We start from the raw sequence: 56,681 nt of genomic DNA, 5'->3' as shown, positions 1-56,681 counted from the left end.
GGACGTGCGTACCAGCGCTGGTCTGGAGCCACTGGCCCGGTTGGAGTTCGGTTGCGTCGACCCACTTGGCGAGTTCCACGACCCAGAAGGGGTGGTGGTCAGTGGCGGTTATGACGTCGACGGTGGGGGCTGTGTCGCCGTCAGTGGTGATGCTGATTTCGACGAGGTTCTTCGATCCTTCGCCGAGGATTGTCGCTGTTACATCCTTGGAAACGGTTTCGCCGGTTTCGGGATCGGTAGCGACGACCTTGTCACCCGGTTCGAGTTCTTCGATCGGCTTCGTGGAGCCGTCGGCCATCAGGACCAGGGTTCCGGAGGTGAAGCTGTTACCGACGGGGCATGAGCCTCCCTTGCCCGCGATCTTGGAGCCGATCTTGGAAATGGCGGCGCCGACTCCCTTGCCGATCGCATTACCTAGCGCTGCGAGAGCTGGACCGGCAGCCGCACCCACTGCGCCGCCCGCAGCTCCCCAGAGAGCACCTCTGGCTTCGTCCTTCAGGATGCCCAAGGTGCTGTGGTCGGCGTTCGGGTCCATTGCATTGGCCACGGCTGCGCCGGCCGCTCCTGCAATGGCTCCGCAGCCGGCTGCCAAGGCGAAGCCGACGCCGCCTGTTGCCACGCCGGCCGCACCCGCAGCAGCGACGCACGCCGTTCCCACAACAATCTCGGTGGTGATCGAGACGATCATCACCTTGTTCTCGTTCCAGAACTTCTTGGTCTTGTTGACCGTCTTGTTCCAGTTGCACTTCGAGAAGAAGCCGCAGCTCTTGGTCTTGTTGGAGGTGCTACTGCTCGTTGTCGGAGGTGATGCACCGAGTTGCTTGAGTACCTCGTGGTCCGACTCGTCGATCGTGCCGCCGTTGGCGGTGCAGTTGGAGTAGTGGGCGCAGTTGTCGTCCTTGAGGCCCGTTGGGTCCGAGCTCATGACCGGGTTGCCGCTGGCGTACGTGTAGCCGTTCATCTGCATCGGGTCGGTGATGTCGATGATCGGGTCGACGCTGATGAAGCGGCCGGACGAGGATTCGTACTCGCGTGCCCCTATGTGGGTCAGGCCAGTGCTGGTGTCGTCGATGCCTGTGCCGACGAAGGTACGGCTGCCGGGCCAGTTGCCGGGCTGGGCACCGCGAGGGTTGCCGTACGGGTCGGACTTGCGGCGGGTGACCTGCTGGTCGCCTGCCATGTCCACCGAGGTGGTGGCGGTGTTGTGGTGGTCGGCGAGCAGGACCGACAGGTTGTGGCCGGTGGTCTTGCCGCCGGTGCGGCGAACGGTGGTCGGGGCGCCGGGGCTGCTGTAGTAGCGGGTGGCGTCGACGGCCTGGCCGCCCAGGTTGACGGTGATTTCGGTTTCACCGAGGTAGAGGGTCCGGGAGCTGCCGGTTTCCTCGATCAGCCGGTTTCCGTTGGCGTCGTAGAGGTACTTGCTCGTACCGTCGGCAAGCGTCCACTGCTGGTTTCCGGCGCCGCTGACGCAGTTGTAGAAGATCAGGTCCGTGCCGTCGGCGGCGATGCCTCCGCTGACGTCGAGGCAGGCCGTGGCGGCGGTGCTGTACAGGGACTTGTCGCCGGCGCGGTAGGTGAACTTCTGGTCGCTTGAGCCGTTGCACGGTGCTAGGACGGCCTTGCCGTTCCTGGCGGTCAGGCACTTGCCCAAGGCCTGGACGGTGTCACCGGTGAAGCGCCACTGCTGGGCCTTGCTCTCCTTGCAGGACATCAGCTGCACCGGCGTGTCGGCCGACGGATTCCCGTCCTCGGCGTCGAGGCACTTGCCGGACAGGCCGGTGACGGATACTGCGCCGATGCCGGGGCTGGACGCCGTTGTCAGCTTGTTGCGGCGGTCCCAGTTCAGGGTCTGGGTGTCACCGCCGATGCGGCGGCTGGTGGTATTGCCGGACGCGTCGTAGGTGTAGGTGGATGTGGAGCTCACCACGGAACCCGGCTTGCGGGTGGTCTTCTCCACCTTGGTCAGCGCGTGGGGCTGGGTGCCCTCGTAGCGATAGGCGGTCTCGTCGTCGAGGGCCGTGTCTGCGAGGTCGTGTTCGACGAGGCGGGTGCGGTTGCCGATGGAGTCGAAACCGTACTCCTGCCAGAACCCGTCGCTGTCCGGCCCGGGCGTGACGTCGGCGAGCGTGGGGCCGGCGCAGGTTTTGCCGGTCCAGGCGTGGGCGAGCTGCCCCATGGGGTTGTAGGCGTAGCACTCGCGGTCGGTGGTGCCGTCGCCGCGAGTGTCGGAGACCGCTGTGATGTTGCCTGCGATGTCGTACGTGTAGGAGACGTCGCTGATCCGGCTGGAGCCGGTCTTCTCCCGGTCGCTGGTGGACCGGGTGAGCATGCCGGTGCTCGGATCGAACCTGTTGGTGGTCCACACGCGGTTCGGTGCGCTGCCGGAGGCGGTGCGAAGTACCTGCCCGAAGGGGCTGTAGACCGTTTCGGCGGTGTACCAGTTGAGGCCCGACATGCTCTGCGGCATGCCGTCGCGGTTATAGCGGGTGATCAGCTTTTCGGCGGCCAGGCCGCCGGGGGTGGCAGGCAGGGTCGTGGACTGCACCTTGCCCGTGGGCGTGTAGGTGGTGCTGGAGGCGTAGCTGCCGGCGAGGCCCTTCGTGGCGGGGGTGTCCGGGATCGTGGTCCGAGAGCCGGTGGGCCGGTACTCGCTGTCGTAGCCGGTCACCTCGGTCTTGAACTGGTCGGTGCCTTCGTAGCGGATGGACGCGACCGGCTGGCCCTTGCCGCCCGGAAGGGTGTCGAAGCTCCAGGAGGCGATGAGGGGCCCGGTTGGGGAGTCGTCGCGGACCTGGGTCGCGCGGCCGAGTGCATCGTAGACGGTGTACTGAGTGCGTCCGCTGGAGTCCTTGGCCCAGATCTGCTGATCGAGCTTGTCGAAGCCGAAGGACGACTGGCCGGTGTCCGGGTCGGTCGAGGAGATCGTGCGGCCGCGGGCGTCGTAGGTGTACGTCCACCGGTTGCCGGCTGCATCCTTGACCGCGGTCAGCTTGTTGCGGTGGTCGTAGGTGTACTCCGTTTTGTTCCAGGTGGTGCTGCCGAGGTCGGTCGATGTCGCGTACTCGACCGCGGAGGTGCGGCCCAGGGCGTCGGTCGAGGTCCTCTTGGCTCTGCTGCCCGCCAGAGGGCTCAGACCGTCGGGGTCCATGGCCGACCGGGTGAGAGTTGTGTCACCGGTGTACTGGACCGTGGAGGAGTACTGCTTGACGCCCTTGTGGAGCGTGGTGGTACGAACTGGCCGGCCGAGGCCGTCGTAGGCCGCCTGGGTGGAGTTGGGAACTGCGGTCACCGACTCCGGAACATAGATCTTCATGTCCGGATCGCCGTCGGCGTGGTAGCCGTTGTCGGTCCGCCGGACTGCGCCCTGCGAGTTGTAGAAGGTATCGGTGATCAGGCGGCCGCCGCCGGGAGCCTCGCCTTGGGTCTGACGGGGGCGGAGCAGTCCGTCGTAGATCGCGATGGTCTTGGTGTACGTGCCGTCGTCCTGCAGGGTTCCGCTGGAGACGATCGGCAGCTTGTCGGGGTCGATCTGGTAGCCGAAGGTGAAAGCGGCCTTGTCGGTGGGCTTCTGGGACGGGGTCCACACGGCGGTGGAGCGGCCAAGCTCGTCGTATGCGGTTGTTGTCTTGCGCCCGTTGGCGTCGGTTTCCTCGAGCGGCGTTCCGCGGCCGGGGTCGAACTTGGTCGTGGTCGTGTGCCCCAGCGCGTTGGTGGCGGTCACGGAGTAGACCGGACCGGTGGCCGGGCTGTAGGCCGTCGACACCGCGTTGCCGACGGCGTCGAGGACCTTGACCGAGCGGCCGAGCGTGTCGTACTCGGTGCGCGCGGTGGTGATCCAGCCGGTGCCGGCCTCGTCGTTGGTGTCGACTTGGCGGACGAGCCCCTTGGTGGGGGCGGTACCGAATGCGTCGAGGGCGTCGTATGAGGTGCGGGAGGCGGAGATCAGCGCGCCGGTGCCCGCCTGGGCGCAGTCGCCTGCAGTGGTTCGGATCTGTTGCGGCAGACCGATCAGGTTGTTGGCGGGGTTGTGGACGTAGGTCGTGGTCGCGCAGGTCTGGCTGACGGTCTTCGGGCCACTGCCGCCGGTCCCGGGTTCGATGGCGTCGGTCTGGACCTTGTTGATGAGACCGTAGTCGGGCTCGCCCTGCTTCGGCTCGTGGTAGTAGAGCGTGCGTACCGTCCGGGTGCCCTTGCTGGTGGCCTGGAGCGCGTCGGTGCGTGCGTTGCCGGAGCGGTAGGCCTTGAGGGCGGTCGTGCCGGGACGGTCACGGGATGCGGTCTCCTGGCTCCAGGGCCAGGTCAGGGAGCGGGCGGCGATGCTGCCGCCGGCCTTGTTGTAGGTGATGGTCTCGAAGGCGCGGCCCTGGTACTGGGGCAGGTCTTCGCCGAGGTCTTCGGTGCCGGTGGAGTCCTTGACCTTGATCTCTTCGCGGCCGGCGTCCTTGGACATGCCCCGGAAGTAGCGGGTACGGGTCTCGGACTGCTCGGCCGCCTCGGGGCCGGAGGTCTCGGTGCCTGCGCCGTTCGTCGTCTTTACGCTGGCGTAGCCGCGCCACTGGCTGTAGGTGCGCAGCTCGGGCTTGGTGAACTCGTCGTCCTCCTTGGCCCAGGCGGGGTCGCCCTCGTAGGTGTAGCTGGTGACCACGTTGGACTGGCGGGCGACGCGGTCTCGTTCGGTGACTTTGGCGACCAGGTACTTGTTGAACCAGGCCAGCGGCGGCTTCTCAAGGTCGCTGTCGGGGGACCAGTGGACAGGGAAGCAGAGGCTGTTGTTCTTCTCCGGTGCCGGATGCGGGTCGCCCACCTTGCAAGGGGCGGAGTAGTCGACGGAGATTTCACCGCCGGTCTCGGTGCGGATGGTCTGCACGCGAAGCCGGTCGAACTCCGGCGTCTTCTCGCCGATGCTGGCGGCCACGCGGTTGGGCATGTCGACGGCGTTGGCGATGAAGGTCACCGGTGGAAGGGTCACGCCAGTCTGGCCGGCGTTGGCGCTGTATCCCGTCCGGACGATGGAGTCCAGCCACAGCGGGGGATGTGAGTCGGTGCGCTGCTTGGGGAAAGTCTGGGTCAGAGACCACCGGTCGACGTTGGTCAGCTTCGTGGAGCCCTCGGTGCGCTGTGCGAGCGTGGTGACGGCAGTGAGGCGCTTGCGGGACCAGAAGGTGGGGGAGCCGATGTAGCAGCTCTCTGCGTCGTTCTGGCAGAACAGCGTGGCGGGGGTGTCCCACCATGCCTGCTTGTCTCCGTAGTTCTTGGACTGGAAAGCGGTGTCGTCGCACTTGCCTTCCAGGCAGCGTTCGTCGACCTTGAAGTCGACCCGGGCAGCCGGAGCTGCTGCGAGGTTGTCCGCACGCAGGCCGTAGGAAATCTGGACGGGGTACCCGCCGCGGATGTAGGTGCCGGACTTGTCCTTGAACTGCTGATTCTTGGCGTAGCGGTTCGCTTCGCCGGCCCAGTCGATGATCATGGCGTTGCCGTGGATGTCCTCGACGTAGTCGAGGTTCCAACGCCAGGCCTGGTTGCAGGACGAGTCGGCGAAGGTCTCCTTGTGGCAGGGCTCGCCGGGGTGGTTGCCGAAGACTGGCACGGTGAAAACGGAGTTGGTGACAGCTGTCGTGGCGGAGTCACCGAGGGCGTGGTTGCCGACGTTGTGCAGACCGAAGTGGTAGCGCGTGCCGTCACGGGTGGTCAGAACCCAGTAATCACCGTTCTGTGTGCCATTCGGCTTACTCGCATCGGCCTTAAGTTCGATCTTGGAGCCGTCGTCGGAGGCGGGAGTCCACTGTCCCGTCTTGCCGTCGTGCACCAGTTCGGTGGTCGATCCGCCGAAGGACATCACCACGTTGTCGCCGGACCAGCAGAGGTCCGACTTCTTCTTGTCCGTGGCGTTGTCGTTGTTGGGTGCGCCTTGCGTGGTGCTGCGGTCGTCGGCGCAGGAGCGGTAGCGCCGCTCGATGAAGCCGGGGTTGTAGTCCCAGCCGTCACCGATCCAGGACGCCTGGCCATTGGCGACGGACGTCTTGCCGTCCACCGCCTGCGAAGAGTACGAGAACGCGATCTTCGGGGACGGTCCGGCAGGAGGCGCCGGAACGGTGAGCGGGTAGGTCCAGGAGAATCCGCCGCTGCTGCCGCCCGCGCTCCATGTTCCTGACGGGGAAAGGGGGGTGGCCTTGTAGGTGCCGCCTGCGCCGGCACCACCGTCGCTGGCAGCGAGCACGGTCGCTCCACCACCGGCGCCGCCACTGCTCAGGGCCATCGTGCGCATGCCCTGAACGGGTACGGACGCCGGGTCGACGGTCGCTCGGACCGTCTTGGTCACCGGATCGTTGGTGCTCGGGATGTCCGTGCCGACGGAGCACTCGGCGGGCCTCGGTATGTCGAGGAAGCACACCGGGTACTGCTTGATCTTCAGCCGGGTCGCCCATTCGTTGCCGAAGAGGTCCTTGAACTTCGTGTAGTCCAGCTGGACGTCGGCGGGGGCGGAGCCTTCCGCTGGGGGCGTGACCTTGATCAGGGCGCCGTCTACGTCGGAAGCCTCGGTTGCGGTGCGGGACAGAACTCCGACGGTCCAGGTGCCCGAGGGCGCGGGAGGGGGTGTGGTGCCCTCCTCGGCCTTCACCTGTCCGATCTTGATCGGCAAGGTGCCGACCTGCACGTCGCCGCCGGTCGGCGGCAGTGTGACCTGTTCGCTCGCTGCGCTCGGCGGCGTCTTCATTGCGGCTTCGAAGCCCGCCGACGGCGGAGCCGGTCGAGGGTCCCAGCCTAGAAGTTTGGCGGCTTCCACCTTGTCCAAGGTGGCCTTTAGGTCCGGTTGCAGGTCCGGTAGCTGTACTGCGGTGCGGCTGCCTGGTGGCGTCGCCGCCCAAGCCTCGATCGGAAGCAGGGTCGTGACCAACAGGACGGCCAAGGTGACACCGGTGCGTCTGGCCAGCCGCGCGCGTCTCGCGCGGGCCTTCCTGCTTCCGGGCAGGCAGAAGTTGTTCGCCGAGAACGGCGACATAATTAACCCCCCACGAGCTGCCGCCGCGGTGATGACACACGGTCGGCAGAAAAACTGACAATGAGCCAGCTGATTCTGCGGCTCCGAGGGCGGAAAAGCTACGGTTCCGACATTCTGTGTGGCGTTTGTCACTTTAGGTGCGGAATACATCCACCTAAAGGGCGCTAATCGGGCGCAAATGGCATGCTGCCTGGACTGCGGCGCAGGTGAAGATGTCCCCGGGATGGTTCATGCTCTGCTGACGCTTCTTCACGCAAGAGGCAGGGACGGCGACTGCAGCCTCCCAAGGTTTCCGGCAGAACGCCGAAAAACATCAGTGAGCACCGAAGGCCGCTCTGTATGCGCGCGCCCGAGGGGGGAGAAGTACGCTCGTGTCCGTCAGTGATTCGTCCGTGGACGAAAACCTGCCAACGTCGATTGCCGAAGCAGAAGTTGAGGCGCCGCCGCCAAGTCGCTGGTTCAGGCGCCGCCGGGCTTGGGGAGGCCTTGCTGCCCTGCTGGCCCTGGCCGTCGCACTGCCTGTCGGCGTGCACGGGCTCGGCGAGGGCACGCCTCAGAAGCGTCCGGACGAGGACGCGTCCGTGGCCGCGCCCGAAGCACGCCGCCAGGCCGAACGCACCGGCAAGGAAGTCGAGGTCACGGCCGCGCGCACCGCGAACACGTCGACCTGGGCACAGCCCGATGGGCTGTACCGCAAGAAGGTCTACGCCTCCGCGATCCGGGCGAAGGTCGACGGTCAGTGGAAGCCGATCGACACCCGTCTGGAGCGCGTGGACGGCGGTTTCGCCCCGAAGGCCGTCAACGAGCGCGTCGTCTTCAGCGCCGGCACACCGCGGGCCTCACGCCGGGTGTCCCGCACATCGCTGACCCTGACCCAGGACACACCCGCTGAGTCCTGGACCGAACTGGTCCGGTTGAACGCCGATGGGCACGAGCTGGTCGTCAGCTGGCCCGGAGCACTGCCCGAGCCGGTCATCGACGAGTCGCGGGCGCTGTACGAGAACGTCCGGCCCGGCATCGACCTGGTGCTGACCGCGCAGGACGGCGGCTACTCGCACGTGCTGGTGATCAAGGACAGGCAGGCTGCGGCCGACCCTCTGCTGGGCGAACTCAAGTACCGGCTGTCCTCTCCCGACCTGGCCTTCCGCCTCGATACCGAGTCCGGAGCGGTCAGCGCCCGCAACGAAGCCGGCGAGGAAGTCGCAGGATCACCGTCACCACTGATGTGGGACTCGTCAGGCAAGGTCGCCACCACCGACAACGCCCTCGCCTGGAAACCGTCGGAGGCAGCCCGGCAGCACCCCACGCTGGGAATGGCCGGCCTGGCGGGCGCGGAGGGGGCCCACATGGAGGTCGCCAAGGCCGCCCTCGCCGAGAACACCCTCTCCCTCACACCGGACAGCTCTCTGCTGAGTGCACCCGAGACGGTGTATCCGGTCTTCCTCGACCCTTCCTTCAAGGGTCACAAGCACGCCTGGACCCTCCTCTACAAGACGGAGGGCAGTTCGAGCTTCTACAACGGGCAGAACTACAACGCCAGCGGCACGAACGAGGCGCGCGTGGGGTACGAATCCACCACCGGCGGGACGTCGCGGTCCATCTTCAACTTCGACTTCGGCACCGAACTCCACGGCACCGCGATAAAACGCGCCGCCGTGTACGCGCTTCAGACGTACTCATGGTCGTGTGACCGCAAGCCCATGGACATCTACTCGACGCCGTACATCACGTCGTCGAGCACCTGGAACAACACGACCTCGTATTGGACCCGGAAGGTGGCGACCGAGACCGCCGGCTACGGCTACAACAGCTCCTGTCCGGACAACTGGGTCGCCCCTGACATCACCGGACTCGTCGCCGACGCGGCGAGCAGCCGGTGGGGCGCGCTCTCCCTCGGCTTCGCCGCCCCGAACGAATCAGACTCGTACTACTGGAAGAAGCTCCTCGCCAACGGCGAGTACGCCCCCTACCTCGACATCACCTACAACACGCCGCCGGACGTCCCGATCGCTGCGAACATGAGCACCTACCCGGGCGGTCCCTGCGTGACCACCGGCCCTGGCACCAGCATCGGGAAGACGAACGTCACCTTCCAGGTCAAGGGCAGCGACCGCGACGGCCTCCCCAACCTCAACAAGCTGCAGATCGAGGTGTGGGACGCCGACAGCGGGCAGCCGATCCACAACGAATGGATCCCCGTCAACAGCGACGGCGTTGTCACCACGGAAGTCCCCCTGGACAGGTTCACCTCCGGCAGAAAGTATTACTGGCTCTCCCGCGCCGTCGACTGGGACGGCGTCGGTTCGTCCGGCAGCGGCCCCCTCGACTCCGGTGGCGGCGGCTGGTGCACCTTCACCGTCGACCACGTCGTCCCGCCGGCCCCGGGCGTGAGCTCGACCGACTTCCCTGGCGCCAACCGCGACAACGATCCCGCGCCCTCGTGGAGCGTCAACCCGGCTGGCACCAAGGACCAGGTGATCAAACTCCTGGGCAACGGAACAACGGCCGCAGACATCCGCGAATACCAGTGGAGCCTGAACCGCCCCGCCTGGGACCAGAAAGCGGTCCCGGCAGCCGACGGCACTGCCGAGCTCCGCCTGCAGGTCAACACGGCAGGCCCTAACGTCCTCTACGCCCGCACCGTCACCAAGGCGGGCAACATCTCCCCGCAGACCGAGTACCTCTTCTACGTCACCCCCGGCGCCGTCCAGGACACGCCCGGCGACGTCACCGGCGACGGGCACCCCGACCTCCTGGCCGTGGACATCCAGGGCAACCTGCGCACCTACGCCGGTGACGAGCGCGGCGACACCGACGCTTACATCCCCGGTGCCGTCAGAGACGGCAAGACCCTCGAAGCCGGCTACTGGAAGGACGCAAACGGCAGGCGGGCCCTGATCGCCCACTCCACCGACTGGTACCCCGGTGACGGCATCACCGACCTCATCGCCCGTATGCCTGAGGACGGCAAGCTGTACGTCTACCCCGGTACCGGCACCGGGCAGTTCGACGTCGCCCGCCGCCTGGAAGTCATCCTCCCCGCCAGCGCGCCCGACCCCGCAACCTTCCGGCAACTCGTCGCCACCGAGGACATCACCGGAGACGGCCTGGCCGACATGTTCGCCCTCGACGCCGCAGGAGGCTTCTGGTTCTTCAACGGCTGGACCGGCGCGAGCTTCACCTCCTACAAGAAGCTCGCGGCCAACTGGGCCCCCCGCGACATCGTCGGCGTCCGCGACATCTCCGGCGACAACATCCCGGACCTGCTGTACCGGGACGACGCCAACGCCAGCCGCGGACTCGTCCTGCGCAAGGGCAAGGCGGGAACCAACGGCGGCGTCGACATCACCTCCCTGCAGGCCGCAGCCAACGCCGAAGGCGGCCAGGACTACACCTACGCCACCACCTCCTGGAGCAGGGCCGAACACCCGATGATCCTCGGAACCCCGGACTCGAACGGTGACGGCATCCCGGATGTCTGGGCCACCGGCACCGACGCCAACCAGTTCCTCTTCCTGGGCTCGCGGACGGCAATCGGCGGCGCGAGCGGCCGGGACGAGGACGGCTGGAACACCTTCCTCACCATCGGCTGACCCCACACCACGACTCGGCCGAGCCGTCACACACCCAACGCCGATCAGGCACCACGAAGCCCGGCAACACAGCACACGTGGCGGCGGTACGGGCTTCGGACCCGGCCGCCGCTCTCGTGCCGACACCGCACACCCGAGCCATCCAACAGCCCTCTCGGCGTCGCCGGCTCCACACACCACAGCTGCCGACTTCGCAGCCACCACCCCAGAAGGAGTACCTCATGAGCCTCGCCGCCGTACTACTGACAGCCGGCCCGATATGCCTCGCCGCCGGAGGCACCGTCGCACTGAACATCCGCGGTACCGCCCAGGCGCTGGCACGCCGGGCTGTCCACAACAGGCAACGGGCCATGCATGCCCGAGGCGATCTGGGACCGGCCCCGCTTATCGCGTCCGCAGGGATCTACCGATTGCTGGCCACAGCGATGTCCCTCGGAGGACTCGTCCTTACCCTCGGCGGACTCCTCGAACTCACCTAAAGGGTGTTGCAGAAGGTCGGTTTCGGGCAGGGCTGTGTGGGTGCTTGACCTGCTGTTTCACCGTGTCATGGCGAGGTTGTGCATGGTGGCGATGGCCTGGACGGCGTGGTGGAGGCCGTCGCCTTTCTGGCGGCAGTCGCGGAGGATCTTCCAGTTCTTCATCCGGGCGAAGGTGTGCTCGACGCGGGCCCGGACCCGTCGGTGTTCGGCGTTGTCCTCCTCCTGGCCGCGCAGGAGGGGACGGCCGGCTCGTCTGCGGTGCGGGACGATCAGGCCGGTGCCCAGGTAGGCGCCGTCCGCGATGACCGTTGTCCCGGCCGCCGTGGCCGGCAGGTCCGAGTCCCGCCAGACGTGGGCATCGGCCTTGTTGCCCGGCGCCGGGCGGGCGCTCGCGACGACCAAGCGGCTGTCCGCGTCGATGATGACCTGCACATTCGCAGAGAACCGGTAGTTCCTCGACGAGGCACCGACCGTGCGGTCCCGGACCGGGATCAAGGTTCCGTCCACGATCCACAACCGGTCCACGTCGACGACCGGCCGCGGCGCCGGTTCCAACGCGAGCAACGGCCGCAGGCGCTGGATGACCCGGCAGACGGTGGCCGGGGAGATCCCGAAGAGCGGGGCGAGCTGCCGCATCGTGAGGTTCGTGCGGTAGTACACCGCCACCAGCAGCACCCGATCCGCCAACGGCAGACACCACGGCCGACCGCCGCCCGGACCGTTCCCGCCCCGCTCCCGAACCACCTTCACCAGCTTCGCGAACCGATCGATCCGCAAGCCCGTGAACGTCTCCACCCACACCGGCTCAGCCCGCAACACCCCACCCATACAGGAGGAATGCCCAGAACTTAGAGGACGTTAAGTCCCTTTCCGGTAGAGGCCCCGTCCGGGCTGGGTGAGGAAGCCTTGGCGGGTGAGGCGTCCGAGGCGGCTGCGGGTGACGTTCAGGGCGGGGTCGTCGGTAGGCATACCGAGAAGTTCGTGCAGGTCCCGGACCCGGAACTCCCGGTCGGGGTGCTGGTTGAAGGCATTCACGATGGCCTGGTACGCGGTGGACTGCTCGGCCGGCTCGGATGCGGTTGTGGCGGGTACGAGCTCGGCGAAGACCTTTCCGGCGGTGGCCAGTTCGACCAGCCGGGCCTCGGCCTCGCCCAGGGCGAGCGTGAGGTGCTCGATCTGCCGGCGCAGGTCGTCGGCTCTGGCCGCGGCCCGGTCGTGCTCGGCCTGCAGGCTGATGAGGAGCTCGGTGATGTCGTCGTTCATGCGGCCGCTACGATCTCGTCGCGCCAGGCCGGGGAAGGCATGGTGAGGCGGCGGGTCATGTTCGCGGTGGCCACCCAGTAGACGCGGGAGGCGGAGTTGTCGGGCCGGTGGTCGTACTCGCGCACCAGACGCCGGTGAAGCATCAAGGTGCCGTTGACCTGCTCGACCACCCACCGCTTCGGCTGCGGGACGAACCCTTTGGCCTTGCCGTCGGGGTTGCGGACCACGGTCTCGACCGTGATGCCGAGCAGGGCACCGTGGATGGCGGTCTCATCCTTGAACCCCTGGTCCACCAGGGCTTTCTCCAGACGGTTGCCGCACCGCTCGGCAGCCTGGGTGAGCAGGGCGGTGCCGGCGGCGTTGTCGTGCGCGGAGGCGGCGAGCACGACGACCCCGATGATCAGGCCCAGGACGTCGACCACGAGTCCGCGCTTGCGGCCCGGTGTCTTCTTGTTCGCGTCCAGACCCGTGGTGGTCTTGGGAACCCCGGCCGCCGCACGGACGGACTGGATGTCGAGGACCACGAGGGACGGGTCCTCTAATCGCTTGGCCCTCTCCCGCACCTGGCAGCGCAAGAGTTCCTGTATTCGCTGGTCAAGACCGTCCCGGCGCCACAGCGTGAAGTAGTAGAACACCGCCGACCACGCGGGCAGGTCGTGCGGGAGGTAGCGCCACTGACAGCCCGTCCGGTTCTGGTAGAAGATCGCGTTCACGACCTCCCGCAGATCACAGGAGCCCGGATCCCCCGTCGCCGACCGCGCCACCCGCCCCTGCTTCCACGACTCGATCATCGGCCTGACCAGATCCCACTGCTCGTCCGTCATGTCGCTCGGATACGCCGGTCTCTCCATACGCCGCAGAAGATCATCCGAGCTCCATCCAGCACGCCAGTACGGATCACGACCACACGAACGAGTGATCACGAACCATGGATAACGGGACTTAACGTCCTCTTAGGCTTCCGCAACAAGCTTTAAACTTGTCGTTTAACGAAGCGGGACCCTGGGCTGCCGCTCTGATGTTGCGGAGTGGTGGAAGCGGCCGTCGTGCGGATGAATCTGCGCCAGGATGAAGCCGTGGATGACATCGCTTACCGCCCTGCCCAGCCCCATGAGCTAGCCACCGTCGCTGAGTTGCGGTGGCGGTGGGTGCAGGAGCTCTACGGAACGCCCGACACCACGCTGGACGAGTTCGTTCCCCGGTTCGTTGCATGGGCCCGGGAGACCGAGTCCTCGCATCGGTGCTTGGTGATGGTGCGTGACGACGTTGTGATCGGCATGGCCTGGCTGGCGATCACGCAGCGTGTGCCGCATCCGCGCGCGTTCGAGCGGATGTCGGGGGACGTGCAGTGCACGTACGTCGTGCCGGATGAGCGCGACCGCGGCCTGGGCGGCGAGCTGATCGAGGCGGTCTTGGCGTGGGCAAGGGACCTCGGTCTTGAACGGGTGACTGTTCACTCCAGCGACCGGGCGGTTTCGGCGTACTCCCGTCATGGCTTCGAGGTCTCTCCGCGTCTGCTGCAGGTCGAGGTTGGGCAGGGCGGCGCGGGGTGAGTCCTCTGACCGGTGGCCGGGGTGAGTCGCTGGCCATGTTGTCGCGGTTCCGGGCGGACTTCTATGGGTGCCTCACTGGTCGCTCGGACGCGTTGTTCGAGCTGACGGATGCCCTCCTTTGCACGGAGGGCCCTGTCAAAACGCTGGTGGATCTCGCACTCGCGCCAGAACACCGGCGGGGTCACGGAGCCCTGTACGGCGGGCTCAACCAGGGGCGGATCGACTTCGGTCGGCTCCGTCGGGCCCTGGCCGGCCTGCCGTTGCCGAGAGCGGCGGAGGGCAGGCTGGTCCTGGCCGTCGACGTATCGCCCTGGCTGCGGCCGGACGCCGCGACCTGCCCGGACCGTTCCTTCTGCCACACATACGGCCGGGGTCAGAACGAGCACCGGATGATCCCTGGCTGGCCGTATTCGGTCGTGGCCGCACTGGAGACCGGCCGCACCTCCTGGATCGCCGTTCTGGACGCCATCCGGCTGGAGCCGGGCGCCGATCTCGCGGCCGTAACCACCGCCCAGATCCGTGAGGTCACCGAGCGGCTCATCGCCGCCGGCCAGTGGCGGGAAGGGGACCCGGAGATCTTGGTCGTCCTTGACTCCGGATACGACGCACCTCGCATCGCTCACCTCCTGTCCGGCCTGCCGGTGCAAATCCTTGGGCGGCTCCGGTCCGACCGGGTCATGCGACGGCCAACACCACCTCGCGTCTACGACCCGAGAGGCGGGCGCCCGCCCAAGCACGGCGGCGAGTTCGTCTTCGGCGACCCTTCTACGTGGGGCACCGAGCAGACCGTGACGACCACGGACACCCGGCTCTATGGAAGAGCCACCGCGCAAGCCTGGGACCGGCTCCATCCCCGGCTCACCCGCCGGGCGGCCTGGCTCGACCACGACGGGCCACTGCCCATCATCGAGGGCACCGTCATCCGCCTGGCCGTCGAGAAACTGCCCTCGGGAGGAGTCAACAAGCTGGTCTGGCTCTGGTGGTCCGCCACCGCAGCCACGGCTCAGGACGTCGACCGCTGCTGGCAGTCCTTCCTTCGACGCTTCGACATCGAGCACACGTTTCGCCTCTTCAAGCAGACCCTGGGATGGACGAAGCCTCGCCTCCGTGACTCCGCTGCGGCAGACCGCTGGACGTGGCTCGTGATCGTCGCCCACACTCAGCTCCGTCTTGCCCGCCCACTGGCCACCGATCTCCGGCGACCATGGGAAAGGCCGACGCCACCGAACAAGCTCACCCCGGCAAGGGTCCGGCGAGGGTTCAGAAACCTCCGCGAGAAAACACCGTCGCCAGCGCGTGCACCGAAACCCTCCCGGCCCGGCCCCGGGCGCCCGCCCGGCTCGAAGAACCGGCGGTCGGCCACCCGCTATGACGTGGGACGCGTCCTCGCCACCGGCCAGGCATACAGCCGACCTATCCATCACAAGGTGGGAACCAAACCACGGCGCGTTGGATAAACGACAAGTTAAAGGGCGTTGCAGAAGTGTGGCTGCGGGCATGGCTGAGTCGTTGACTGCAGAGCGTGTCGTCCCGCCTGGGGTGTTCGGTGACGCCGCGTCTGTCCTGGATGGTTCTGTGTGGGGCCGCGTAGGCGCAGTCTCGACTCGTAGCGACGGCTACCCAACACGGGAGCCGTCGGATTCTGCGGTATGCGAGAAAGGCCCGAGTCGATGAAAGTGCTTCAGAATGCCCTCATGCTCGCGTAACGTTGCAGGTCAGCAAGCCTGCTCCCCGCGCACGCGGGGATGACCCCAGGCTGCCGATGATCGAGCCGACGTTGCCGAGCTGCTCCCCGCGCACGCGGGGATGACCCCGGTGATCTTCGGCATGGCGCCTTCCTCGATGTACTGCTCCCCGCGCACGCGGGGATGACCCCAAGGACATGCCAAGCGCTGGAGGCGGAGTTGGACGTGGTCGCAGACGCTTGCGGTGACGCCGATGTGGGCGTGGCCGAGGGTTCCTTGAAGTGTCTGGAGGGACTCGACGCCGCGGCCCGCAAGGGCATGCACGGCAGTCAACCGCCGGTCATCACGGACGACATGACCTCACCGTCCTGCGTCGCCGCGCGACGGTAGGGGGATTCTCAGCAGGGCTCAGGGGAGCTCATGCGATGTCGCACAGGCCTACTGCTCCCCATCAGGTCCCAGCGTGCTCCGCATGTGGACCTTGTGCCACGGGTTCTGAGCCCGGGTCTGGGCGCGATCGAGATATTCGCGTTTCACCGTTGCCGAACCTGGCTTCCAGCGGCCTTGCTGCGTGGGGTCGCCGCCGGCGTCCGCGATTTGCTGGGCGCCGCCGCGGCGCAGGCCGTGTGAGGTGATCAGGTGCCAGCCGGGCAGGCCTGCAAGGTAGGCGCGGTGGCGGATCCAGTCGTTGAGGGCGTCGCCCGTGACGTAGTCGCCCCGGGTGGTCGCGGCAGTGCGGTTCTGGAGCCTGCCCTTCGAGGTGAGGGCGCGCATCAGCGGGCCGTCGTGGACACCCATGCGGTGCAGGCAGTGCAGCCAGTCCCGTACGGCCGACACCGGGTCGTACAGCGCGGGACCGGCGGGGTCGGCCGGGATGAACGTGCTCTCGCCCTTTCCCTCCTGATCCGTCTTGGAGTACGCGATCCAGAGGTCGACGCCGCTGTCCTCCACCTCGACGTCGTCGATGTCCAGGTTTGCCAGCTCGATACGGCGGTTCAGCGCTCCCCGGCCCACCAGGAGCGCGCACCGGTCCCGGAGTCCTGCCGGTGTGCGCAGGTCACAGGTGTCGACCATGGCGCGCAGCATCGGCTCGGTGATGGGCGGGGCTTTGCGTACGCGGTTCCGCTTGCCCCACTCCTTGCGGTACTCGGCCAGCATGCCGCGGGCTTCGGTGGTGCCCGGACGCTGGCCCTCCGGCATCCACGTACGGACGCCCGACATGTACGTCCGGATCGTGTTGGGGGCCATGTCCCGGGCGATGAGGCCGGCGACCCATTCCACGTACGTGGCCGTCGTGCACGGGCGTGCCACGCGCCCCATCGCCTCGCACCATTCGGCGAAGTTCTTGCGCTGGCTGCTGTAGTTGCGGTTGGTGTTGGCCGGCGCGGCCTTGTTCTTCAGACGCTCCGCCGTGGCCGGCGACACCTCGAAGTCCCGGCGGGTGTAGGTCGGGGCGTCCGCCTCGGTGGGTACGGATTCGCCGGGGTGGAGGATGGTGTGCCGGTCGAGCAGTGGCCGGGGCGCGGCTGCCGAGGGGATGGTGGCGGGCAGCAGCGCTTCGTCGACGAGCTCGGCATCGAGCACCTCGGTGTCCTCGTCGACCGCCACCATCGACGCCCCTCCCGCCGGACCCTGATGCGCGGTCATGCGGCCCTCCCCTGACGATCGTTCCTGGGCAATCACCCTTGTATAAGGGAATTTATACGAGGGTTGCGCCCGCGTTTGATTGGAAGGACAGAGAGGAACGAGGTTTTCCTCGTGGCGTGCGAGTTTGCAGGCCGCGGTCGGGTCGAGCTGCACAGGGGGTGTACCCCTGGCCGCAGGTGAGTCAGCCCGCCGCTCCCGCGGCGGGGCCGGACTCCGGAGCCAACGGAGGTCCCAACCAAACCCTGGCGGCTGAAGGACTTGTCGGTGGCCGGGATCGCGTCCCAGTCAGCCTCGGTGCAGCTGACGCGAACGTAGCGATAGTCCCGCGATTGCCGCGAACGTCGGAGACGGGCCCTTTTGTCTGGGCCAGCTGGGCTTCAGCAGCCCCAGCCCCCCGGCAGAAGCGCGGATAGGCCGCAGCCTGGCTTCGGGCTGGGGGTGAGTTGCCGTGCGTCCCTCAGCTCCGGACCGGATCTCGCTCGGGGCACGGTGCGTGGTCGTGCCGGGAAAACAGGAAGGGGGTGGTCAGCATGAGGAGACCGGCGACGGCGATCGCGGTGCGGGGGCCGGTGAAGCCGGCCAGCAGGCCCGACAGTCCGGTCATGGCCGCGACCGTTGCCTTGCTGGTGACCGACCACGCTGACAGGGTGCGAGCGATCCGGTCCGTCGGTGTCTGCTCCGAGCCAGTAGGTGGCGAACACCGGGTGGAACACGCCCCTGCAGGTGATCAGGCCGAAGGCGACCGCGATGACGAGCACGAGCTCGATCACGCCGGGCCGGATGAAGGCCAGCCCCAGCGGCCAGCACGCAGAAGTGCCCCGGCGGTGAGCATGACCCGATGCCGGCCGAGCCGTACAACGAGTTGGCGGGCCGGCCCACGCCGATGATGCCGCCCGACGCAGGGCAAGCCGAATGCAAGGCCGTACTGCCAGGGGGCGAACCCGAGGTCGCCGAGCATGAGGACGGCGAGCAGCGGCAAGGCCGTCATGACCAGGCCGCTGACCAGGCCCGTGTTGAAGAACAGGGGGCGCAGCCGCGTGTGTGCCCCGGTAGGCACACGGGACGCAGCTCACTGCCGCCGATCGCACGGAGTCCTGCGGCTGAGAGCAGAGAGCAACTGACTGCATCGGCCACCACGCTCATCACCGAGCCGAACAGCCCAATGGCGGCTGCGCTGAACGCCGGTCCGAGCACGCTGGCGGTCCAGGTCGTAGACTCGAACCGCCCGTTGGCGACGAGCAGTCCTCCGGCCGCACGAGCACCTTCAGGTACGCGCCACTGGCGCCGCGCTGAAAGCGATGCCGGCTGCACCGACGACGACGGACTCCACCCGGAGCTGGACGAAGCTGAGCAGACCGAGTGCGTACGCGAGGGGGACACTCATCAGTGCCGCGAACCGGGTCAGGTCCATCGCGACCATCACCGGCCGTTTGCGGCGCAACTCCACCCATGGCCCGAGCGGCACCGTCACGGCGGCTCCCACCGTAAGCCCCGCGGCCGCCAGCACCGACATCTGGGTCGGCCCGGCGTGCGGCACAAGGATCGCGATCAGGCGAACGCGTCGAACGCGAGCCACGTGCCGAATGTACTGACTGCACACGACGCCCACAGCCACCCGAACTGCCGGCCCAACGAACTCCCGTCCACCACGCTCAGCGCGCCCCTTCAGTACTTGGTTCCGCACAGCTCTGTAACCATGTTCCCCAAGGCCGGACGCCGGGTATGTCTGCGAGTTCGCGGCGGCCTGTGGCCCGACGGCGAGCCCGCGAGCTCAGGTCCCGTCCTCGTCGTAGTGCGCATCTTCCTCGTGGTTGTGGTCGTGCAGGCGCTGTTCGAGGTCGGTGACCCATCGCCGGGCCCAGGCGCGCAGTTCGGCCGTCTCGTCCTCCGTCAGGCCGTACGCAGCGAACTCGGTGTCGTCGGCCCACTCGGCGCCGGCGAGGCGGTCGCGGAGGTCCTGGAGACGGAACTCGTCGCGGCCGTGCCGCTCGCCGAGGCGTTCCAGCTCGTTTGTGGTGCGGTGTCGGGAGGCTGCGTGTACGTCGATGAGGTCGCGTACGGCGCCTCGGTCGGCCAGGGCGCGGACCTTGGTGCCGATGACGGAGTCGAACGCGAGGACCGGCCCGTACTCGGTCTGGGTGGGCGGGGTCCAGAAGTGCTCCTTGAGTACGTCGACCTCGCACTCCTCGCCGGTGTCCGGGTCGGTGGCCACCAGGCGGGCGGAGATCGCGTCCACGTCGATCATTCGGACCTGCCAGCCGCGCTCGGCCAGGCCCCGCTCAAGGCTGGAGACGATCTCCGACATCGGGGCGGGGTTCTCGGTGGCGACGTCGAGGTCCTGGCTGAGGCGCTCGACCAGGCCGTGGGCCTGGATGGCGTACCCGCCGGTGATCACGAGGGGGTAGGGGGTGCCGATGTCGATCACTGCGGCCAGGAGCCGACGGTGCAGGTCGCTCAGCTTCACGCGGCCGCGGACCTCGCGGTCACGAGCTCGGGAAAGGCTTCCTCCCAGACCTGCCGGATGTGCCGGCTGACCAGGGTGCGCAGGACGGGCCACTGCTCCAGGAGGAGGTCGTGGTTGAGCAGAGTCACCAGGTCCTCGTGCTGGCCCTCGGCGAGGACGGTGCGGTACAGACCCATGCGCAGGCGCGGGCGGTCCAGGTCGTAGGCGCGCAGCCCCGACCAGGCCACGTGCAGCGGCAGCTCGACAACGCCGTGCCGCGGACCTGCGAGCTTCTCCAGGGAGGCGGGCAGCCGGCTCGCGTACCGGGCGCGGAGCACCTCGGCGGCCGAGGGCGCTGCGCTGCTGGAGGAGAGCATGACCATGCAGCGATTATCCCGCGTCTCGTCCGTCTCCGGTACCGCAGACGCGACACCGGGTCCCGGCGGCTGTCATGTGCCTCCTGCGCTCGGCCCATCAGGGATACGCCCCCCTCTGCCCGCGCCGGGCCTGCCAGCCACTGGGCGCTGCCTACGGTGCCCACAGTGCTGCGTCTACGGTGCCCACAGTGCTGCGCCTACGGTGACCACGGTGCTGGGCGCCGCATCGGTCGGGCGCCGCCGGCATGGATCACCGTGCGGTGGGCGAGGCAGGCAGAACACCTCCCGGAGGAGGTTGCCAACGCCGACCGATCGCCATGAGGGTCAAGCTCCGGGCGTGGCCCAGCACTCCTCCAGACTTCCGGCGGCCGTAAGCCCGCTGAGGCGCGCGAACACCCTCGGCCGTTGCCCGCCGCGCGGTGGGCCCCCGACTCACGAGCACCGGAACTCTCTGCGAGCATCAATGCCTGTGGTGCGGAGTAGCGCCCGTAGGCCGCATGCTGTGTGCGCCATGTGGGGCGCCCTTCTTGTGGCTGGGCATTCGGCTAGCGTGGTTGAGCCGCCACCTGGCGCTTGCCGGGATGTCACGATCGACAGCATCAGGCGGAGGTAGTCGCAGACCCGCGGGCTTGCGAGACACGATCCAAGCGCGCCGGGACCGGCAACCTCTGGGGAGAGGTGTAGGGTCCCGACCGAACGAGGAACGTGCCGGAAATGTCGGTTTCAGTGAAAGTGCTTCGAAAGGCCCCGCTGACCGCCTAAAGTGGCAGGTCAGCAAGCCTGCTCCCCGCACACGCGGGGATGACCCCGATGTTTCCATCGCCCTTCCAAACGTCATCCCCTGCTCCCCGCACACGCGGGGATGACCCCCCGATGGCGTCAGCGATGGCATAGACCTCGTGCTGCTCCCCGCACACGCGGGGATGACCCCGGCGAGGCGTACAACGTCGTCGCCTCTTCCTTCTGCTCCCCGCACACGCGGGGATGACCCCGGCGAGTGGCGGATCACCGAGGAGCCGCAGTACTGCTCCCCGCACACGCGGGGATGACCCCTACGAGCGCGCCGTCGAGCTGGAGCCAGACGGCTGCTCCCCGCACACGCGGGGATGACCCCAGGCGCTTCCAGGTCTGCGGACCGGGGTACCCCTGCTCCCCGCACACGCGGGGATGACCCCGGTGACGGTGCGCTGTGCCGGTGCCAGGCGGCGGTGAACTGCTTCCCCGCACATGCGGGGTGCGTCGGCCCAGCCCGGCGGCGTACGTCGACCGCCAAATGCGACCAGCGGTGACCTCCCCCAGCGGTCCGTTTTCCAGACGCACCGGCACAAGGATCGAGAAACTCTCCTCGGTGTCGATCCGGCGGATGGCCAGGGGCGCCGTGGGGGCGCCGAGCTCCAGGATCAGTTGGTCGCGGGCACCGGCGGCGAGGGCGTCCAGGAGGAATTCGCGGTTGACGGCGACGCGGTCATGGTCGTCGTCACCGTCTCCGCAGACGGTCACCCCGCCGTCGGCCGTCACCTTGAGCACACTGAGATCACACGCCATACCATTCTGCTCGCGCACCTCGCTTGCGCGGACGGGGCCGGTTTCCACCGCCTCCCGGAAAGCCGCGACATCGACGAGAGCACGGCGCCCTGCCGGCAGGCGGACGAGGCGGCGGTAGTCAGGGAAGTCGTGGTCGAGGCAACCGCCGGCCGCCTGCCGATTCCCCGCCTCCAAGGCCAGGCGGTCGCCCTCCATGGTGAGCTGGACGGATGCTTCGTCACTCAGCAGCGCCCGCATCGCGTCGGCGAGCGGAGACGGTGCGATGGCCTGCACCCGGGGCCCGGCATGCCCAGCGGTAGCGGCGTGTGCGACAGCCATCCGGTAGCGGTCGGTGGCCACGGTACGGAGCGCTCCACCCTCGATGTCGAACAGGACGCCGCCGAGCATCGGCAGCTCGGGGTCGGTGCTGGCTGCGAAGCGGACTGCGTCCAACGCGGCGGCCAGCTCAGCCGCGGAGACAGTCAGCCGGACGGTGGCGGTGCGGAGTGAAGTCCTGGGGTTCTTCCTGGATTCGAGTAGGGCGCGGACCGTGGAGAACTTGCTGCGGGCATCTGACAGCCCCAGTTCAAGGCGGCGTAGATGCGCCTGGAGCAGCTTCCGGACCAGGTCGGTGTCCTCGCTGGACCAGCCGGCCAGCACCAGCCGAATGTCCGCCAACGGCATGCCCGCCCGGCGCAGGCGGCCCAGCAACAGGGATTCTTCAAGCTGCTCGGAGCCGTACCAGCGGTAGCCGCTCACCGGATCCACCCAGGCCGGGACCAGAACCCCGGCACGGTCGTAGAACCGCAGCGCACTCACACTCAATCCGCTGTCCCGGGTCATCTGGCCAAATGCTGCGCATCTCGCTCTCCACGCCCAGAACTCTGAGGCCTCAACCAAGGAGAGGGTCAACCCGATGACGAAGCTGATCTGCGTCTTCCGCGACGCCACCGACAACCTGCCGCGTGATGACCGAGCTGAAGTACGACCGCCTCGCGCTCCTTGAGGCGGCCCCGCCCGCCCTGCGCCCTGAGCCGCTGATCCGCCGCGGGTCGCTACTGCGACGGAGTCGCCCACGCCTCGGGGCCGCCGCCGCGCCACTCGACGAGCGCGGGGTCCATGAGGTCGAAGTCCTCGGCGTCCTGCATGCCGGTGGCGGTGAGAAAAACGGCGATGTCGCTGAGCCGGTACGCGATGCCCAGACTCTGTCCATCGCACCGAACCCGGCGCCAACCCCGGTGATCGGGGGGATGGACGACCAGACGGGGAGCCGGTGCGGGCGTCCCGGGATCCGTGCCGTCGCGTTCCCTGTCGTTCCCCTGGCAGGCACTGGTCATGCTGCCCTCCCCCCGCGCCGGGCCTCGGCCGCGCGGCGCAGCTCCCCCGGGCCGCCGGCCGTGCGAAGAGGGAGCGACCAGTAGGGGTGAGCGGAAATCGCGCATGACAGAACCACCAGTCGGCGACGCAATGGTGTCGTGCCGACTGGTGCTGACCGGTGCGCCAGCGTCTGGTACGTACGGAGCCAGTCGGCCTGGAGCCGGACCAGGTCGTCGGGGAAGGGTGGGGTGCACTGCATGGAGAAATTCAATCACGTGTTCGATTTATGGCGCGAGCTGAGCCAAAGCCAACGCTGGTCATATGTGGCATCCGACCGGAAGAGAGCGGTGGTCGCCGCAAGTCGCTGGTGACGTCGTGAAAGCACCACGAGGTGGGTGTTTCGCAAATGATTGTGATGATGGGCCGGTGAACCCTCGTGACCTCGATCTCGTCATCGCCGCAGTCCATGCCGTCGGTCCGTGCCCGCCGGGCGAAGAAGCGGACTGGACCGACCGCGTCCGCGAACGTGCCGTCAGCCTTTACGTCCTCGGGGACACAGTCGGTCAGGACATCGCCCGGCTGGATGCGGCGAAGCAGTTCACTGCGACTCTGCTGGACGTACGGGTGGAGGCCTCCAGCACCCGCGGCGTCCTGGTGCTGCGCAACACCTCCGGCGAGCTGGAGCAGCCGATCCGCACCGACCGCGGCGACTCGGAAGCCGGCCGGGCGATGATCGAGCGCGCCCGCGCCCTGATCGGCCACCGGGTCCGGGTCTACCGCCTCAACGAGCGGATGGCGTCCAATCCGAAGCTGGAGGTGCGCATCGTCGTGCACCTGGCGGACTTCGGCCTCGACACCGACCCGATCCACGAGAACAGCGCCAAGCAGAACGTCCTGGCAGCCGCCGAGGGCGACACGGCCACCGCGCAACGCGCCTGGTCGGAGGCCGGCCTCCCGGACTCCGGCGCCGTGTCGGTACACCAACTGGCGGACGCCCTGGCACGCCTCCCCCAGGCGGACGCCTCCGCGTAGCCCCCCGGCTGGGCCAAGATCGAAGACTCTGCACATCCTGCGCCTGGCCGACGAGCCCGGCTACCGGCGGCAGATCGAGGTGCAGGCCAACCTCCAGGAAGGCGCCACGCGCTCGCCCGGAAGATCTTCCACGGGCGGGCGGGGCACCTCTACCAGCGCTACCAGGACGGCATGGAGGACCAGGTCGGGGCGCTCGGCCTGGTCCTCCATGCGCTCGTGCTGTTCAACACCCGCTCCATGGACGCCGCCCTCACCCAGCTCCGCCGACGGCTTCGAGGTGCCTGACGAGGACGTCGCCCGGCTCTCCCCGTTCGTGCGACACCACATCAACGTGCTCGGCCGGTACTCCTTGCGCGATCCGGACACCGCCGAGGATTGAGTCCCGCGCCGCTCTCGCCGGGCAGTCGGTGAACGTAACCGACCCGGCGGCGGGCTGACGCCATGGGCAGTGGCGTGTCCGAAGCCTTCGGGTCAGGTGCCGAGTGCGTGTCCGGTTGTTGAGTCGACGTGCTCTGGGATCTCGTCGTGGCGATCGCCCACGGTCGGTGTCCCGGTGGGCTCGAACATGAGGATTGCGGCGCCGGACGGAGCGTACGGCTTGTGCTCTGTGCCTCGGGGGACGGTGAAGACCGCCCCCTGTGGGAGCAGGACCGTGCGCTCCCCGTCGGGCTCGCGCAGGGAGATGCGCAGCTCGCCGTCGAGTACCAGGAAGAACTCGTCGGTGTCGTCGTGCACGTGCCAGATGTGGTCGCCCTCGACCTTGGCGATGCGGACGTCGTAGTCGTTGACGCGAGTGACGATGCGGGGGCTCCACAAGGCGTCGAAGGAGGCCAGAGCCTTGCTGAGGGGGATGGGTTCGCTGCTCATGGGCTCATCCTGAGCCGTTTCGCTTGACCGCCGTGAGTGCTAGGAATTGCACATGGCGAAAGAATCCTCGCACGCAGCTCACGCGGCGGGCGTACACCGTGTCGTCGTGATCGTGGACGAGAACTCGAACCCCTTCGAGCTCGGCTGCGCGACCGAGGTCTTCGGTCTGCGCAGACCGGAGATCGGCCGTGATCTCTACGACTTCAGGCTCTGTTCGCCTGAGCCCAGCACCCTGGTGCGAGATGGGTTCTTCACGCTCACGGGAGTCGCCGACCTGGAAGCGGCCGACGCGGCGGACACCTTGATCGTCCCCAACCGGCCTGACGTCGAAGTGCCCCGCCGTCCCGCCGTGCTCGATGCCGTCCGCCGCGCACACGCCCGCGGTGCGCGTCTGGTCGGCTTCTGCAGCGGCGCCTTCACACTGGCCGAGGCTGGCGTCCTCGACGGGCGCCGGGCCACCGCGCACTGGCAGTGGGCGGATTCCTTCCGGGCCCGATTCCCCTCTGTCCAGCTCGAAGCAGACGTGCTGTTCGTGGATGACGGTGACATCCTCACCGCGGCAGGAAGTGCAGCTGCTCTCGATCTTGGGCTCCATGTGGTCCGTCGCGACTACGGCGCGGAGGTCGCCAACTCTGTGAGCCGGCGGCTGGTCTTCGCGGCGCACCGGGACGGTGGGCAGCGGCAGTTCGTGGAGCGTCCCATGCCCGACCTGCCGGACGAGTCCTTGGCACCTGTCCTGGCCTGGGCCCAGGAACGGCTGGACTCACCGCTCACCGTGTCCGGCCTTGCGGCGCGCGCGGCGGTCAGTCCGGCGACGCTGCATCGCCGCTTCCAGGCGCAACTGGGCACGACGCCGCTGGCGTGGCTGACGGGGGAACGGCTTGCTCTGGCGTGCCGGTTGATCGAGCGAGGTGAGTCCCGGTTCGAGGTAGTCGCGCGACGCAGCGGTCTTGGCACCGCTGCCAATCTGCGCACGCTGATGCGCCGTGAGACCGGCATCACACCGTCGGCGTACAAGCGCCGGTTCGGTCCGGAGGCGAACTGACGGCGGGCATCCCCTGCCGACGAACCACGTGTGCTTCATCGTCTGCTATCGCCAGGGGCGAGCAGGCTGGTCAGCTCCGCGATCGCCTCGCGAGAGGGCTTGAAGTAGCGGCGGACGTTCTCCGGCTTCTTGTGCCGGGACTTCGCCATGAGCATCAGCAGGGAGCGTCGACCTTGGCCTTCCCCGCCCCCGCCCGGAACGAAGCTGACCCCTCCGTCGCGCGCCATCTCTAAGTAACCGGTTCGGCGAGTACTCCACGCACGAGCTCGACACCCAGCCCGAGGCGTACGACCCGAAGCTGGACGTCGACTTCACCCAGCTCCGCGACCAGGACCTGGCTGCTGCTGGCTTCGGCCAGGCCGTCTGACGCGGCTGATGGAGAGCCCGTGCTCCCACGCGGTTGGACGGAAGTCACGGGTCCCATCTGGTGCTTGGGGAAGCAGTCCCCGAGGCTATTCGTTGTCCTCGTACTCGGGTTCGGATTCCCTTACGAACCAGAGGTCGAGGATGTACTGCTCAGCCGTGGAGCACTGTTTCCACGCTGCTCCGATCTGTTCCGCGCCCCATTGCTCATCGACAGCGCGCTGGAGGCACGTGTTGTAGTAGGCGGCCGTGGCTTCTCGTCCGCTCCATGCAGCGTGCCCGTCGTAGACACCGGGGCGCGGCAGGTCCATCACGCCCGCCGGCCCGAAGGTGAACTGGTTGACGACGAGCTGGCCCGTCTCTGATTCCAGGGAGACAGGGACGGTGCCCTCAGCGTCTTCCGGGGGCTTCTGGGGGGTGTCCCAGACCCTGATGATGACCTGTACTTCGATGTCGGGCTGAAGGCTGTGCAGATATAGGTGATAGCCGTTTCCGGCAACCACCTGGGTCCTTGACTGCTGCAACGCCTCGTCGTCGCCGAGGTAGGCGTCGGCGTCGTAGACCTCCACAATCCTTCGGTCCGGCCGGGCGTTGGTGCTGTACTCGGTGATGAGAGACAAGGGGGCTCCGTCGCTGCTCAGGGAGTGATCTTCACGTAGAACGCGTCTCCGTCGAGGATGCGGTTCAGGGTGAACATCTCGTTGAGCTTTCGGCCGCCCGTCTCATTGTCGGTTCCGTCGATGAGCCTGGCCGAGAACCTGTCTCCCGGGGCGGCGGCGCCTTCTTTGGTGGAGGCGAAGGGATACTCGTCGCACTGGAGCGTCGTCCCCTTGTAGTCACCCCACACATCGTTGCACGTCGCGATGGCCTTCTCCCGATTCTTCTCCTGCTTGTCCTTGTCGATGAGGCGGTGGAGAGGCTCGGTGGCTCCAGGCACAGTCTTCCCAGCCCAGGAGGGGAAGGTGCGCTCGGGAAGCTGTTGGGCGTCGAGGATGTGCCGGGCGCTCTGGTCGACGGCAGGGTCTTTCAGGCTCATCACCAGTTCAACGCGGGCTTCGGTGAAGACGGTGCCCTTGTACTTGCCCGCGGTCGGCCCGGCGTAGTCGAAGCGGACGCTGGAGTAGGCCATGACGGGGTCCGTCCAGGGCACTGCGGTGGGTGAGGACACCCGCATGTCCAGGGTGATCATCCCGGAGACGACCTGGGTGTTGACGGGGTCGAGCTTCCCGGTGTCGGGCGAGGTGTAGTTGAGCTGCCAGAGGGGTTTTGCGGTCCACTGCGCGATGTTCTCGCTGCGGGTGGTGACGGCCGGCTTGGTCATCTGGGGATTGGGGCCACTGGCCGAGGCGTTGATCGTGTGGCTGAAGTTCTGCTCGATCTTCCACGTCGCGGGATTCTCACCGGCGACCGCCTTGGTGCGGATGTTCTCGATACTGCTGGTGTAGTCGACACGGCGGGATCCGTCGTAGGAGAACCCGAGGATCCACAGATCGAACCAGAGTTCGCCCCTCAGGCGGCGCTCTTTGTCCATGAGCTTGAGGTGGACGGGCTGGTGCACGCACGTCTCGAATCGGCTCTTGACCCAGCCCTTACGGGTGTTCGCCTCCGGATGGGCGGCGCACTCGGTGCGCAGGTCCTTCTCCTCCTGGCCGACTGCGGCCGTGGCAGTCGGACCACCTTGAGGAATCGTTTCCGCATTGACTGGACCAGCTGTTCCGAGGCCGGCTGCGAGCATGAGCACGGTGGACAGGACCATCGTCGCGGTTCGACGCCGACGGGGTCGGCCGGGCAGGGGCGGGCGGCCGTCAGGCAAGGAAGGCTCCTCGGTTATGGGCGAGGCGGTCACGGCGGTGGCGGTCAGGAGCGGCACATCTGCCCCCAGCAGGCATCCAGGAGCTGGCCAGTGGTGGCCGAATAGGTGGCGCGGAAGCCCTCAAAGGTCAGACCACGCCGCTCCAGTCCGTGGTTCGGCGCCGAGGACTCCACGGTCACCACGTTGGTGTCACTGGCGGCGGGCGACTGCAAGCTGAGTCCGAACGTGGCTGCGGCGCCGGGCGCTCGGGTTCCCGTGGTCAGGCGCACGGTGTTCTGGGCAACCCCGAACGACGCCGCAGCGCGGGCGCCGATGTCAGCAGCTTCCCCCGGGCCGCTGCCCGCGCGCGCGGAGGAGCGGGGGGCGCTCTGGAACGCGGCGGCGTTGCAGACCTTGGCGGTCTGCACGCATGTGGACAGGCCTGGTACCGAGGTGAGGCAGGAGTTGGGGTCGGTGGCCAGGCACCGCGACAGCGCCTTCTGGTCGACGCCGTTGAACGTGCCCGTCGACTGGGGAGGCAGCGGGCTCGCCTGCGAGGTGGTTGCGCCGGGCTTGCTCACGGTCCACTGGGTGAACTTCGTCGCGTCCGTCAGCTTCGCATTGAAGCAGTACGGGGCGGTGTAGACGGCCGTCGGGTCGGAGGGCAGTCCCTTCGACTGTCCGCAGATTCCCAGAGTGGTGACCTGGGCGGTATCCGCGGTGGCGGCCCGGGACCAGGCTTTGTTCTCCGCCATGAACTGGACCCGGTTGGCAATCTCCGGAACGGTGACGTGCTGCGGTCCCATGACCTCCAGACCGATGTCGATCCGATTGGAGTTCCCGCGTGGGACCTTGAGCTGGTCGGTGGTACTGCCGACCCAGTTGAAGTCGTACAGCACGTCCCACTGGTCACCACTGGCCTGGCGGACCGTCATGTACGTGTGGTTCATGCTGTCCGCCACCGTCGGGTTGATTCCGGCCGTGATGGCTTTCGTCTTGCCCCCGCTGTTGCCCAGCTCGGTCCATTGCGGCCCGTATGTGCTGGTCGTCGGACCGGTCTTCTCGGCGTAGAGACCGACCTCGATGGAGTTGGCGAACATCCCCCCTTCGGTGTTGGGGACCATCCGCAGGTAGTTCGATGCCTGCGCGGATCCGGCGTTCCCGCCGCTCCCAAAGGTGATGGGCACGTTCCGCCAGGTGCCGAATGCACCGATCACCGGCTGACCGGGCTGGGTGCACGCCACCGCCCAGAAGAAGATACGGGCCTGATGGGTTTCGTTACAGCTCTGCACAGGCGCGCTGGCGCTGGCGGGCGACGCCGCCACCAGCGGCAGAACCACGGCCGACGCTACCGCCGACAGAGCCGCGAGCAGTCTCCCCCGTAAGTGCAAGATTCCCCCTACTGAAGCATGATCATTTAAATGACCAGGCGAACCTACCGAATCGATGCATGCGGCAACCGGTTTGTCGTCAACTTGACCGGAACCGGGCGAAGGCTGGCTCAACCGCCGGCCCGGAGCCCTCGGATACCGCTACGGGCGGAGAGGGGCCGCCGGGCGGGAGCTCGGCTGGCTCGACAATCCTGGCGATGAGCTTCCGGTCGCGTTATGGGCTGTGCCGGTCTGGCCACCGCGTTGCTCGACGAGGGCGAGGACGGGCAGTGCGCCGGGGCGACCCACCGGGTGTGTGACGACGAGGCCCGCGTCGACCGCACGCTCGTTACGCTTCGGCTCAAGGCACTGCTCGACGCCACCCGCTTGTACGGGACCGCCGCGGCCCGTCCGCACCACCGACCCGTGGACTGCGACCTTGGGGACCACTGGTACAGCCATCAACGCTAAGCAGCCTCGTACTCCTGCGCGCGCACGGTCGCGAGGTCGTCCATGGCGGCCTGCGGCGTTCGGGTGTGGCTGGGTCTGGAGTCGCTCGCGGAGCTCGATCTCCTCTGGGGCGAGTGGGCCCTCGGGTCGGCGGATGTTTACGGGCTTGGGCCTGACTGGCAGGTCGTAGTCCGTGGCGGCCTGCTCGGCTTCGGCGAAGGCCCGCAGAGCGAGGCGAGATTCTCGTCGGCGGCTTCGCGGCCAGCGCCGCCGTCTTCGCCGTCGGCGGCATCCTCGCCGCCCTCGGCGCCGCGGGCCTGACCGTCATGGGGCTGCCACCTCTTGGCGTAAACCGCGACGAGGGGTGCGCTCCGGGCGTCCCCCCCCCGTCTCTCCGGTCACAGGTGGGCGGTGCGCCGGGCCCAACCACGGCGGCGCACCGCGCCTCGAACAGGGCCCGTCGACCTTGTTGGGCTCAACCTATCCGGCTTTGGGCTGGCCCTTGCCTCCTCCCTCATCCGGCAGGCGCACGGGGCCGGCCAGCGCCTCGGCGTCCTGCAGAAGTCGGTCGACGGGGCGCTCGTCGCCGAGTTCGACGGCGAGCGCGGCCCGCACGAAGGCGGTGAGGTCGATACTGCCGGTCCTCAGCTGGAAGGTGCGCAGCACCACCTCCGCATCGGCGGCGGGGTGGCGGCACCCGGCATGCAGGCAGCGCCCCTCGGCGGCCAGACCGAGCCGCTTGAAGAGGGCGTTCTTCACCTCTGTGAGCTGGGCCGGGCACCCGAGGTGGTCCAGCGTTATCTGGAAGTGATTGCCGGCCTTCCCGACGGTCAGCCGACCTCCGCCGGGCGTGATGCAGCGGTCGCCGACCGCCACCGTGCCGTACGGGTGTAGCAAGGGCAGGTTCGTCTCCGTGCCGTGTAGGACGGTCAGGTTGTCGTACTCGGCGTGCGGGCCGGCGACGCCGCGGTGCTCGGGGTCATCAGGTACTGGTCTCCCTCGTGCGGTCGGCGATGAGCTCGTGCTCCTGGTCCTCGTCGCCGGGGTGGTCGTCGGCGGGCCAGATGCCGAACGGGGCGGGCAGGCCGGGGCCGCCGACGCCCAGCTGGGGAGCGCCGCCCTTGGGCCAGGGATGGGTACGGATCACGGGGCGGCGATTCTCCTCCTCGGGCCGGGCGGTACGCGGACATGGCATGGTGGCCCAGCCGGGAGCCTGCACGGTGCGATTCGGTCCGCGCACACGGAAGCGCTCCCGTCCGCGACTCGCGGACGGGAGCGAGGGGGCGGGTCCGTCTCGTGTGGCGCGGCGCGAACTCCTGGATTCGGAACCTACATCGCCTTCCTGCACCCGGCCTTCGGCATCGCCCTCCTGGTCGGCATCAGCGTGCTGACCCTTCTGCACCTGCTGCTCAAGTAGTGCCCGGAGGGGAACCACGTGCCCGGACACAGAAGCCCTGCCAACGTGCGGGGCTTTCGCGCGTCACAGATCAGTCACAGCCCACCCACACCGGTCCCGGCGCCGACACCATGACGCGATGCGCACACACCACACCATCACCCTCCTCGCCGCCGCCGGCCTCCTCGCCCTCACCGGCTGCTCCGAGGCCGTCACCAGCGAGCCCAAGCCCGACGACAAGGTTGCCGCCTCGCCGTCCGCATCGCAGTCGAGCATCGCCCCCGAGGCGCTCAGCTCCGCAGCCGCAGCCGCCGGCATCCCGCCCAGCCCCGCACCCGAGCAGCGCGCCATCTACCTCGCCGCGCTCAACAAGATCGACCCCGAGATCGTCAACGGCAAGGACGACAAGGCCGTCAGCCGCGGGCTGAGTCAGTGCCAGTCCATGAAGGACGAGAAGGACCCGACCAAGCGTGTCGAGTCCACGAACCGGCGCTTCATCAGCCCCAATCATCCGGACGGCTTCGGCCCCACCAAGGCCGCCTTCATCCTCGCCGCCGTACAGACCAACCTCTGCCCCACGTACTGACGGGGCCACAGACCACCACGGTGCGGGTGGGTGCGGGTACGGCCGCCCGGGACGGCCCTGGAGTCCTAGCTCAGACACCAGCCGCAAACTAGCCGGGGGATCACGTGGCTGCCGTCGTGGCGGCCTGTTCGTCGTGTTCGCGCAGCATCCGCATGACGGTGGCGGGTGAGGGGTGCTGGCCCGTCTTCGCGCCCGTGGTGATGACGAGCCGCTTGGCGATGTCGCGCAGACTCATCTCCTGGTCACGCAGGTGGAGAGCCATGGAGAGCATGGACTCGTCGGTGACGCCCGCGCCGCCGATGGTCTTGCCTCGCTTGCGGGCGGACTCGTGGCCTTCGAGGGTACGATCGCGGATGTACTCGCGCTCCATGCCGGACATCGCGGCGAGCACGGTGAACACGATGCCGGACGGGTCGTGCGAGCCCTTCAGCTCCCCGGTGAGGAACTCCAGGCCGACGTCGCTCGCCTTCAGTTCCTCGGCGAGCATGGCGAGTTCGATGCCGCGGCCGAGTCGTTTGTGTTCGTGGACGACGAGGGTGACGGCGACGCCGGAGGAGCGGATTTCCCCGGCGAGCTTCACGGCAGCCTCCAGCTCGGGGCGCCGGGTGGCGCGGGTGGAGATCTTCTCCGAGAAGACACGCGTCACCCCGGCCTCGGCGAGGGAGTCGAGTTGTGCGTCGAGGGACTGCCGGGTGGTCGAGGCGCGGGCGTAGCCAAGGCGGACGTGCCCGACCGGTTCGGCGCCGGCGCTCACCGGGCGGGGCAACTCGGTCCAGACCGATCCCGGCTTGCGTACGGCGGGGGTCGGCACGCTGAGCGCCTTGGCGAGTTGGGGCACGAGGCGGAAGCGGGCGGTGTGGTACTGGATGGCCACTTTGCCCTTGCCGGTCCGGCACGGTGAGCCCGTGGGGGCGCCGCAGGTGGACATCGGGCAGTCGTGCGATTCCACGCGCTTGAAGTCGTCATCGCTCACAACCTCAGATCGTTTCATGAGGGTGTTTCAGACATCCAGTCGTTTGCAACAACTCATGAAACATGATCACCGCAGGTGGACCGCCGCGCGGCGGGGCGTTTCATGAGTGACCACCTGTGAAACACCGACCGGGCCGTCGCCAACTTCCTCTCCGCGAAGGCGGCAGCGTGATGACCACCCACCACACGAAGCGGCACCATCGCTTAGCGCATTAACCTGACCACTGAAAGTGATTGACTGTAGCGTGTCATTTCTAGCGTGACTCTCTATCAGGTCGGTCTGAAGCAGTCGCGCTCGGCGTCACAGGCGCAGTCTGTGACTAATCGATTACCCTCAGTCGTCCCGTGCCGGGCTAGCAGGAGGAGAACGTCGTGGCGTTTACGCCGGGTAGGACGTATCGGATCCGCAACAAAGCGAGCAACGGTCTGGTCGTGACCCCCAAGGGTTGGAGTTCGGGTGAGACCCAGCTTCAGATTTACACGCTGACGGGCGTGGGCGATGGAAACCGCGCCAAGCAGGTCTGGCACGTGATGCCGCTGGACAACGATGACGTCATGCTCGTCAGCAAGCGGACCGGTCTGTGCATCAACGTCCACCAGAACAGCACGGCTCCGTCCATGGGAGTGCAGCAGTACGACATCCAGTCCCCCGAGGTCGCCTCCTCTCAGAAGTGGATGCTCAGGCCCGCGACAAGCGGCTACTACACCGTTGTCAACAAGAAGAGCGGCCTGGAACTGACCCCCCAAAGCTGGGGCATCTCGCCGTCGACCAACCTCCAGCAGTACACCCCCGGCGGGCCGGAGACGCGGGAACGGCAGTACTGGGCACTGGAGGTGGAAGACGAGTATCCACAGATCACTGGCCTCAGGCCGATTGACAGGGACCCCAACGACATCGGTGACGTCATCCGGCTCACGAGCTTCACGGAGCCTCCGCGGGACACCACACCGGATGTGCTAATCGGCCAGCTGGCCGTGCCCTTCTTCACGATCGGGGACTCCTCGCCCCAGTGGCAGGTTGACAACAGCCCGTACTACATCGTCAAGCGGTACGGCTACTGGGAAAAGGTGTACTTCTACGATCACGCCGGCACCAGCAAGGTCACGAAGACCAAGAAGGTCACGGTCGGCCTCACGACGAGCACCGCCAAGACGGTGGAAGAGACGACCAGCATCTCGGTGACCGCCGAGGCGTCGTTCGCCTACAAGGGCTTCGCTGCTTCCCTGAGCACGACCTACAGCCGCGAGCTGAAGGTCACCACCTACACCGGCGAGGTGCACGAGCACAGCAAGACGGAGAAGGTCGAAAGGGAATACCAGGCCGACGGCGTCAGGGTAGCCGAGTGTCTCTGGTTCCGGGGCGACCGCTACACCGTGGAACGAATGGACGGCACCAAGATCTTGGAATGGAACACACTCAACCCGGCTGTCAGCGTCTTGGACGGCTACGGGCGCTGACGTCAAGGAACAGAAACGGCCTGCCGTCGCTCGACTTGCAGCGCCGTGACCTGCGCTGAGTCCGCAATGTCCGACAAGTTTCGTCAAACATCGAGTGCTGGACCTGCTGATGGAGTTCAGCCGGTGGCCCGTACGCCCTTCCAGCCGGGGCCGAGTCCGCGCCGGCGCGGCCGTTCGGAGCGCGGCGCGGGCACCTCGGCGGTGGCCGGGGCGAGTCGGCGGCGCAGTGCGGCGGTGGCGGCCGGGACCGCCACGAGGGCTCGCGCGGCTTCCGGGCCTTCAGCCTCGGCAGGAGGTTGAGGCCGAGCAGGGAGGCAAGTCCTTCATCGGGTCTCCCTGCCCGATCGGTCGGCGGCATCCGCCGGGTTGCGGGGGCGGGGTACGGCGGCAACCGGTCCCAGGTCGAGCCGGGCGTCCATATCCAGGCGGAAGGTGCCATACGGGTTGACGTTCGACCAGAACAGCGCGGTCAGGCCGCGCCGGTCCTCGTCCGAGAGCCTCGATGCCCACGCTGGTTCGGCCAGCACCTGCTGGACCAGCAGGGTGTTGACGTGCACGAGCGCGGACTGGAGCAGGTGCAGGGCGAGCATCGACGTTTCGGCGTGCTCCTTGTCCGGCCCGGTCAGGGCGCCGTCCTTGCCGTAGTGGAGCACGGTGTTCGCGCTGTTCCAGTTCTCCACGACCTGGAGCCCGCCATGGATCTCCCGGCGCAAGCCAGGACTGGCCAGGTAGTCGCAGGCGAAGACCGTACGGACCACGCGCCCCAGCTCTTCGAGCGCGGCGTAGGTGGGGTGCTTGGGGCCGCCGCGGGTGAAGCGCCGCAGCACCTGCTCCGCCTCCGCCGTCCCCAGCCGCAGGGCGGTCGCATACTTCACCATCTGGTCGTATTGCTGCTCGATCAGCTCCCAGCGGATCGGCCGCGTCAGCGACGCCCCGAGCGCCGGCCAGCCGGGCGGCGTGTCGTCCGGGCGGTACAGACGGATGCTGCCGATGTTCTTCAGCCTCGGCAGCAGGCGGAAGTTGAGCAGTTCGGTGAAGGCGAACCCGACGACGCTCGCGCCGTGGGTGTCGACGTAGTTCGACTCGATCTCGGCGTCGGTGCAGTGCCGCAGCAGGCCCTCGATCATCGCTGCGACCTCGGACGACGAGCAGCTCTTGAGCTGGGAGTAGATGCAGACGTTCTTCCGCTCGACGTGCCAGTAGATCATCACGCCGTTGCCGCCGTAGCGGGCGTGGTACTCGGTCATGAAGTTCGAGGACCAGGACCCGAACTTCTTCGAGTCCGACGCGCACGCGGTGCCGTGGCCCCACCATGCGGTGTCGCGGGCGGCGAAGGTGGCGTTCACCAGCCTGCGGACCGCGGCCCGCAGGTTGTCGACGGTGATGAAATGCCGGCGCACGTGCCGCAGCGCGGCCTCGCTCTCGCCGTGCTCGCCGGTCGCCACGATCGCCCGGATGCCCATGTTCGTGCCCAGCGCGAAGAGGGCCAGCAGCAGGCGGCGCTGGAGGACGTCACGCTCGATGCGCTCGTAGGCGGCCACTGAGGCGAACTCCTCGGTGAAGCCGGTGAGGAAGTCGGCGTTCTTCAGCACGTCCAGGAGGTCCAGCACGCCCCAGCGGTGTGAGACCTCCTCTTTGAGGGCCGCCAGGCCGGTGGGCTCGGCCAGCGGCTCCAGCTTCGGCACGGTGATCCACGGCTCGCCCTTGCGGGTAGTGACCTTCACCCCGCCCGCCGAGCCGTCCGCGAGCGAGCCGGACAGCTGGTCCAGGCCCGCGGTCATGCGCTTCTTCAGGTCCGCGATGAACGCCCTCGGGTTCAGCGGCTGCCGGATCGCGGCGTAGTGCACAGCGCGGGTGGCCTCGAAGTCACCGGGCAGGTCGTCCTCCGGGTTCCGCCAGCGGGCCGCGCCCTCGACATAGATCTCACGGCGCCGTACGGCGTCCCGCAGCGCGACCAGGACGCACAACTCGTACGGGATGCGCTCGACTTTGCCCTTGTCGTCGACGACCGCCTCACGCCAGTCCTTGCGCACCACGCCATCCATCGGCACCACATCCGTGGCGTCGTAGAAACGGGTCTTGCCGTCGACATCGGCGTACTTCTTCAGCAGCCTCATCGCGTCCATCACCGGCCGATAGGCAGTGTTGTTGCACCTGAAGCCCAGCGTGTTCAGCAGCGGCGGCAGCATCTGCCGGTAGTACGAACTGTAGGAGGAACGCAGGGTAGTGCGAACCTTGGCCTTGAAGACCTTCTCGTTCGCCTTCGCCTCGGCCACCAGCTCGTGCAGCGTCTTCTCTCCGACCACCGGGAACAGGGCCCGGCGTACGACCTCGTCGGGCTTGTCGACGGCGGCCGTCGCCAGCTTGAAGAGGATCCCCTCCTTACCGCGGACCTTCTTCAACTCGGCGGTGAGCTGCTTCTCCACCCGCCGCTCGGCACGAGCATTGATCTTGTGGAGCAGAGCGACCAGCAGATCGACCAGGGCATCGGTGATGTCCGCCTGACGGGACGAGCACAGCGCCGCGAGCAGGGTGATCCGTACGTCCTCCGCCGTGTCACGGAAATCCGAGGGGTACATCTTGATCGCCCGTACCCGCCAGGCGGCCACCAGCTTCTTCGAGCAGTCCGCGAACAGCCCGTCGGGCAGCCCGAGTTCCCGCACCGACGTCAGCTTGATGATCTCCGTCAACAGGGCGTCGAGACCGACAGCCCCGGGGTCGCGCTTGAGCGCGGCCAGCAAGGCGGTACCTGCCTCGTTGTCCTCGGCCACCAGGGACAGCAGCCGAGCCGTGCCCGCCTCGCCCAGGCGGCCGATCGTGCGGGTGCAGAACGTCTTCTCCCACTTGCCCCGCGCCGCGACGAGTACCTTCTCGACCCGGGTACGGCCCGGCGGCTCGATCTTCCGGGCCCGGCACTCGACCAGCAGGGCCTCGCGCTGCCGGTCCTCCACCATCTCGACCGGACAGACCTCCACGGCCAGCCACTCGGCCAGCGCCTTCTCATCCGCGACCGTCGACGGCCGAAAGCCCATGGCCTCACGGATCTGCTTGCGGTGGTACTCGGCAGTCCGGCCGACCAGCAGGTACTTCGCGAAGTCGGTGGCCGGAACCTTCACCAGATCGGCGACGTACTCCACCGCGGCCGACGGGACCTCTTCCAGCACATCGGGGAACCGGCCCTCCAGCTCGAAGAACTTCAGCAAGAGGCTGAAGCCGAGCCGGGTCGTCCCGCTCTTGTTCGCCACCAGGTCCCAGTCGCCGTCTACCAGCGTCCAGTTCGCCAACAGCTCCTCTGGCGACCACTCTTGCCGCCCGCCCGCCCCTTTGGCCTCGATCACTCGATCACTCGATCACTCGATCAGACCAACGACGACGCCCAAGACGGGGAAACGGGACTCGTTCGGCTACCCGAGACCTACTTTGCGGCTGGTGTCTGAGCTAGGACACCGGGGCCCGGTACGCCTGCTGGATGGTGCCGCGCTTGCCGTGGCACACGTCGCGGGCCAGCTTGTGCTGGGACTCCTGCACGGTGAGCTGGCGGTTCATCTGGCGGCGGTAGGTGTCGTCGACCGGGTCGACGACGGCGAGCAGGTGCAGAGTCTTGGCGAGGCGTCCGTACTCGGCGTCCGCCTGACGCCTCCCCCAGGCGGACGCGGAACCGGATCGGCGGCTTGCCTGACATGCGGTTACCGGTCAAGGCGTTCGGAATGCGCTCCGGCCCCCGTAGGGGGCAGGGCCATCACCCCTGGGCTCCCGCGCCTTGTGGGGATGACCCCAGGCCCATGACTGCAGTCGAGGGTGAGTGGACCTGCTCACCGCGCCCGTGTCTTATTGCAAATAAGAGCAAGAAGCAGTATTCCTCTCGAACTCCTCTACCTACCTCTGCCAGGCGTAGTTCCGGGAGCCTCGCGGGGGCGCGATGTCCGGTTCGATACTGCACGATGCGTATCGGTTCGACACGAGCCGACACGATAGGCCAGCTGTGAAGCGGGCCGGGAGCTCCGCCGGCTTCTTGCTCTTATTCTGGGAGGGCGACGCTTCGAACCAAGGAGGATCCGATGACTGAGAAGACGAGCCGGAGCGCCCGAGACCGCTCCGCCCGCGCAGCCATCGCCGCCTTCCTCTCCGCCGTCCCCGGGGAAGCCACCCGCAGCCTGCGCCGCACCTACCTGCAGGAGTACGCCGCCCACCTCGCCACCCTCAAAGACTGCCCCGAAACCGACCTCACCCAGGCCGACCTCCTCGACCCGGCCCACGCCACCGCCTGGCTGGACGCCGCCGCCCGCGGGGAAACCCGTCGACGCACCGGCCTGCGCGGCCCGCGCACCCCCGCCTCCGCCAACTCCATGGCTGCCCGAACCACCACCCTCAACACCTTCTCCGCCCACCACGGCCACCCCCTCGCCCTCACCGTCCCCAAGCCCGAATTCGCCCCCCGCCTCACCCCCGAGGAAGCCCACCGCACGCTCCGCCTGCTCACCGCGCACCAGCCCGACGGCATCCTCACCTCCACCTGGGAACGCACCGTCGCCCTCATCGCCCTCGCCGTCACCACCGGCCACGGCCTCGCCCACCTCCAGCCCATGACCCTCGACGACCTCCAGCTCGGCCGCCCCCTCCCCCGCGCCCGCGTCAGCCGCACCTGGCACCCCCTCGACACCGTCACCCGGCGCGCCCTCACTCGCTGGATGGAAACCCACCACGCCCTCACCGCCGGCCACCGCAAGACCCTCCAAGGCGGCGACGTCCACCAGCTCTGGGTCACCACCGCCCCCGGCCGCCCCCGACACGGCCGCGACGCGCCCCCCGCCGGCCTCCCGGCCGCCCGCCGCACCCTCGAAGCCGCCCACCGCCGCCTCACCACCCTCGCCCTCGGCACCCCCCTCCTCCTGGAGCAGTTCTGCCCAGCCGAACCCGGCTTTGGGGAACATTGAGTACAACCGTTGGCACTGGAAGGATCTCCGGGCGAGGTTCAATGAAAGATGGTCGATCACGGGCGGAGCCTGTGGCTACGGTCCGCGTCAGCCGGGCCCACCGCAGCCCCCGCCGCCGAGCTGCCCGAAGTGGTTTCCGCGGTGTGATACTGGTGGACTCGCCTATTCAACTGTCGCGTGTTGGCCCGTCCGGCTCTGGAACTGCTACTGACCGTGACGTCTGGCAGGGGCGGGGCTAATGTCAGAGGGATCCGATTGGATGAGCCCGTGACTGTCTATGACGTGGCTCGCCAGCTTCCCACCATCGCCGACCTGCGGGACCTGTGCCGCTCGCTTGCGATGCTCGACGCGATCCTGAGCCCGGACTGGGAAAGCCGGTACTACTCCTTCAACGCGAGGTGGGCTGCCGGTGAGGAGATGGCCTCGATGCGCAACGGGTCAGGAGACGAGTACTCCATAGTGTTCTCGGCGGCCGGGGTCTATGTCCGCGGCTTCAGCCACGAATCGCCGATGAGCCCATATGGCAACGACGGCGAGCCTTGGCCGGGAGTGGTCGACGAGGTCCCGGATGCTTTTCGGCCCTTCGTGGAGGAGCCTGCGTTCATCGACGAGGACGGTGTGCCCGTTGTAACAGCCTGCCTGTGGCGGGGGAAGACCGACGATCAGTGGCGCCACGGGACGATCGGCTTCCCCGTGGGTCGTGCCGATCCTGATGGGACGACGGGACTGTTCAAGCTCCTGGTCGACCGTTCTCCGGAAGCGTTCCAGCACTTCGCCGAGGACTACTACGAGGTCCCCGTGGACCTAAGAGCGGTGAGCAATGTGTATGCCTTGCGACCGCTGGACCAAGACCTCGTATCGTCGCTGAACGCAGAAGTCACCCTGGCGGACCTGGCCCAGGACATCTCCGAAATCGGTTATCCGCGGCCGGACCGAGAGACGGTCTGACGGCTGCACCTCTCGGTGGGTTGGCCTGTTCAACTGTCATAGGCCTGTCGGGGGGACCAGCCGGAGGGTGACCGTAGGTGATCACCGGCGGCATACCGGGTCCAGTTGCTACCGGCCTGTGCGGCGAGCTTGGCGGTGGTGACCCGGTGGTAGCCGAGGGCCTCGGCAATGACGGGTGCGGGCATCTCCAGAACGTGTTGTCGGATCGCGGCTGTGCGGCCGGCGGTGGTGGGAATGCCGATTTCGTTGATGAGTGCGGCAAGGACGTCGGGGTGTATCGGTTGTCCGGCCCGGCGACCGGGGAACAGCCATCGGGAGGCGTGGTTGGTCGCGGTGTTCATGTTGTCGCGGCAGTCGAGCCACCGAAGCAACAGCGGCGAGCCGGGCAGAAACGTGATCGACTGGGATCTGATCGCCACCCACTTCAAGGACCTGATGCGGGTCACGGTCTCGGTCCGCGAGGGCACGATCTCCTCGACGCTGCTGCTCAAGCGGCTGCGCTCCGGCTCGCACAAGAACGCCACCTACACCGCGTTCCGCGAGGTCGGGCGGGTGATCCGCACCGTCCAGCTGCTGCGGTATCTCTCGGACGCGCCGCTGCGCGGCCGGGTGACGGCCGCGACCAACAAGGTGGAGGCGTTCAACGGCTTCAGCGACTGGGTGCGGTTCGGGCAGCGCGGCACGGTGGCGCACAACGACCCGGTCGAGCAGGAGAAGGACGTGAAGTTCACCTCGCTGCTGGCCAACGTGGTGATCTTCCACAACACCCTGGACATCGCCGACGTGGTGCGGCAGCTCCAGGCCGAGTGCTGGGTCATCGACCCACTGGACCTGGCCGAGATCTCGCCGTACCTGACCGAGCACATCAACCGGTTCGGCGTGTACTCCACTCACGAGATCGGGATCACCCCGGAGGACTACGACACCCGCCTCGACGTCGACTTCAGCACGCTGGAGGACGAACAGCCGCTTGAACCACCTGGCCGTCCGGAACACGTGCCAGGCGCCCGGGCGGGGAGAGTGACAGCCCCCGCCCGCGCGGGGGCGCCGGCACTACTGATCCCAGTTTTCGTCACCGACGGCGTTGTCGGCGAACCTGCGGATGGACTCGTCGACTTCGAACTGGTGGTCCCGGTCGAGCTTCTGGTAGTTCGCCTCGAACTCGTCCTCGGGCATCGTTTCGATGCTGGTGCACAGGATCATGACGAGCTCTTCCTGCTCGTCGAAGCTCAGTGGTTTCGTGGTCATGTGTCCTCCTCAGTGGGTGCCGGCCTGCTCAAGGAGCGTACGGGCTCGCACCGCTGGTGGCAGGGCAGATCAGTCCCGGTCCTCCTGGAGCTTCAGCATTTCGAAGAAGCCCCCGGCCTGGTCGATCAGCTCGTCGTAGGTGCCGGTTTCGGCGACACGTCCCAGCGGCTGACCTTTTGAGGCCGCGGCCGCCAGGCCGGTATGCTGCCGGGCAGGCGGCCACGACCGCCGACCGCTGAAGGGGTCCTCCGCCACGCAGGAGTCCTCGTTGGTAGGCCAAGCCGTCCTTCGACGCATCGTGCAACTGAACCTGCCTGCCTTCAGAGCGGCGTCTGCGTGGGGTACGCCGCTGTATGGAGTCAGACATGCCTACGAGCCGGCCCCGGAAGTCGCGGAAGCGCACGCGGGAGATCCGTGAGCAGAGCCGCGCCACCAGTACGCGGTACACCGAGGCGATGCGGGCGAACGACCGGGCCCGAGCTGGCGGCCAGCAGTCGCCGCCGCGCCTCACCCCCACCTGCACCTTGCTGTTGCCCCTCGTCCAGGACGCCCTGCCCGGCCTGTACGAACTAGACGGGCTGCTCCGGAGGCTCCGAATGGACATGGTCCTGGACCATGAGGGGGTACTGATGGGCTACCGGGACAGCGGAGGGGTGCCGATCCCGGGCGCGCCGATCGAGGACGTCGAAGAGGCGTACTACCGGGTGCGCGACGCGCTGCCCGAGGGGACGGAGGAGTTCGCGGACGGGATGGTGGATGAGATCCTCCCGCCCACGCCCAACGTCCTGCTGCTGATCGGCCCCGAAAGTGGGAACGTGGTGCACCTGACCACCATTGAGGTAGCGGAAGCGGACCTCGCGCTGCTCGCCGAGTTCGCCGACGCACTCGACCGCGCGGCCAGCCCGCGTCCCGGCCCGGAGTTCGAAGCGCTCACGGAGGCGCTGGGCGAAATCGGCCGAGTGCCCTACTACTCATGGATGCCGGAGGGGAACGAGGCCACCGTCGCCCGCTGGGTGCGGCAGGCGCTGTCAACGGTCCTGCACTCGCCCTTCGAGGGCCCGGGTGGCGCTGCCGACCGCGAGACGCTGTCCAACGTGCTGCGATACGCCAAGGGCTGGGAGAGCGTCGAGGTGGACCAGGACGAGGAGCAGGCAGCCGAGCGCGCGTTGGTGAGCATGATGCGCGCGGCGGGGTGGACCTGACGGGTCGCCCGGGCCGGGGCAGCCGTGAGGTCTTCCCGCAGAAGACTGCTCAGCACTGCTGAGCTGCGTCTCCGCCGGGGGCCGCCCGCTCGGCGTGATCCTGGAGTTGGGCCGGGCCCTGCCAGTCATCCCCGTCGGCGGGCGGCGGGGTCCTGCTGCGCGACGTGCCGGGCGACTGCGTCGACGCCGGGGCGGGCGTAGCGCTCCAGGGAGCGGACGGAGGCGTGGCGGGAGCGGGCCAGCAGCATCGGGGTGGAGGTGCCGCCCTCCGCGTCGTGGGTAAGCGCGGAGTGCCGCAGCCGGTGCAGGGTCCAGCCGTCGAGGTCCTCGATGTCCTCTGGTGAGGCGAGCGGGTTGGCCAGCAGCCTCGTGGCGTACTCGAAGATCTCCTCGGCCCGCCGATAGGAGAGCCGGGCCCGTCCGGTCTCCGGGCACACGTCCAGCGACGGCGTTCCGGCCGGGGCCTTGCGGCCGGTGAGAAACAGCGGCCCGCGGGTGCGTCCAGCGATGAGCCGGGGCAGCAGCTGGGCGGTGCCGGACTGCCAGTGAATCCACTCCGTCGCCCCGCCCTTGGCGGTGATCTTGCCGCGCTTGTCCTGCGGGTACAGGTCTTCCACGTTCAGGCACAGCACCTCATCGGCCCGTGCGGCGGACTCGTAGAGCATCTTCCACAGCGTCTTCTCCCGCAGGCTGACGTCCAGGCGCCACAGGGCGGCGATCTGGTTCTCGGCCAGGGCCTTGGTGCGGTCCGGCGGTGCCGGCCGCCGCTCGATCCCGATCGTCGGATCGACGGCGATCCAGCCTTGGCGCTGCCACCAGCCGATCGCCTTGCGCGCGATGGACAGTTCCCGGTTGACGGTGTCGGCGTCCATCTCGTCCGCCCGGGCCGCCGCCAGTTCCGCCAGCACCTCCGGCAGCGCCGGGTCGTCGATCGCGGCGACGGGGAAGACGGGCGGCTTCGCGCCCCGGCGGGCCCGTCCGGTCGGCGCCGGTTCGCCGGCGAACATCCATCCCCATGTCGTCAGTGAGATCCGGTAGATCCGCGCGGAGGACTTCGCGATGCCCGCGCCGGTGAGGTACCGCTCGACCGCCGCGGTGTACGACGCGGGCGGGGCGGACAGGGGCACGCCCCGGGCCCGCGGCAGCCGGAGCGCGCCTCCGCTCCCGAGTTCGGTCACTGGTTCGATCGCCATGCTCGCCCCACCTCTCCATCACTGCCGCAGTAAATGCGTACACCTCGCCCCGGCAGCCGGAATGCCCCGCCGCAGGTCGCGATGATCACCGTAGACGCTCCGCCGCAGTAAATCCGGCATTTACTGCGGTAGTTCGTCCGGTCTCCGCTGGGCGGCTGCGGTGAGCTGGGCGGCCAGATTCTTGAGCGCCTGCCGTAGTTCGTCGGGATGGTGGATGGTGAAGGGCCATTCCAGGGAGGCGAGCATGTGGGCCATGCCGTCCAGCCGTTCTGCCCGTGCGTGCATCAGGGCGCCGGTGGGCTGGGCGGTGAGGGTCACCGCTGAGCGGGGCAGCCGGCGGGCGATCTCATCGAGGGGGCCATGGATCGTCACCTCGACCTGCCAGCGGTAGGGCCCCTGAGCGAGGGTCGAGGTCAGGTGGGCGACGGGGTCGAAGCCGTCGGGTGCGGTGAAGCTGTCGGCTCGGGAGGTGACGGAGGTGATGCGGTCGATGCGGAAGGTACGCAGGCTGTCGCGGAGGTGGTCGTGGCCGACGACGTACCAGCGGCCGGTGTGGAAGACCACGCCGTATGGGTCGATGTCGCGTTCGGTGTGTTCCTGGCGCCAGGACTGGTGGCTGATACCGACGGTCGTGTGGGCGCGGGAGGCCTGGGCCAGTGCCAGCAGGACGCCGGTTCCGGGTGCCTGCCCGATCACGGCGTTGGCGGTGAAGGACAGGGTTTCCCGCATGGCGGCGAGCGGTTCGCGCAGGGCGTGCGGAAGCACCCGCTCGATCTTGGCCAGAGCGCCGGCACTGGCCGGCGCGGCAGTGCCCATGCCCAGACGTTCTGCCGCGAGCAGGCCAAGAACGACGGCGAGGGCCTCGTCGTTGGTGAGGACCAGAGGTGGCATGCGGTAGCCGCGGGCCAGTCGGTAGCCGCCGTAGCGGCCGCGTTCGGCCTCCACGGGGATGCCCAAGTCGCGTAGGTGGGCCGTGTAGCGGCGCACGGTGCGGACGTCGGTGTCCAGGCGGTCTGCCAGCTCCGCCCCGGTGAGCCGGGCGTTCGACTGGAGGAGTTCCAGCAGGGTCAGCACGCGTACGAGGGGATGCGACATGGATCACTCGGCATTTCAGGGCGGATTCTGTCCTGTATCGACTTTACGCTCCCCGCAGCACCTACTTCTGGGAGATCACATGGCCACCTTCGTACTCGTTCCCGGCGCCTGGCTCGGGGCGTGGGCCTGGGAAGACACCGCCCGAGCTCTGCGGGAGCGCGGTCACACGGCGCTGCCGCTGACACTGACGGGTCTGGCCGAGCACGCAGACCAGGGCGGACCCGCGACGGACCTGGATGCGCACATCGCGGACATCACTGGCTTCGTCGAGCGGAACGATCTGCGCGACGTCACGCTGGTCGCCCACAGCTATGCGGCTGCTCCGGTGACCGGGGCAGCCGGACGTCTCGGTGACCGGCTGGAGCGGGTGGTCTATGTGGACAGCGCCCCGTTTGCCGCGGGCATGTGCATGCTCGACCTCATGCCACCGCAGGCAGCGGACCAGCTGCGCCAGCAGGTCGACGCGTCTGGCGACGGGTGGCGGCTGCCGATGCCGCCGTTTGAGGTCCTGGGCTTGTCCAGCAGCCTCGACGGACTCGATGAGGGCCAGCTGGACGCTCTGCGCTCGCGTGCCACCCCTCAGCCGTTCGGTACCTTCACCCAGAGTCTCGCCGGCCCGGCCGAGCCCGGTCCCGGTGTGGACCGTGTCCTGGTGGCGTGCCATGACTTCACGGGGCTGCTGGATGCCGGGGTGCCGATGCTGGCCTACCTGAACCAGCCGCCGTGGCGGCGCTTCGACCTGCCCACCGGGCACTGGCCGATGCTGTCCGCGCCCGCCGAACTCGCCGACATCCTCGACAAGGCCGTCTCCTGACCGCGCTGGCTGAGAGGCACAGCCCGATGCTTGACCACGAGAGCGTCCGCCGGCTGCGGGCCTGTGCTCAGGCCCTGGCCGGCGGAGCACGCGAGGCCTCTGCCGAGGCGGTCGTCCGACGGGTCTTCGCCATCCAGTCCCGCCGGACGGGCAGGCGCCGTTCCACCTGAAGCGGGCCGTGCACGGCGAGAACGCGCGGCGGGGCTCGTACAGGCCGGGCGGTGGAGGCCACCGGTCAACATCACCACCAACGACACTGAGCCGAATGGGTGACGGGGGATGGACGCTCAGGACTTCAAGATCATCCCGTTGCCCCTTTGGCGCGTATCTCGGTCACACCCCCTTCACAAGGCCCTCGATCTTTACATGTCTCGCCGCTGAGCTGAGGGGCGCTTGCGTGTTGATCGTGAAACGGATCAAGTCTCGGTATAGGACGCCGCCGCGGGCATGCTCCTGGAGCAGCCGGAGAGCGGCGGCCTCGAACTCGTGGTAGCGGGCGGCGAACAGGGCGGGGCGGGCGAAGCTGGTGGTGCGCAGGTAGCCGAGGACGTCCTCGGGCGTCCAGGCGCGGACGATGGGGAAGCTGTGCTTGGTCACCTTGCTGAACGTCGAGTTGGCGAGGTCGTCCTCGTAGGAGCGGCCCGGCCCGGTGTACGTGCCGCAGGTGCCCGCGCGCCGGTCTTCTCCAAGGTAGGTCTGGATCAGCTCCCGCAGGGCGGCCGTCCAGTCGGCCTGGTGGGTCCAGAGGCTTCCGTCGCCCATGATCGCCACGACGGCGTGCGGCGCGGACACCCGGTCTGCCATGGACAAGACATCGTCCAGCTGGGAGACCCGCCGTCCCCGCTGCCGGAGCCCGTCGCCGACCTGATGCGGGCCTACATACAGTCCCGCCAGCACCTGCCCTACGCGAGCAGCAGGAGCTCACAGTGGCTCTTCCCCGGCCGTCAACCCGGACAGCCGATGAACCCGGTCAGCCTGCAGGTCCATCTGCGCGAGATCGGCGTCCCTCCGCAGCGCGGCAGGACCTCCGCGATCCGTCAGCTCGTCCTCCAAGCCCCGGCCCCCGTCATCGCGAAAGCACTCGGCTATCACGACAAGACCGCCACCCGCCTGGTCACCGAGGCCGGCGGAACCTGGAGCCGATACGCCCCCGGTGACCACACAAGGTGAGTTTGTCGGTCCACTCCAGCTGGCATGCCTCGTCACTCGGGAAAGGTGAAGCCCAGTTCGCGCAGGCGGGGCAGGCAGGCTTCGAGGCACTGCTCCACCGACGCAGCATCGGTACGCACGAGGATGTCGTCACGCAACGGGGCGCCACTGGCCACGAACGTCCAGGGCTTCCGCCTCTCTGCCATCCGCTCAGCATCAGCCTTGAACAGCACAGTTATGCCCTGTTCGGCCAGCGCCTCCATGATCGCGACAATGTCCACCGGGGACCCCTCCAGAAGTGGCTCCACACACCACGGTGAACCTATCCGCCCGAGGACGGACCACGGACACTGGCCTCGCCACCCAAAGTGACCACGAGGGCTGTCCAAACTGGAATACGCGACACCTCAACATGCGGGCCTACCAGTCCCGAGGCCGGTGTAGCAGAGCGTCAGGACCTCTTCGAGGGTGCGCGAGGAGGACCAGCTCGGCGCGCTCGGCCTGGTCCTCAGTGCCATCGTGCTCTGGACCACCCGCTACATCGACGCCGCCGTCGCCCAGCTGGAAGCCGAGGGCCACGAGATGCGGGACGAGGACATCGCCCGGCTCTCCCCGCTCAAGCACCGCAACCTGAACCTGCTTGGCCGCTACAGCTTCACCACCTCGACCCCGGCCGCCGGCGCCCTGCGCCCACTGCGCGACCCGGATGTCCCAGAGCGGGACGAAGACGACGACGGCGGGCAGGAGTGAGTACCAGCAGCCGATCGGATCAGTCCGTGACGGGCAGGCACTCGGCGAGCAGAGCGACGACGTCACGCCAGGCTCGCTGTGCGTGCCGGGGGTGGTAGCCGACGCCGGGACGCACGGTGTGGTCGACCGATGGATGGTGGAAGGCGTGCAGGGCTCCCCCGTAAACCACGAGGCGCCAGTCGACGCCCGCGGCCTGCATCTCGGCGGTGAACGCGTCCCGTTGTGCGGGCGCCATGATCGGGTCTTCCGACCCGACCCCGGCCCATACCGGGCAGCGGATGCGCGCCGCCTCGCCCGGTCGGCCCGTGATCAGCCCGTTGACTGTCGCGATCGCGCGCAGGTTGACGCCGTCGCGCCCGAGTTCAAGCGCGATGGCGCCCCCGGTGCCGTAGCCGACGGCGGCTATCCGGTCGTGGTCGGTTCGCGGTTCGGTGCGCAACACGTCGAGCGCCGCGTGGCCGATGCCTCGCATCCGGTCGGGGCTGGCGAGCAGCGGCATGCAGCGGGCCAGCATCTCCTCGGGGTCCCCCAAATAGCGCCCACCGTGAAGGTCGAAGGCCAGCGCTACATATCCCAGCTCGGCGAGAGCATCGGCCCTGCGGCGCTCGACGTCGCTGAGCCCCGTGCCCTCTGGTCCGAGCAGCACTGCGGGCCGGCGGTCGACACCGGCCGGGAGCGCGAGGTGCCCGACCATCGTCAAACCGTCGGCCGGATACTCGACCGTACGCGTCGTAATCGTCGTCATGAGACTGGACTGTAGTGATCGTCGAGCCCGGTCCGGCCGGTGTTCTGCCGCTGGCAGAACACCGGTCTGTCCCGACGACAACACCCGGACGCGTCGCACTCCTGTCGGCAAACGATGGCGAGCTCAAACGGTGAACGCTACAGATCTCCGGTCTCGCCCGTTTCCACGAAACGGACGACGCAGCGGCGGACGTGCTCAAGAAACCGCGGCAGATTGTCGGCGACCTTGTCGAACTCCGCACCGTCCAGGGACGCGGTCCGAGACCGGTGGATCGCGCCGCCCCGGTCTGCGACATAGAGGATGCCCCCACCATTCGAAGCGATCACTAGCCCGTGAGGGTCGTCCGCTTCCGGGACAAAGACCGGCCCTTCCTCCGCGAGCTGGTGCAGGACATTGCACGCCGGGTGGACGAAGAAGCCGTTGCCCATATCCGGCAGCACGACCTCCCCGATCGACTCGTAGAACGTCAGCAGATCCTCGAATCCCTGAAGCTCCCGACCATCGTCATGGACAGCCCGAAGATCCTCTTTACGGGCCATCCGGACTTGATTCGTGCCCGGCTCATAGCCGTTCGTCTCCTCGAACGTCAAGACCATGGAGCTCACCGCATCCGTGATCTCGTCACGCCACCGTGACAGCCACGCAGCCGAGTACGAAAGCTGATCCATGGCCCGGATCATGCCACCGTCGCCTTCAACGCGGACCCAGAGACCCCGCATGAGCGGTAGACGCAGAGTGACAGAGCCCCGCATTCCATCCTGAATACGCGATACCCCGACATGCGGGCCTACCAGTCCCGAGGCCGTTGTACTGCGTCTCGCTCTGATGCATCAGTTCTCCAAGGATGCAGCCCCGGCCGGATCCCGACCGGGGCTGAGGGTGGCACTACTCGCCTTCGGCGGCGTCCTGCTCTTCGGACCAGGAGCGCATCTCGTTGACCTCGTTCTCGAACGCGGCCTTCGCTTCTTCGAGGGTGGCGTGCGTGTCGGACTGGCTGTACGCTCCCCGCCGTCATCCTGCTTCGGCCCCGCCGACGGGCCCGGAGATGGCCCCAGCCGGGACGGTGTGAGCAGCTCGTGGGTCCGGCATGGCCGAAGGGCTGAGTCCGGCCGGACCCACGTGACATGATCTTCGGCATGACAAAGGGGTGGGGGGCCGCCGCGGGCATGCTGGTGCTCGGCGCGGCGATGTTCGGCATGACGGGGTGCGGCGGGGGAGAAGCGGCGGCGAAGGCGCCGGCCGCGAGCCCCAGCGAGAAGCCGCCGTCGGTGTCAGCGGCGGGCAAGGCCTACGCGGACGACCTCAACAAGCTGGCGTGGGGCGGGTGCCCGGACGACTGTGACCCCGACCTCAACGAGATCGTTGCGAACGCTCGGATCCTGCGGAAGGCGATGAACGCCGACCCCGCGGGGGCCTCGTTCTGGTCTCCGGCGTACCGGCTGATCGACCGGATCGAGGAGGGGCGCGCCAAGGTCCAGGGCGACGCGCGATGGAACCGGGCACTGATCCTCGGCCCGGCCCACGAGCTGAACACCTGGTTGTCGCTGCACCCCACGCAGTAGCCTCAGCCCTTGCCCCTCGTTGGACAGGTGCTACTGCTGGAACCGCGGACTCAGCCGGCGAGCCATGAAGTGACCCTTGAACGCGATGACGCTCCCCGGCCGGAGCCAGCCCGCACAGCCCTGCGTCGTGGTGGACGTTCGCTACGAGGTTGATCAGCGAGAAAACGTCCCGCCGGGCTCAGTAGGCCCGGGGCGGTTCATCGCGTCCAGCGCCTGGTCGAGTTCGTACAAGGGGCTGCCGGTCGTACCCGGCATGGCCGCGAGCCCGGGCGCCATCGGCGCCCAGCTGCTGCACCGCGAGGAGAGCGAACGGCTGCGGAAGGCGGACCTGTACTACGTGACCGGCGACATGGTCGCGCTCACCCTCGCGTCGGCCGCCACCGCCCCGAAGGAACAGGTCAGTGCCGAGCGGCTGCCCTCCCCGTACGGGCTCATGGTCTTCGCCGAGCCGATTGGCGGATACACCGCCCTCCAGGAATCCGGCGGCGCGCCGGTCACCAACCCCATCGTGGCGGTCTCCTGGGGCGAGTGGACGCCGCGCGACATTGCTCTTGACCGAGGCCGCGTGCAGTGGATCGTCCATCCGGCCAGCGTCCAGCCCCTGGTGCTACCGGACGAGTACCGCGGCGTCTGGTTCACCTTCTACACGCCCAACGACGGCTCGGAGTACGCAGCGATGGACCCCGACGCCGTGGTCGCCGTCGCCCCGGACGGACACCCCACCACGGCCAGAGAGCTCGCCGCGATGCCGCAGGGCGCGCCCCTGGGCTGGGACAACGAGTCCGTGCTGGCCTACGGCAGCTCCTTCGCGCCGCCGAAGCCGGACACCTGTGACGAATGGGTGCAGGTCGTCTACACCGCCTTCCAGCTGATCACCCAGGGCGGATCGCGGCTGACCGACCGCGAGGACATCCCGCGGGCCCGGGCGGGCCGCAAACGCGACGCCCGTGACGGCATCGCCCAGACCGCAGACGTGCGGGTCATCAACGTGCACGCCACTCACCGCCCGGCTCGCACCGCAGCAGCCGAAGACGACGCAGCCGCGTCCTCCGGCCGGCGGGCCCCGTCGTACAGCCACCGCTGGCCGGTACGCCCGCACCGCCGGGACCACTGCATGAGCCCTCGCTCGCACGCGTCCGGGGACTGCACCCACGAGGAGCGGATCAACCAGGGCGGCGCCGTGTCCGGACGGGTCGTAGACACCTTGGAGGGGTGCGAACATCGGGGATGAACCGGACACGGTCCGGTGGGGGTCCGCGGTCTCTCAGAACTACTCATTTGTGAGAATGCCGAGCAGCCGAACATACGACCGGGCGGGCGCCCGACCGGAGCGCCTTGCCGGACGCCACGTCGCGGCGAAGGCCACGGACGCCCGACCTCCTGCTCCGTTTTGTGCGGTCGGAACCGACCTGTGTGCTCAGGCTGGCTGACGGAGTGCGCTGACCAGTGCGCGCGGGTCGTCTGCGTGGAAGCGGATGGTGTGGGCTTCTTCCGTTGCGCCGAGCGGGCGGGTGAAAGGGAGTGGCCGGTTCAGCTCCAGGGTTACCGAGGTCTGGCTGCCCACGATCAGGTCGAGGACCCCGTCCTCGGAGAGGGTGATCAGGCTGCCTTCGGGATAGCGCCGGTCGACCCGGACCGAGGCCACCGCGTCCGGTGGTACGGCGAGGTCGAAGAGGGCTCCGTAGCGGATCCGCAGAGAGCCGTCGGGGCGCACGACGTGCGGCCGGGTGACGCAGGCGGCGTGCAGGGCCAGCACGAGAACGACGCCATACAGGTCGAGTACCAGGATCACCCGGTGGACCACCGGCCAAGGGATGAGGAAGGTCAGGCCCACCGTCTCGATGACCATGACGAAGAGCAGCCCGTACATCATCGCGGTTTGGGGCCCGGTGTACGGGGCAGCGAGGTCCCCGGGGCGCACTCCGTGCGTGCCACGCCGGACCCACCGCCCCAGGGAGACTAGGGCGCGCAGCTCGTGGAGGACCAGGCGGCGGACCGTCACCGGCACCGCCTCCCGTGCGGCAGCTCGCAGCGCTGCCCGGCGGTCCGCGCCGCGGGCGCGCGCGGCGACGTACAGCGAGCGCAGCACCCAGGCTTCCAGCAGCAGCACTGCGAGCACCAGCGCCTCGGCGCCCGCCAGCGCCCACCCGGGCGGCCGGACCCCGGCCACCAGGCAGGCCGCCAGGGCCAGTTCCCCCGGCAGTACGGCGGCTACCGCGGCCCGCGCCGCCCGTACGCTCCTTGCCCGGCCGCTCATCCCCGGCCCCTTTCCACGAGAGCCTCCATGAGCCGGCCCACGACTTCCGCCTGCGCTGGGGTGTACTCGGCGAGCAGCGCCTCCTTGAACCCGGTCACGACCACCCCGTCCTCGGGGATCGCGGCGAACAGCTCCTCGGGGACGGCTGCCATCAGGTCAGCTGCCAGGGCTGCGATCCGCGGATCGTCGGTGGGGGCTTCGGCGAGCGCGTCGAGGCGCTCATACAGTTCGACAACCGCGGGATCGGCGACCAGCGTCCCGAGCAGCCCGAGCATCTCTTGGTTACCGGCGCTGGTGGCGTCCAGCAGCGTGAGGTACTCGCGGTCCTTGGCCGCGCTCGGCGAGTCTGTTCGGGGGGCCTGTGTCAGCACTGCGGCGAGGGCGGGTGAGACGGGCCCGGTCGCGCCGGGCGGCTCGGCGAGCAGGGCGCCGAGCCGGCAGCGGCGCTCCCTGATGCCGGCTTCCTGGCGGGCCAGGTCGGCGTCGAGTTCTTCCAATATCTCGGTCAGTTCGCGCCCGGCATCGTTGGCGAGGGCGTCGCGCACTTCATCGAGGCTGAGGCCGAGTTCGGTGAGCCTGCGCACCCTGGCGAGCAGGACGGCGTCGCGGACGCTGTAGGCCCGGTAGCCGTTGGGGCGCCGCTCCGGTTCCGGAAGCAGCCCGACATGGTGGTAGTGCCGGATCGCCCGGGTGGTGAGCCCCACGAGCGCGGCGATTTCTCCGATTCGCATGCCGCCAGTAGAAACCCTGCCGTTGCGTCAAGGTCAAGCGCTGAAAGTATCGTCGGGCGCAAAACGATTCGAGCGTGTCTACACCCCGCAGTGGTACGTCTTCGCCAGCGCACGTATCTGGCCAGGGTCCGCTCCCGCTACCCCTCGTCGTCCTCGTCGAGTTCCACTGTGTCCGGGTCGCGAAGCGGGCGTAGGGGGCGTAGGGGGGCATGACCCAGATACGCCAGAAACCCGCCACGGGATGATCTTGCAGACCGGAGGACTCGCTACAGGGTGTTGCTCGCGAGGGCGGCGACGCGGTTCTCGTACTCGCGGCGCGCCTTGCGCTGAGCTGGGATCGCTGGGGCGTCCGGGGTGCCGTCGAGGGACTGGCAGCGGATGAGGAGCTGGCGGTGGACCGTGGGGGTGGCGCTGACGCGCAGGGTGTAGCCCTGGCCGCGTCGTACGGCCACCCCTTGGTCGAGCGCGACGCGCTCGGCAGGTTCCGGGCTTGGTACTGGTGGGCTCTCGTATTCAACTGTCACCAGTTCCCCGCGGAACCCAACCGGCCGGTGACCGTGTGTGATCTCCAGCGGCGTATCGGCTCCACGTGTGCCCGGCCGGGCGGAGATTCACCCGCTTCACCCACCGCCGAGCGGATGACTGATCATCTGCCTTGTGCGGCGGGACGGTTCGCAGTTTCGTGACCAGGCTTGAGGCGGCGTCTTATCGGCGGAAGTGGGCGTGGTGTTCGTGCAGGAAGGCGTCGAGGGTGCGGGGCGGGCGGCCGAGGATGTCGTTGACGGTGGTGGTGGGGGTTTCGGGTCGGGTAATGGCGAGTTGCTGGATCTCCGTCACGTGGTCGGCGAGCCAGGTGGGCATGTGGGCGTTGTGGATGAGGTTGTCGCGCAGCTCGTCCGGGGTGAGGTTGACGTAGCGGATCTGATTGCCGGTCAGGGTGGTCAGCCGTGAGGCGAGGGCGGGGTAGGAGACGGCTTCGGGTCCGGTCAGGGTGTAGGTGCCGCCGGCGATGTCGGGCCTGGTGAGGGCGGCGACGGCGACGTCGCCGATGTCGCGGCAGTCGATGTAGTTGCAGGGCGCGTCGCCCGTCGTGCCGAGGATGATGCCCTGGGCGACGGTGGGGGCCAGGCGCAGGAGGTTCTGCATGAACGCGTAGGGGCGCAGGATGGTGTGGGTGAGGCCGCTGGCGCGCAGGTGCTCCTCGACGGCGTGGTGTCCGCGGGAGATGGCGACCGGGGAGTCGGGTTCGGAGGCGGGTGCGGAGACCTTGACGATGTGTCCGATGCCGGTGTGGGCGGCGATGTCGATGACACGGGTTTCGAGTTCGACCTGTGCGGGGCTGTTGGCCATGGCGAGGAAGAGCTGGCCGGCGCCCTTGAAGGCGGTGCGCAGGGAGTGGGGGTCGGTGGCGTCGGCGTACTGAACCTCGACGGGCGGTTGGTGTGCGCCGGTTATGCCGGGGATCGGCCTGTGCGGGGTGCGGGTCAGTGCGCGGACGGGGGTGCCGAGTGTGAGGAGGCTGTGGAGCAGGGCGTTCCCGGTTGCTCCGGTCGCTCCCATGACAACGATCATCGTGGGCTCATTCCTTGGTGACTTCCCGGCGGCGGGTGCTGCCGGGGTGGGCTCGGTCGGGCTTGGGCTCGTGGGGCGGGTGGGCCCGGTGCTGGGGTGGGCTATGTCGGGGATGCTGTGGTGGTGCTGCGCCAGCGCAGGGTGACGATGGTGGTGGCGAGGGCTGCGGAGACGGGCAGGTCGATGCGCAGGCGTTCCAGCCACGGGGTGGCGGGGATCGGGGTGTGGGCGGGTAGCCATTGGGCGGTGAACCATCCCAGCAGGGCTGCCGCGCCGGCGGCGGTGATGACGAGTGCGGCGGTCAGGGCGACGCGCGGCGTGGTGGTGGTCCACCGTCGGGGCTGCCCGCCGTGCCGCAGCCAGGTGCCGACCAGGAACGTCACCACGGCGGAGGTGCCGGCGATGGAGGTGCAGGCGGCCACGGCCAGGTTCTGCTGCCCGGTGATGACTCCGGCGGTACCGGCCATCAGCGCGGGGGCGGCGTAGGCGGTCAGTACCTCGCGCCACAGGGTGAACGGCCGGGATGGCCGGGAGGCTGCCCGGTTTCGGCTGGTTCTGTCCTTCGTTGCGGGCATGCTGGCCTCTTTCGGGTGAGGGAAGCAAACGGTTGCGGCGGGGGGCGTCAGGCCTACTCCGCCAATATAATTAGGCAGCTAACTGTTGCCTCGTAAAAAGGGCCCTACCTGGAGGGCGGGGCCAAACCAGCTGAGAGCCGGGTCAATCAGCGGCCAGGGCCGCACTGCCGCGCACGACGCGGGCGAGCAGATCCAGGAACACCGCACGCTCCTCGACGGAAAGCCCGCCCACCATCGCCTCTAGCCGCCCGAAATGCTCGGACGCCATGTCGCGTAGGCGCTGCGCCCCGCGCGCGGTCAGGACGGCCACCGTGCCCCGGCCGTCCTCCGTGGACGGGCGGCGGGCGATCAGGCCCTCGCGCTCAAGGCCGTCCAGCAGGCCGGTGACCGTGGCCCTGGAGACATCGAGGTCGGCTGCAAGGCGCGAGGGGGATTTCTCCCCGCCGTGGTCTTCGAGATCGGCGAGCAGGCGGTAGCGCCCCGTCGACAGGCCGAACCTGGCAAAGTGTGCCTCGGCCGCCCGGCCGACCCTCGCGCCCGCCGAGATCAGCCGCACCGCGACCAGCACCGCCTGCGGATCGACCTCCAGGCCGTAGTGCTCGACCTGCCGCCTGGCCTGGTCCAGCGTGGGCGCCTCGCCATCGATACCGTCCCTCGTCATGCAAATAATATGGCGGCTAATCACTTGGGCTGTCAAGGCACCCCGATCTCCGGCCTTGGTACTGGTTACTGGTGAGCTCGCGTAATCAACTGTCGCCAGTTTCGCCGAGGAGCTGAGCCTGCTGGTGACCGTGTGTGGTCGCCGGGGGGTATCGGCTCCCGGTCCTTCCGGCCTCGGAAGCGAGGCGGGTCGTGGCGACGTGGAGAGTGGATGAAATGGTGCGGGTCGCCGGCGCTCGGTGGGCGATCGAGGAATGTTTCCAGGCAGCGAAGAACGAGTGCGGCCTGGACGAGTACGAAGTCCGCCGCTACATCGGCTGGTACCGACACCTCACCCTGGCCATGCTCGCCCACACGTTGGGTCTGCGTCGTAGGTGACGGGCCGGCCGCCTCGGGTGCCCTTCTTCTTCCGGTTGGCGGCTTGGTCCTTCTTACCGCGCCCGCCTCGGCCGCGGCGTCCTCCCACTGGCGCACCAGCCAGGTGAGCCCTAACTCTGCGAGACCACTGCCGATCCACCGCAGCGTGCTCTGCCCGGCGAGCCGCTGCTCGACCTGGGCATCCTCAGCGCGGTCACACCCGCAGTCCTCGGCGAGGCGATAGTCGACCTGCGCGCGGGCGTAGATGGGCGTCGCATACCCCACGTCTCCACCCCCGACCCGGCATCCGTACAGCTCGATGTCCTTGATCGCAGATCGACGATACCTGGGTGCTCACGCATCCTGCATCCCCGCGGCTGAAGGATGCGTTCTCCTGGACAAGAGGTCGCTGACCCGGTCATGGCCTCGACCTGGTGCGGGGCGCGGACGTCGAGGCGTGTAGTGACGGTGTACGCGTTGCAGGTGCGAGCGGGCCGCCGTCTCAGGGGTTGTCATCTGCCACGTAGAGGTCAGTGGAGTCTGCCACTGGATGTCAATGGTTCTGCCATGAGGTGTGTCAGTCTGAACTACCACATCGGACAAGTCCGGTACGAGCTGGGCGACGTCGCCGGGTCGATCGATTCCATGGAGCTGGCGGATCGGTTGAGGGAGCCCGT

Annotated in this window: 46 protein-coding genes, 8 pseudogenes and 2 CRISPR repeat arrays (1 of these 56 running past the window's edge); of the genes and pseudogenes, 20 read left to right on the top strand and 34 right to left on the bottom strand. The window is 68.2% G+C overall.

Annotated features, from left to right (window positions below; genetic code table 11):
• Positions 1 to 7,132: the 5' portion of a ricin-type beta-trefoil lectin domain protein gene (locus tag AB0B01_RS17225; protein ID WP_361719017.1), read on the bottom strand. 470 nt of this gene lie to the left of the window's left edge; 7,132 of the gene's 7,602 nt are visible here — the first part of the coding sequence; the start codon lies at positions 7,130 to 7,132; the stop codon falls past the left edge of the window.
• A 449-nt stretch (positions 7,133 to 7,581) separates the two neighbouring features.
• Between AB0B01_RS17225 and AB0B01_RS17220 the strand changes: the two genes are divergently transcribed.
• Positions 7,582 to 10,593 carry a DNRLRE domain-containing protein gene (locus AB0B01_RS17220; protein ID WP_361719014.1) on the top strand — a complete coding sequence of 1,004 codons (3,012 nt, stop codon included), beginning with the start codon at positions 7,582 to 7,584 and terminating at the stop codon, positions 10,591 to 10,593.
• A gap of 536 nt (positions 10,594 to 11,129) precedes the next feature.
• Here AB0B01_RS17220 and AB0B01_RS17215 read toward each other — a convergent pair.
• Genes AB0B01_RS17215 through AB0B01_RS17205 form a run of 3 tightly spaced genes read right to left on the bottom strand, consistent with a single transcriptional unit; the run spans position 11,130 to position 13,186 of the window.
• Entirely contained in the window at positions 11,130 to 11,900 is a 771-nt protein-coding gene (locus AB0B01_RS17215; protein WP_361719011.1) for a transposase, read from the bottom strand.
• A 30-nt stretch (positions 11,901 to 11,930) separates the two neighbouring features.
• On the bottom strand, positions 11,931 to 12,335 hold the full coding sequence (locus AB0B01_RS17210) for a hypothetical protein (protein ID WP_361719008.1): 405 nt from the start codon (positions 12,333 to 12,335) through the stop codon (positions 11,931 to 11,933).
• The gene (locus tag AB0B01_RS17205; RefSeq protein WP_361719005.1) at positions 12,332 to 13,186 is read right to left on the bottom strand and encodes an IS5 family transposase; all 855 of its coding nucleotides are present in this window, start codon (positions 13,184 to 13,186) and stop codon (positions 12,332 to 12,334) included. Before AB0B01_RS17205 ends, AB0B01_RS17210 begins: the two co-directional genes overlap by 4 nt.
• Positions 13,187 to 13,387: 201 nt before the next feature.
• Here AB0B01_RS17205 and AB0B01_RS17200 point away from each other — a divergent pair, with 201 nt between their 5' ends.
• The 3 genes from AB0B01_RS17200 to AB0B01_RS17190 all read left to right on the top strand — a co-directional run bounded on the left by AB0B01_RS17200 (position 13,388) and on the right by AB0B01_RS17190 (position 15,963).
• Positions 13,388 to 13,888, top strand: a complete 501-nt coding sequence (locus tag AB0B01_RS17200; RefSeq protein ID WP_361719106.1) for a GNAT family N-acetyltransferase — start codon at positions 13,388 to 13,390, stop codon at positions 13,886 to 13,888.
• Between the two features lie 35 nt (positions 13,889 to 13,923).
• Entirely contained in the window at positions 13,924 to 15,345 is a 1,422-nt protein-coding gene (locus AB0B01_RS17195) for an NF041680 family putative transposase (protein WP_361719103.1), read from the top strand.
• Between the two features lie 267 nt (positions 15,346 to 15,612).
• A CRISPR array of direct repeats spans positions 15,613 to 15,769; the repeat unit is 29 nt; unit sequence CTGCTCCCCGCGCACGCGGGGATGACCCC.
• 29 nt (positions 15,770 to 15,798) lie between these two features.
• Positions 15,799 to 15,963 carry a hypothetical protein gene (locus AB0B01_RS17190; protein ID WP_361719002.1) on the top strand — a complete coding sequence of 55 codons (165 nt, stop codon included), beginning with the start codon at positions 15,799 to 15,801 and terminating at the stop codon, positions 15,961 to 15,963.
• A gap of 48 nt (positions 15,964 to 16,011) precedes the next feature.
• On the opposite strand, the gene AB0B01_RS17185 is transcribed toward AB0B01_RS17190, so the two are convergent.
• The 6 genes and pseudogenes from AB0B01_RS17185 to AB0B01_RS17160 all read right to left on the bottom strand — a co-directional run bounded on the left by AB0B01_RS17185 (position 16,012) and on the right by AB0B01_RS17160 (position 22,901).
• Entirely contained in the window at positions 16,012 to 17,220 is a 1,209-nt protein-coding gene (locus AB0B01_RS17185; RefSeq protein ID WP_361718999.1) for an integrase, read from the bottom strand.
• A gap of 457 nt (positions 17,221 to 17,677) precedes the next feature.
• A pseudogene (locus AB0B01_RS17180) lies at positions 17,678 to 18,867 on the bottom strand (MFS transporter).
• A 124-nt stretch (positions 18,868 to 18,991) separates the two neighbouring features.
• Positions 18,992 to 19,684, bottom strand: coding sequence for a nucleotidyl transferase AbiEii/AbiGii toxin family protein (locus AB0B01_RS17175; RefSeq protein WP_361718996.1), 693 nt, complete (start codon positions 19,682 to 19,684; stop codon positions 18,992 to 18,994).
• Positions 19,681 to 20,046, bottom strand: coding sequence for a hypothetical protein (locus AB0B01_RS17170; RefSeq protein ID WP_361718993.1), 366 nt, complete (start codon positions 20,044 to 20,046; stop codon positions 19,681 to 19,683). The genes AB0B01_RS17175 and AB0B01_RS17170 overlap by 4 nt, the downstream gene beginning before the upstream one ends.
• A 774-nt stretch (positions 20,047 to 20,820) precedes the next feature.
• Positions 20,821 to 21,215: a CRISPR direct-repeat array (repeat unit 29 nt; unit sequence CTGCTCCCCGCACACGCGGGGATGACCCC).
• 547 nt (positions 21,216 to 21,762) lie between these two features.
• Positions 21,763 to 22,407, bottom strand: a pseudogene (locus AB0B01_RS17165) (MerR family transcriptional regulator); the annotation flags it as partial.
• Positions 22,408 to 22,619: 212 nt separating this feature from the next.
• A complete protein-coding gene (locus AB0B01_RS17160) occupies positions 22,620 to 22,901 on the bottom strand; it encodes a hypothetical protein (protein WP_361718990.1) in 282 nt (93 codons plus the stop codon).
• A gap of 406 nt (positions 22,902 to 23,307) precedes the next feature.
• Between AB0B01_RS17160 and AB0B01_RS17155 the strand changes: the two genes are divergently transcribed.
• Positions 23,308 to 23,913 (top strand): hypothetical protein, encoded by a 606-nt coding sequence (locus AB0B01_RS17155; protein ID WP_361718987.1) that lies wholly within the window; start codon positions 23,308 to 23,310, stop codon positions 23,911 to 23,913.
• A gap of 102 nt (positions 23,914 to 24,015) precedes the next feature.
• Positions 24,016 to 24,262, top strand: a pseudogene (locus AB0B01_RS17150) (Tn3 family transposase); the annotation flags it as partial.
• A 122-nt stretch (positions 24,263 to 24,384) separates the two neighbouring features.
• Here the strand turns inward: AB0B01_RS17150 and AB0B01_RS17145 are convergent.
• Complete coding sequence (locus tag AB0B01_RS17145; RefSeq protein WP_361718984.1) at positions 24,385 to 24,780, bottom strand: cupin domain-containing protein; 396 nt, start codon at positions 24,778 to 24,780, stop codon at positions 24,385 to 24,387.
• Positions 24,781 to 24,832: 52 nt separating this feature from the next.
• On the opposite strand from AB0B01_RS17145, the gene AB0B01_RS17140 reads away from it, so the two are divergent.
• Positions 24,833 to 25,825 (top strand): helix-turn-helix domain-containing protein, encoded by a 993-nt coding sequence (locus AB0B01_RS17140; protein WP_361718981.1) that lies wholly within the window; start codon positions 24,833 to 24,835, stop codon positions 25,823 to 25,825.
• A 35-nt stretch (positions 25,826 to 25,860) separates the two neighbouring features.
• Here AB0B01_RS17140 and AB0B01_RS17135 read toward each other — a convergent pair.
• The 4 genes and pseudogenes from AB0B01_RS17135 to AB0B01_RS17120 all read right to left on the bottom strand — a co-directional run.
• Positions 25,861 to 25,989: pseudogene (locus tag AB0B01_RS17135) on the bottom strand (site-specific integrase); the annotation flags it as partial.
• 288 nt (positions 25,990 to 26,277) lie between these two features.
• Positions 26,278 to 26,808, bottom strand: coding sequence for a hypothetical protein (locus tag AB0B01_RS17130; protein ID WP_361718978.1), 531 nt, complete (start codon positions 26,806 to 26,808; stop codon positions 26,278 to 26,280).
• A gap of 17 nt (positions 26,809 to 26,825) precedes the next feature.
• Entirely contained in the window at positions 26,826 to 27,944 is a 1,119-nt protein-coding gene (locus AB0B01_RS17125; protein WP_361718975.1) for a NucA/NucB deoxyribonuclease domain-containing protein, read from the bottom strand.
• A 101-nt stretch (positions 27,945 to 28,045) separates the two neighbouring features.
• Positions 28,046 to 29,320 (bottom strand): hypothetical protein, encoded by a 1,275-nt coding sequence (locus AB0B01_RS17120; RefSeq protein ID WP_361718973.1) that lies wholly within the window; start codon positions 29,318 to 29,320, stop codon positions 28,046 to 28,048.
• A 267-nt stretch (positions 29,321 to 29,587) separates the two neighbouring features.
• On the opposite strand from AB0B01_RS17120, the gene AB0B01_RS17115 reads away from it, so the two are divergent.
• Positions 29,588 to 29,821: a hypothetical protein gene (locus tag AB0B01_RS17115; RefSeq protein ID WP_361718970.1), complete on the top strand. Its 234-nt coding sequence runs from the start codon at positions 29,588 to 29,590 to the stop codon at positions 29,819 to 29,821.
• A gap of 459 nt (positions 29,822 to 30,280) precedes the next feature.
• On the opposite strand, the pseudogene AB0B01_RS17110 reads toward AB0B01_RS17115, so the two are convergent.
• Both AB0B01_RS17110 and AB0B01_RS17105 read right to left on the bottom strand, forming a co-directional pair.
• A pseudogene (locus AB0B01_RS17110) lies at positions 30,281 to 30,763 on the bottom strand (DUF6420 family protein); the annotation flags it as partial.
• A gap of 19 nt (positions 30,764 to 30,782) precedes the next feature.
• Entirely contained in the window at positions 30,783 to 30,947 is a 165-nt protein-coding gene (locus AB0B01_RS17105) for a hypothetical protein (RefSeq protein ID WP_361718967.1), read from the bottom strand.
• Between the two features lie 388 nt (positions 30,948 to 31,335).
• Between AB0B01_RS17105 and AB0B01_RS17100 the strand changes: the two genes are divergently transcribed.
• On the top strand, positions 31,336 to 31,782 hold the full coding sequence (locus tag AB0B01_RS17100) for a DUF732 domain-containing protein (RefSeq protein WP_361718964.1): 447 nt from the start codon (positions 31,336 to 31,338) through the stop codon (positions 31,780 to 31,782).
• Positions 31,783 to 31,882: 100 nt separating this feature from the next.
• On the opposite strand, the gene AB0B01_RS17095 is transcribed toward AB0B01_RS17100, so the two are convergent.
• Positions 31,883 to 32,755, bottom strand: coding sequence for a recombinase family protein (locus AB0B01_RS17095; RefSeq protein WP_361718961.1), 873 nt, complete (start codon positions 32,753 to 32,755; stop codon positions 31,883 to 31,885).
• 371 nt (positions 32,756 to 33,126) lie between these two features.
• On the opposite strand from AB0B01_RS17095, the gene AB0B01_RS17090 reads away from it, so the two are divergent.
• Positions 33,127 to 34,212, top strand: a complete 1,086-nt coding sequence (locus tag AB0B01_RS17090) for an RICIN domain-containing protein (RefSeq protein WP_361718958.1) — start codon at positions 33,127 to 33,129, stop codon at positions 34,210 to 34,212.
• 116 nt (positions 34,213 to 34,328) lie between these two features.
• Here the strand turns inward: AB0B01_RS17090 and AB0B01_RS17085 are convergent, their stop codons facing one another.
• From AB0B01_RS17085 to AB0B01_RS17075, 3 genes and pseudogenes are all read right to left on the bottom strand, one after another.
• Positions 34,329 to 34,466 carry a hypothetical protein gene (locus AB0B01_RS17085; protein WP_361718955.1) on the bottom strand — a complete coding sequence of 46 codons (138 nt, stop codon included), beginning with the start codon at positions 34,464 to 34,466 and terminating at the stop codon, positions 34,329 to 34,331.
• Between the two features lie 69 nt (positions 34,467 to 34,535).
• Positions 34,536 to 37,550 (bottom strand): Tn3 family transposase, encoded by a 3,015-nt coding sequence (locus AB0B01_RS17080; RefSeq protein ID WP_361718952.1) that lies wholly within the window; start codon positions 37,548 to 37,550, stop codon positions 34,536 to 34,538.
• A 115-nt stretch (positions 37,551 to 37,665) separates the two neighbouring features.
• A pseudogene (locus AB0B01_RS17075) lies at positions 37,666 to 37,836 on the bottom strand (Tn3 family transposase); the annotation flags it as partial.
• Positions 37,837 to 38,270: 434 nt separating this feature from the next.
• Here AB0B01_RS17075 and AB0B01_RS17070 point away from each other — a divergent pair.
• Positions 38,271 to 39,146: a hypothetical protein gene (locus AB0B01_RS17070; protein WP_361718949.1), complete on the top strand. Its 876-nt coding sequence runs from the start codon at positions 38,271 to 38,273 to the stop codon at positions 39,144 to 39,146.
• 267 nt (positions 39,147 to 39,413) lie between these two features.
• Entirely contained in the window at positions 39,414 to 40,094 is a 681-nt protein-coding gene (locus AB0B01_RS17065; RefSeq protein ID WP_361718946.1) for a hypothetical protein, read from the top strand.
• A gap of 29 nt (positions 40,095 to 40,123) precedes the next feature.
• Here AB0B01_RS17065 and AB0B01_RS17060 read toward each other — a convergent pair whose 3' ends face one another.
• Complete coding sequence (locus AB0B01_RS17060) at positions 40,124 to 40,513, bottom strand: hypothetical protein (protein ID WP_361718944.1); 390 nt, start codon at positions 40,511 to 40,513, stop codon at positions 40,124 to 40,126.
• On the opposite strand from AB0B01_RS17060, the gene AB0B01_RS17055 reads away from it, so the two are divergent.
• The gene (locus AB0B01_RS17055) at positions 40,488 to 41,522 is read left to right on the top strand and encodes a Tn3 family transposase (protein WP_361718941.1); all 1,035 of its coding nucleotides are present in this window, start codon (positions 40,488 to 40,490) and stop codon (positions 41,520 to 41,522) included. The genes AB0B01_RS17060 and AB0B01_RS17055 overlap by 26 nt on opposite strands.
• A gap of 185 nt (positions 41,523 to 41,707) precedes the next feature.
• The gene (locus AB0B01_RS17050; RefSeq protein WP_361718938.1) at positions 41,708 to 42,544 is read left to right on the top strand and encodes a hypothetical protein; all 837 of its coding nucleotides are present in this window, start codon (positions 41,708 to 41,710) and stop codon (positions 42,542 to 42,544) included.
• Positions 42,545 to 42,669: 125 nt separating this feature from the next.
• On the opposite strand, the gene AB0B01_RS17045 is transcribed toward AB0B01_RS17050, so the two are convergent.
• Both AB0B01_RS17045 and AB0B01_RS17040 read right to left on the bottom strand, forming a co-directional pair.
• A complete protein-coding gene (locus AB0B01_RS17045) occupies positions 42,670 to 43,737 on the bottom strand; it encodes a tyrosine-type recombinase/integrase (RefSeq protein ID WP_361718935.1) in 1,068 nt (355 codons plus the stop codon).
• A gap of 120 nt (positions 43,738 to 43,857) precedes the next feature.
• On the bottom strand, positions 43,858 to 44,832 hold the full coding sequence (locus tag AB0B01_RS17040; protein ID WP_361718932.1) for a transcriptional regulator: 975 nt from the start codon (positions 44,830 to 44,832) through the stop codon (positions 43,858 to 43,860).
• 79 nt (positions 44,833 to 44,911) lie between these two features.
• Here AB0B01_RS17040 and AB0B01_RS17035 point away from each other — a divergent pair, with 79 nt between their 5' ends.
• Positions 44,912 to 45,646: an alpha/beta fold hydrolase gene (locus AB0B01_RS17035; RefSeq protein ID WP_361718929.1), complete on the top strand. Its 735-nt coding sequence runs from the start codon at positions 44,912 to 44,914 to the stop codon at positions 45,644 to 45,646.
• 333 nt (positions 45,647 to 45,979) lie between these two features.
• On the opposite strand, the gene AB0B01_RS17030 is transcribed toward AB0B01_RS17035, so the two are convergent.
• Positions 45,980 to 46,450 carry a hypothetical protein gene (locus tag AB0B01_RS17030; protein ID WP_361718927.1) on the bottom strand — a complete coding sequence of 157 codons (471 nt, stop codon included), beginning with the start codon at positions 46,448 to 46,450 and terminating at the stop codon, positions 45,980 to 45,982.
• Between the two features lie 63 nt (positions 46,451 to 46,513).
• Between AB0B01_RS17030 and AB0B01_RS17025 the strand changes: the two genes are divergently transcribed.
• Entirely contained in the window at positions 46,514 to 46,816 is a 303-nt protein-coding gene (locus tag AB0B01_RS17025) for a hypothetical protein (RefSeq protein ID WP_361718924.1), read from the top strand.
• A gap of 32 nt (positions 46,817 to 46,848) precedes the next feature.
• On the opposite strand, the gene AB0B01_RS17020 is transcribed toward AB0B01_RS17025, so the two are convergent.
• Entirely contained in the window at positions 46,849 to 47,076 is a 228-nt protein-coding gene (locus AB0B01_RS17020; protein WP_052877024.1) for a hypothetical protein, read from the bottom strand.
• Between the two features lie 181 nt (positions 47,077 to 47,257).
• Here AB0B01_RS17020 and AB0B01_RS17015 point away from each other — a divergent pair.
• Positions 47,258 to 47,545: pseudogene (locus AB0B01_RS17015) on the top strand (Tn3 family transposase); the annotation flags it as partial.
• A 19-nt stretch (positions 47,546 to 47,564) separates the two neighbouring features.
• Here AB0B01_RS17015 and AB0B01_RS17010 read toward each other — a convergent pair.
• Together AB0B01_RS17010 and AB0B01_RS17005 are read right to left on the bottom strand one after the other, a co-directional pair.
• Complete coding sequence (locus tag AB0B01_RS17010; protein ID WP_361718920.1) at positions 47,565 to 48,290, bottom strand: dienelactone hydrolase family protein; 726 nt, start codon at positions 48,288 to 48,290, stop codon at positions 47,565 to 47,567.
• Between the two features lie 137 nt (positions 48,291 to 48,427).
• The gene (locus tag AB0B01_RS17005) at positions 48,428 to 48,958 is read right to left on the bottom strand and encodes a hypothetical protein (protein ID WP_361718917.1); all 531 of its coding nucleotides are present in this window, start codon (positions 48,956 to 48,958) and stop codon (positions 48,428 to 48,430) included.
• Positions 48,959 to 49,426: 468 nt separating this feature from the next.
• Here AB0B01_RS17005 and AB0B01_RS17000 point away from each other — a divergent pair, with 468 nt between their 5' ends.
• Both AB0B01_RS17000 and AB0B01_RS16995 read left to right on the top strand, forming a co-directional pair.
• On the top strand, positions 49,427 to 49,852 hold the full coding sequence (locus AB0B01_RS17000; protein ID WP_361718914.1) for a hypothetical protein: 426 nt from the start codon (positions 49,427 to 49,429) through the stop codon (positions 49,850 to 49,852).
• Positions 49,853 to 50,105: 253 nt separating this feature from the next.
• Positions 50,106 to 51,083, top strand: a complete 978-nt coding sequence (locus AB0B01_RS16995; RefSeq protein ID WP_361718912.1) for a hypothetical protein — start codon at positions 50,106 to 50,108, stop codon at positions 51,081 to 51,083.
• Positions 51,084 to 51,269: 186 nt separating this feature from the next.
• On the opposite strand, the gene AB0B01_RS16990 is transcribed toward AB0B01_RS16995, so the two are convergent.
• From AB0B01_RS16990 to AB0B01_RS16965, 6 genes are all read right to left on the bottom strand, one after another.
• A complete protein-coding gene (locus tag AB0B01_RS16990; RefSeq protein ID WP_361718909.1) occupies positions 51,270 to 52,109 on the bottom strand; it encodes a hypothetical protein in 840 nt (279 codons plus the stop codon).
• A complete protein-coding gene (locus tag AB0B01_RS16985; RefSeq protein WP_361718906.1) occupies positions 52,106 to 52,840 on the bottom strand; it encodes a MerR family transcriptional regulator in 735 nt (244 codons plus the stop codon). The genes AB0B01_RS16990 and AB0B01_RS16985 overlap by 4 nt, the downstream gene beginning before the upstream one ends.
• Positions 52,841 to 53,106: 266 nt before the next feature.
• Positions 53,107 to 53,292, bottom strand: coding sequence for a hypothetical protein (locus tag AB0B01_RS16980; RefSeq protein WP_361718903.1), 186 nt, complete (start codon positions 53,290 to 53,292; stop codon positions 53,107 to 53,109).
• Positions 53,293 to 53,545: 253 nt separating this feature from the next.
• Positions 53,546 to 54,412, bottom strand: coding sequence for an NmrA family NAD(P)-binding protein (locus AB0B01_RS16975; RefSeq protein ID WP_361718900.1), 867 nt, complete (start codon positions 54,410 to 54,412; stop codon positions 53,546 to 53,548).
• A gap of 101 nt (positions 54,413 to 54,513) precedes the next feature.
• Positions 54,514 to 54,987 (bottom strand): hypothetical protein, encoded by a 474-nt coding sequence (locus AB0B01_RS16970; protein ID WP_361718897.1) that lies wholly within the window; start codon positions 54,985 to 54,987, stop codon positions 54,514 to 54,516.
• 142 nt (positions 54,988 to 55,129) lie between these two features.
• Positions 55,130 to 55,648 carry a MarR family transcriptional regulator gene (locus AB0B01_RS16965; RefSeq protein ID WP_361718894.1) on the bottom strand — a complete coding sequence of 173 codons (519 nt, stop codon included), beginning with the start codon at positions 55,646 to 55,648 and terminating at the stop codon, positions 55,130 to 55,132.
• A gap of 212 nt (positions 55,649 to 55,860) precedes the next feature.
• On the opposite strand from AB0B01_RS16965, the pseudogene AB0B01_RS16960 reads away from it, so the two are divergent.
• Positions 55,861 to 56,025, top strand: a pseudogene (locus AB0B01_RS16960) (IS701 family transposase); the annotation flags it as partial.
• Positions 56,026 to 56,681 lie beyond the last annotated feature (656 nt).

The organism is Streptomyces sp. NPDC044571 (assembly GCF_040647115.1).
Taxonomy (GTDB): domain Bacteria; phylum Actinomycetota; class Actinomycetes; order Streptomycetales; family Streptomycetaceae; genus Streptomyces.
Note: the sequence above shows the minus strand (reverse complement) of the source record. Positions and strands in the feature narration are given on the sequence as shown.

Coding starts and splice junctions, on each gene's coding strand:
- AB0B01_RS17215 (WP_361719011.1), bottom strand. CDS start 11,900: ATGGGTGGGGTGTTGCGGGCTGAGCCGGTGTGGGTGGAGACGTTCACG.
- AB0B01_RS17210 (WP_361719008.1), bottom strand. CDS start 12,335: ATGAACGACGACATCACCGAGCTCCTCATCAGCCTGCAGGCCGAGCAC.
- AB0B01_RS17205 (WP_361719005.1), bottom strand. CDS start 13,186: ATGGAGAGACCGGCGTATCCGAGCGACATGACGGACGAGCAGTGGGAT.
- AB0B01_RS17200 (WP_361719106.1), top strand. CDS start 13,388: ATGAATCTGCGCCAGGATGAAGCCGTGGATGACATCGCTTACCGCCCT.
- AB0B01_RS17195 (WP_361719103.1), top strand. CDS start 13,924: ATGTTGTCGCGGTTCCGGGCGGACTTCTATGGGTGCCTCACTGGTCGC.
- AB0B01_RS17185 (WP_361718999.1), bottom strand. CDS start 17,220: ATGACCGCGCATCAGGGTCCGGCGGGAGGGGCGTCGATGGTGGCGGTC.
- AB0B01_RS17170 (WP_361718993.1), bottom strand. CDS start 20,046: ATGGTCATGCTCTCCTCCAGCAGCGCAGCGCCCTCGGCCGCCGAGGTG.
- AB0B01_RS17160 (WP_361718990.1), bottom strand. CDS start 22,901: ATGACCAGTGCCTGCCAGGGGAACGACAGGGAACGCGACGGCACGGAT.
- AB0B01_RS17145 (WP_361718984.1), bottom strand. CDS start 24,780: ATGAGCAGCGAACCCATCCCCCTCAGCAAGGCTCTGGCCTCCTTCGAC.
- AB0B01_RS17140 (WP_361718981.1), top strand. CDS start 24,833: ATGGCGAAAGAATCCTCGCACGCAGCTCACGCGGCGGGCGTACACCGT.
- AB0B01_RS17125 (WP_361718975.1), bottom strand. CDS start 27,944: ATGGTCCTGTCCACCGTGCTCATGCTCGCAGCCGGCCTCGGAACAGCT.
- AB0B01_RS17115 (WP_361718970.1), top strand. CDS start 29,588: ATGGGCTGTGCCGGTCTGGCCACCGCGTTGCTCGACGAGGGCGAGGAC.
- AB0B01_RS17100 (WP_361718964.1), top strand. CDS start 31,336: ATGCGCACACACCACACCATCACCCTCCTCGCCGCCGCCGGCCTCCTC.
- AB0B01_RS17070 (WP_361718949.1), top strand. CDS start 38,271: ATGACTGAGAAGACGAGCCGGAGCGCCCGAGACCGCTCCGCCCGCGCA.
- AB0B01_RS17050 (WP_361718938.1), top strand. CDS start 41,708: ATGCCTACGAGCCGGCCCCGGAAGTCGCGGAAGCGCACGCGGGAGATC.
- AB0B01_RS17045 (WP_361718935.1), bottom strand. CDS start 43,737: ATGGCGATCGAACCAGTGACCGAACTCGGGAGCGGAGGCGCGCTCCGG.
- AB0B01_RS17040 (WP_361718932.1), bottom strand. CDS start 44,832: ATGTCGCATCCCCTCGTACGCGTGCTGACCCTGCTGGAACTCCTCCAG.
- AB0B01_RS17035 (WP_361718929.1), top strand. CDS start 44,912: ATGGCCACCTTCGTACTCGTTCCCGGCGCCTGGCTCGGGGCGTGGGCC.
- AB0B01_RS17030 (WP_361718927.1), bottom strand. CDS start 46,450: ATGGCAGACCGGGTGTCCGCGCCGCACGCCGTCGTGGCGATCATGGGC.
- AB0B01_RS17025 (WP_361718924.1), top strand. CDS start 46,514: ATGCGGGCCTACATACAGTCCCGCCAGCACCTGCCCTACGCGAGCAGC.
- AB0B01_RS17010 (WP_361718920.1), bottom strand. CDS start 48,290: ATGACGACGATTACGACGCGTACGGTCGAGTATCCGGCCGACGGTTTG.
- AB0B01_RS17005 (WP_361718917.1), bottom strand. CDS start 48,958: ATGGATCAGCTTTCGTACTCGGCTGCGTGGCTGTCACGGTGGCGTGAC.
- AB0B01_RS17000 (WP_361718914.1), top strand. CDS start 49,427: ATGACAAAGGGGTGGGGGGCCGCCGCGGGCATGCTGGTGCTCGGCGCG.
- AB0B01_RS16995 (WP_361718912.1), top strand. CDS start 50,106: ATGGCCGCGAGCCCGGGCGCCATCGGCGCCCAGCTGCTGCACCGCGAG.
- AB0B01_RS16990 (WP_361718909.1), bottom strand. CDS start 52,109: ATGAGCGGCCGGGCAAGGAGCGTACGGGCGGCGCGGGCCGCGGTAGCC.
- AB0B01_RS16985 (WP_361718906.1), bottom strand. CDS start 52,840: ATGCGAATCGGAGAAATCGCCGCGCTCGTGGGGCTCACCACCCGGGCG.
- AB0B01_RS16975 (WP_361718900.1), bottom strand. CDS start 54,412: ATGATCGTTGTCATGGGAGCGACCGGAGCAACCGGGAACGCCCTGCTC.
- AB0B01_RS16970 (WP_361718897.1), bottom strand. CDS start 54,987: ATGCCCGCAACGAAGGACAGAACCAGCCGAAACCGGGCAGCCTCCCGG.
- AB0B01_RS16965 (WP_361718894.1), bottom strand. CDS start 55,648: ATGACGAGGGACGGTATCGATGGCGAGGCGCCCACGCTGGACCAGGCC.